We start from the raw sequence: 54832 nt of genomic DNA, 5'->3' as shown, positions 1-54832 counted from the left end.
ACGGCTTCGACCTCAACCGCTCGTTCCAGGTGCTGTTCATCATCATCATCGGCGGACTGGGCAGCATCCTCGGCAACTTCCTCGGCGCCGCCTTCATCGTGCTGTTCCCGCTGCTGCTCTCCAACCTCGCCGGCCTGCTGCCGGCCGGGCTGATCGACGCCGGACAGCTGGAGAACCTGCAGAAGATGCTGTTCGGCGCGCTGATCATCGCCTTCCTGATCAAGGAGCCGGAGGGCCTCGCCCGTCTCTGGCAACGCCTGCGCGAGCGCGCCCGGGTGTGGCCGCTGCGCTACTGAATGGCGCTTTCCCGAACCCAAGCACTACCGGACGCCGGTCCGGCCCCGACCTCCCATTCTTCGACAAGGACAATCACGATGTTCAAACGCAGTTTCGTCGCCAGCCTGGCGCTGTCCATCAGCCTGGGCAGCGCGGCCCTCAGCGCCCACGCCGAGGGCGAACAGTACTTCCCGCTGCAGAGCTACCGGGTCGGCCCCTACGCGGCCGGTGGCACCGGCTTCTTCGGCGGCTTCATCGACTATCTCAAGTACGTCAACGCGGGCGGCGGGGTCAACGGCGTCAAGCTGACCTGGAGCGAGTGCGAGACCGAGTACGTGGTGGAGAAGGGCGTCGAGTGCTACGAGCGCCTCAAGGGCGGTCTGAACGGCGCGCCGGCGGCGGCCACCAACCCGCTGTCGGTGGGCATCGCCTACGCCACCCTCGACCGCTCCACCGCCGACAAGCTGCCGCTGATCACCATCAACCACGGCCGCACCGACTCCACTGACGGCAGCGTGTTCCCCTACGCCTTCCCGCTGCAGCTCAACCCGTATTCCGAGGTGTCGGCGATCGTCAACTACATCGGCCAGCAGGCCGGCGGCCTCGACAAGCTCAAGGGCCAGAAGATCGTCACCCTCTACCACGGCTCGCCCTACGGCAAGGAAACCAACGAGGTGCTGAAGATCCTCGCCGACAAGTACGGCTTCGCCCTGAGCCTGGTGGAGGTGCCGCACCCGGGCAACGAGCAGCAGTCGCAGTGGCTGAACATCCGTCGCGAGAAGCCGGACTGGGTGATCCTGCGCGGCTGGGGGGTGATGAACCCGGTGGCGCTGAAGACCGCGCAGAAGGTCGGCTTCCCGGCCAACCGCATCATCGGCAACATCTGGAGCAACTCCGAGGATGACGCCGCCCCGGCCGGTGCTGCGGCCAAGGGCTTCATCGCCATCACCACCCACCCGTCCGGCACCGAGTTCCCGGTGCTGCAGGGCATCAAGCAGGAGGTGGTCGACAAGGGGCAGGGCGACCTGGCCGATGCCAAGCGCTTCGGCAACGTCTACTACAACCTCGGCGTGGTCAACGGCATCCTCAACGTCGAGGCGCTGCGCATCGCCCAGGCCAAGTTCGGCAAGCAGCCCTTGACCGGCGAGCAGGTGCGCTGGGGCTTCGAGAACCTCAAGCTGGACGACACCCGCCTCAAGGAACTGGGCGCCCTGGGTCTGGTGCAGCCGCTGCAGCTGTCCTGCTCCGACCACGAGGGCGGCGGCGCGGTGCGCTTCCAGCAGTGGGACGGCGAGAAGTGGAACCTGATCAGCGACTGGGTGCAGGCCGACCGCGCCCTGCTGCGGCCGATCATCGAGGCGTCCTCGCGCAAGTACGCGCAGGAGAAGGGCATCACCCCGCGCGATTGCAGCAAGGAAGCCTGACTCCTCCAGCGCTCGCATGACGGCGAACCGGGCCATCAGTCGATGGCCCGGTTTTTTGTCGGCTGCAGAAAGTGCTGGCCACGCGGCCGGCAAGCGGTGCCGGCGGAAAGCAGCAGCCCGCCGGCACCTGGAGGTGGCGGCGGGCTGGGTAGTGGGCGTTGCGCACGCTCAGATCGAGATGTTGACGACCTTGCTCCCCTGGCTGGCGTCTGCCGGACGGCGGCGGTTGACCACCAGTTCGCCGAATTTGATCAGCAGCGCGCGGGTGACGTTGCGGCTGAGGCCGAGCAGGCTGGCGGTGTGCACCTGGTTGTAGTGGCAGAAGCGGTAGGCCGCGCGCAGCAGGGATTCCTCGACCTTCTCGTGAAGGGCGCCGCTCTGCTCCTCGAACAGCTTGAGGAAGGCGCGCTGCAGCAGGGCGTCGGCCGATTCGTCCTGTACCGTTGCCGCCTCCGCCGGACGCTCGATGCGCAGGTTGGACAGGTGCAGGTCGTCGGCGCCGATCACCTGCTCGCGGCAGAGCAGCAGGGTGTGGTGGATGACGTTCTCCAGCTCGCGGATGTTGCCCGGCCAGGAGTAGCCGAGCAGCTTTACCTCGGCATCCTTGCCCAGGCGGATGCCGCTGTAACCCAGACGGCGGCTGTACTCGGCGATGAAGTGGCGGGCCAGCGGCAGCACGTCGCCCGGACGGTCGCGCAGCGGGCTGAGGTTGAGACTGACCACGTTGAGCCGGTAGTAGAGATCCTCGCGGAAATGCCCGGCGTTGATCGCCTTCTCCAGCTGCACGTTGGTCGCCGCCAGCACCCGCACGTTGATCGGGATGCTCTTGCGCGAACCGAGGCGCACCACCTCGCGCTCCTGCAGCACGCGCAGCAGCTTGACCTGGATCGGCATCGGCAGGTCGCCTATCTCGTCGAGGAACAGAGTGCCGCCGTTGGCCTCCTCGAACCAGCCGGCCTTGGCGCTCAGGGCGCCGGTGAAGGCGCCCTTCTCGTGGCCGAACAGCTCGGCCTCCACCAGGGTTTCCGAGAAGGCTCCGCAGTTCACCGCAACGAACGGGCCGCCGCGGCGGACACTGAGGTTGTGCAGATGACGGGCAACCAGCTCCTTGCCGGTGCCGGTTTCGCCGATGATCAGCACGCTGGCGTCGCTCGGCGCGACCTGCTGCAGGTGTTCGAGCAGGGCTTGCGACTTGGCGTCCTCGAACACCTGCGCCGTGGCGCGGATCGAGGTGGCGAGGGCGGGGGAGTGCGGCAGGGTCAACAGTTCCATGGCGTTCGCTACGAATAGAAGGTGGGGGTCGGCAGCGCCTCGTTCAGCGCCCAGTCGCCCAGCTCATGGAGCTTGTAGTCCAGCGGGTCGTGCAGGGTCTGGGTGCGCAGGTTGCGCCAGTAGCGGTCCAGACGCAGGGCGGCGTGGGTCGCGCGGGCGCCGGTGACTTCGAACAGGCGGCTGGTGAGATCGAGGCCGACCCGGCTGGCGGCGACCTTGGCGCTGGCCACGGCCACGGCCAGGCGGCCGCGCTCGTCGGCGCTGAGGTTGTGTTCCTTGCTCCAGGCCTGGTCGAGCAGGCCGTTGGCGCGCTCGACCAGGACACGCACGCTCTCCAGGCCGACCCAGAACTCGCCGTAATGGCGCAGTACGTAGGGATCCTCGCCGGCGTGCTCGACACCGGACTTGAACCACGGCCGGCTCTCCTTGAGCGTGTAGTGGCGCGCCTCGGCGAAGGCGCCCTCGGTGATGCCGAGGAACAGGTTGGCGAAAGTCAGCTGGGCGATCAGCGGGCGCAGGCAGGCGAAGGGCGTGCTCAGCGGGCCGGGATCGAGGAGCAGCTCGTTCTCCTCGACGCGCACGCGCTCGAAGGTGACGCTGCCGCTGTCGGTCTGCCGCTGGCCCATGTTCTCCCAGTCGCCGTGCAGGGTGATGCCGGTGCGGCTGCTGGGGATGGCGGCGATCAGCAGCTTGCCGCCGGCCGCCTCGTCGAGGGCCGAGGCGATCAGCATTTCCGAGTCGGCCGAGCCCGAGCAGAAGCTCTTGCGCCCGGAGAACTCGCGCCAGCCGTCGCGCTTCTTCGCCACGGTGCGGGTGTCCAGGGGATTCAGGGCGTTGCCCCAGAACCAGTTGTTGCGCGCGGTATGTTCGAACCAGGGTTGCCACTGGTCCGGGCGGGAGAACAGGCGCACGGTGGCCAGCATCAGGTGCTGGAAGCCGTAGACGTGGGCGATGGAGCTGTCGACCCGGGCGAATTCGCGGACGACCTCCAGGGTCTCGCTCCAGCTGGCGCCCTGGCCGCCATACTGGCGCGGGATGCTCAGGGTCAGCAGGCCGCTGCGGCGCAGGGCATCGCGCTCGGCTTTCGGGGTGCCGCCCTGCTGGTCGCGTTCGACGGCGCTTTCGGCGAATTCGGCAGCCAGTTGGCGGGCTGTCTGCAGGGGCGACAGCACTTTGGGTGGGGTGATGGCAGTCACTCGCTGTTCCTCTTGGTGGTGGCTGGCGAGAGGCAGGGGAGAGAGCGGCCGGATGTCCTGACGAGCAGCGATCCGGCGCCCCGCTGGAGGTGGCCGTGCGCTGCTCAGGCGATCTTCTGCAGACGGGCGGAGCCGGCGGCGAGCGTCGGCAGGGCGCGTTCGATGGCCAGGCGCACGCGTGCCTTGAGGGCTTCGCTGCTGATCCGGTAGTCCGTGAAATCGGCTTCCGCGGCATACACGCCGATCGGCAGGGTGAGCGACTGGAAGAAGCTGAACAGCGGCCGCAGCTGATGGTCGATCACCAGTGCATGGCGCTCGCTGCCGCCGGTGGCGGCCAGCAGCACCGGCGTGCCGACCAGCGCGTCCTGACCGATCAGGTCGAACAGGTGCTTGAACTGTCCCGGGTAGGAACCGCGATAGACCGGCGCGGCGACGATCAGCAGGTCGGCGGACTCGATGGCGCGCAGCTCGTGCTCGACGGTTTCCGGCAGCTCCTTGCGCGACAGCGCGCCGCCCAGCGGACGGGCGATGTCGCCCAGCTCGACGATGCGGCTGTCGATGGGCAGGCGATGGGCGAGTTCGGCGACCAGCGCCTCGGTCAGCGCCAGGGTGCGCGAGGGGCGGAAGGTGCTGCCGGTGACGGCGACGACTTTCAGGGGAGTGCTCATGGAGTGTGTTCCTTTCAACAGTTGCTTGCGGTACAGGAACACAGCAATGCTCGTGCCATGACTTAAATCCTTTTAAAATCAGGTGCTTGTGATGTTTCGCCGAAAGGCCGCTGTTGCCTGCCTCGGCAATCTGTCGAGTCGCTGCTGCTTGGGCAACAGTTGTGCGGCTGTTGCCCGGGCAGCAGGAGTATTGCCGCCGCCCCGCTGCCCGCTGGGCGGAAGTGCTGGCCGGCTAGCTGACGCTGCCATTGCCCACCTGGTTCTGCACGTTCGCCTGGCTGACGTTGCTGCCCGGAGGCACACTGCGCGTCAGCCAGACGTTTCCACCGATGGTGGAACCGGCGCCGATGGTGATGCGCCCGAGGATGGTGGCCCCGGCGTAGATCACCACGTCGTCTTCAACTATGGGGTGGCGCGGTTGCCCCTTGAGCAACTGGCCTGTTTCGTCGGACTCGAAGCGCTTGGCGCCCAGGGTCACCGCCTGGTAGATGCGCACCCGTTCGCCGATCACCGCGGTTTCGCCGATCACCACGCCGGTGCCGTGGTCGATGAAGAAGCTGCTGCCGATCCGCGCGCCGGGGTGGATGTCGATGCCGGTGGCCGAATGGGCCAGCTCGGCAATGATCCGCGCCAGCAGCGGCAGTCCGGCGCTGTAGAGGTGATGGGCGATGCGGTGGTGGATCACCGCGATGATCCCCGGATAGCACAGCAGTACCTCGTCGACGCTGCGTGCCGCCGGGTCGCCGCGATAGGCGGCCATCACGTCGCCGTCGAGCAGGCGGCGCAGCGCCGGAAGGGCGAGGGCGAAGTCCTGGACGATGCGCCGCGCCTGGCGCTCGATCTCCTGACTCGGTCGCACGCCCGGCTGGGCGGCGTGGCCCAGCTCCAGGCTGGCCTGCTGCAGCAGGGCGTTCAACGCGGCGTCGAGAGTGTGGCCGACATAGAGGTCCTCGCTCTCCTGGCGCAGGTCGGGCGGGCCCAGGCGCATGGGGAACAGCGCGCCCGCCAGCGCCTCGACGATTTCGCCCATGATCTGCCGCGAGGGCAGCTCGCGGCCGCCCGGCTCGCGGTCGCGGCCATGCTGCGCCCGCCATTCGCGACGCGCGGCGCGCAGGTCGCGGACGATACTCTCCAGTTTCCAGCCGCTCGCGGCGGCAGGACTCACACGCTGATCCATCGATTGCTCCATCCCGTGGTTCCGACGGCTGCCGGGTGCCCCGGCAGCCGTCTGTTGCTCTGTCAGTCCTGCAGCCAGGGCAGGCCGCGATACCGCCAGCCGCCGCTGTCGCCGCGCTGCTGATTGGCGTCGAGGTCGCCCTCGAAGCCTTCCAGCACGTTGAACACCCGGGTGAAACCTGCCTTGGCGGCGGCGCTGGCTGCGGCCGCCGAGCGTTTGCCGCTGCGGCACAGCAGCACCAGCACCTCGTCGCGCTGGCTGCGGGCTTCCAGCTCGCGCAGGAAGCGCGGATTCCTGATCAGCGCCGGGCCGGTCTGCCAGGCGACGTGTTGGCTGTGCGGCACCCGGCCGACGAACTTCAGCTCCTCGGCAGTGCGCACGTCGATCAGCCGCGCGGCGCCGCTTTCCACCAGCGCCCATGCCTCGGTGGGATACAGGCTGCCTGTGTAGTCGAGCTGGGCCTGCCGGCCGCGCAGACGGCCACGCTCGAGCAGTTGCTGCGGCGTGAGCGCCTGGGCGGCGGCCAGCTCTAGGGCGGGGAGGGGTTCAATGGAGAAATGAGATTCGGCGGCGGACATGGTGGAGTCCTCTGGAGGGCTGGTCGGTTCGGCGCAGCGGCCGAGTGTCGGCACTCTAGGGGTTGGCGAATATATCTAAAAAATAATTAATAATTTTATTTTTATTCCTTTATCGAATATTTGGGGGTGTGTTTTGTCCGTGGCCGTGAAAACCTAGCGGGCGGGGCTGCCGACAGGCGTCCGGCGTCGGGAACTGTTCCCCAGGCAACTGTTGGCCGCTCAACAGCGATTCGACAATCTGCCGGATTTAGCACAGTTGCCGGATGCGGGGCTACGGCACGGGCAGAGGGAGGTCAGCTCGATGATCGCTGGGTGATGACCGGTTCTTCGCCGTCTTTTCGTGCTTTTTAGTGGGTATTTCGGCTTCTGGTACGGTGCTTGCTGAAGTTGAGGGAAGGGCGACACAGAGCGCCCACCGGTACCACGCCAGCGGCGAGCCGCTGTGCGCCTTGCGATGACCCTGGTCGTGCGCGACCGCAATAGGCCATCCCGATAGACACTTGAGGCAAGCATCCATGAGCCTGGACATCTTCTGGTTCCTCCCCACTTCTGGCGACACCCGCTATCTGGGCAAGTCCTCCTCCGGGCGCCCGGCAACCAACGAGTACCTGCGGCAGATCGCGGTGACCGCCGAGAGCCTCGGCTACGACGGCCTGCTGATCCCCACCGGCTCGAGCTGCCTCGACCCCTGGGTCACCGCTGCCAGCCTGGTGCCGGTGACCAGCCGCATCAAGCTCTTGGTGGCGCTGCGTACCTCGGTGAGCGGGCCGACCGCCACCGCGCGCCAGGCCGCGACCCTCGACCAGGCGCTCAAGGGCCGCCTGCTGCTCAACGTGGTACCCGGCGGCGACGCCACCGAGCTGGCCGCCGACGGCGTGTTCCTCAGCCACGACGAGCGCTACGAGGCCGCCGACGAGGTGCTCACCGTATGGCGCGAGCTGTTGCAGGGGCAGACCGTCGACTTCGCGGGCAAGCACGTCACCGTCAAGGGCGCGAAGAACTTCTTCCCGCCGGTGCAGAAACCCTATCCGCCGCTGTACTTCGGCGGCTCCTCCCCGGCCGCCCACGAACTGGCCGCCAAGCATGTCGACGCCTACCTGACCTGGGGCGAGCCGCCGGCGGCGGTGGCCGAGAAGATCGCCGACGTGCGCGAGCGGGCGAAGAAGTACGGCCGCACCGTGCGCTTCGGCGTGCGCCTGCACGTGATCGTGCGCGAGACCAACGAGGAAGCCTGGGCCGCCGCCGAGAAGCTGATCAGCCACCTCGACGACGAGACCATCGCCAAGGCGCAGGCCAACTACGCCAAGATGGACTCCGAGGGCCAGCGGCGCATGGCCGCGCTGCACGGCGGCCGCCGCGACCAGCTCGAGGTCAGCCCCAACCTGTGGGCCGGCGTCGGCCTGGTGCGCGGCGGTGCCGGCACCGCGCTGGTCGGCGACCCGCAGACCGTGGCGGCGCGCCTCAAGGAATACGCCGACCTGGGCGTCGACAGCTTCGTGCTGTCCGGCTACCCGCACCTGGAGGAGTCGATCCGCTTCGCCGAGCTGGTGTTCCCGCTGCTGCCGGGCAAGCAGGCGGTCACCGTCGAGGAGGAGGTCACCGGCGGCGCCTTCGACGTGCGCGCCACCAAGCAGGGCGAGGCCGCGGCATGAAGGTCATCGACATGCGCTGCCGGCCGGCGTACCTGCACGACTTCTTCGGCGCCACGCCGGGCAATGCCGCCCATGCGACGGCGCGCTGGCTGAACCGCCGGGTCGGCACTCGCGGCGACGATGCCCACTTCGAGCGCTCGCTCACTCAGGAGGGCTTCCTCGCCGAGGTGCGCGAGGCCGGGCTGAGTCGCGCGGTGGTGGTCGGCCGCCACACGCCGAGCCAGCACCTGCCCAACGACTTCATCCACGAGATCGTCCACGGCCACCAGGAGCTGCTCGGCATCGCCGGCATCGACCCGGCGCTGCAGGGCGGGGAGGGTGCCATCGCCGAGATCGACCGCGCCATCGACCGGCTGGGCCTGTCCGGCATCGACCTGGAACCGGGCTTCGGCGAGCCGGCGCGGCATCCGGACGATCCGCTGTACTGGCCGATCTATGAGCACCTAGCGGCACGGGGCATCCCGCTGTTCCTGATGAGCGGGCCAACCATCCCGGACCCGGCGTTCAACGACCCGGGCCGGCTGGCGAAGATCGCCCGGACGTTCCCCACGTTGCAGATCGTCTGCTACCACGGCTACTGGCCGAACGTGGACCAGTTGCTCGGCGTGGCCTTCCGCTACGAGAACATCCTCGCCGTGCCGGACATGTACCTGTTCCTGCCCGGCAGCGCGGCCTTCGTAGAGGCAGCCAACGGCTTCCTCGGTGAGCAGCTGCTGTTCGGCTCATCCTACCCGTTCCGACCGATCGGCCAGTCCATCGACGACTTCCTCGCCCTCGGTTTCAAGGAAAGCGTGCTGGACCGGCTGCTCTACGGCAACGCGGCGCGGCTGTTCAATCTGCCCGGCTGAGTGTGCCCCGGAGGCGGCCGTGGTGGGGCGCGGCCGCCTCCTCCTCTTCACGTGGCCGCGGGTGCTACCCTGCGGCCACGCTCCTTCCCGGATTCCCGCCATGTCCAAGCCTTCTTCGAGTTTCGCCACCCGCGCCGTGCACAGCGGCAACGACGTCGACCGCCAGATGGTCACCCACGCCAAGACTCTGCCGATCTACCAGACTTCGGTGTTCGTCTACGAGTCGCTGGCGCAGGTCGACGACTTCCTCGCCGGCAACCCCGACAACTACATGTACACGCGTATCGGCAACCCCAACCCGGCCGCGCTGGAGGCGCTGATTCGCGACCTGGAAGGCGGCGAGGACGCGCTGTTCTGCGCCTCGGGGATGGCGGCGATCAGCGCCGCGCTGCAGGGCGTGCTGAGCGCCGGCGACCACCTGATCGCCAGCCGCGAGCTGTACGGCACCACCCAGAGCCTGATCGAGAAGGAGCTGGGCCGCTTCGGCATCACCGCCACCCTGGTCGATATCGGCGACCTGGCCGCGGTGGAGGCGGCGATCACCCCGCAGACCCGGCTGATCTACACGGAAACTGCGTCCAACCCGTTGGTGCGGGTCAGCGATATCCCGGCGCTGAGCCGGGTGGCGAAAAAACATGGTTCATCGCATTTTCCCGGGGAAGGCGGCCTTGATTTTCAGGAAGAAGTAATCGGCGTCCCTGAAGCCATAGGCCATGCGCTTGATCACCTTGATCCGGTTGTTCACCCCCTCCAGCAGGCTGGTGTGCATGTGGAATCGTGCACTGGCGAGGATGCCCCGGGCATAGCGCTGGAGGTTGCGGGCAAAGCGTTGTAGCGGCGCCAAGCCGCTCTCCCGGACATGCCTCAGCCAGGTTCGCCAGCGCCGCCAGCCCTCCCGCACGCTGGGTGCGTACCAGACCTCCTTCAACGCATCCTTGAGCACATAGACCGTGGCCAGTGGCTGGTTGGCTGCCAACAACTCCTGCAGTCGAACGGCATGATCCTCCTTCAGGTTCTCCCGGTTGCGCAGCAGCAGCCAACGGCTCTGCTTGACCACTTGGCGAGCGGGCTTGTCATGGCGCAGGGCATTGGCCTGGTCTACCCGGATGCGGTCGATCACGTCACGTCCGTAGCGGGCGACCACATGGAACAAGTCGTACACAACCTCGGCCTGAGGGCAGTGCTGTTTCACTTCCAGGTCGAAGGCCGTATTCATGTCCATCGCCACAGCCTCGATCTGCTGGCAGCGCTCACCGAGTTGCTCGAAGAACGGGCGTATGGCCTTGCGGCTGTTACCCAGGCCAACCCACAGAACGCGGGTACGCTCGGCATCCATGATCACCGTCGCGTAACGATGGCCTTTGTGCAGGGCGAACTCGTCCATCACCAGACGGCGCACATCGCCCGGCTCGAAGGTGCCGAATGCGGCCTGGAGACGCCGCTTGTCCAGCGTCTTGATGGTGTGCCAGTGCAGCCCGGTGAGCTGGCTGACATGGCTGATGGGCATGAACCGCAGCAGGGTTTCGACCCAGGAACACAGCCGGCGGGTCAGCCGCGAGGCCGGGGCCAACCAGGAAATGTGCTCGGTAACTCGCCCACACGTCAGGCAGTCCACTCGGCGTATGGGGAGTCGCAACTGGACGCGCTGATCGAACAGATCCCGGTCGCGAACGAGGCGAATGCGTCGGTCATGGATCAGGGGGCTGGGCTGCTGACAGCGACCACAGCGTGGAAGGTCGGCCGCTCGGGGTTCGAGGGTCAGCGTGAGGTTTTTTTCGACGGAATGGCTGCAGGCTACAACGTCGTAGCCTGGCCAGAAAGCAGCAAGATCAATAGGATGCACGGTGACAGCAGGGGGCAGGCGTTGGTGTGTTTGGCGACTGCCAATTTACCTGCTTCCCTGTCTGTCAATCCGCTCTTCCCCACGATCCCGCGAAGAACCAAAAACATGGCCTCAAGCTGGTGGTCGACAACACCTTCCTGTCGCCGGCGCTGTACCGCCCGCTGGCCGACGGCGCCGACCTGGTGCTGCACAGCACCACCAAGTACCTCAATGGCCACAGCGACGCCACCGGCGGCATCCTTGCCGGCGATGCCGAGTGGGTGGCGCAGGCGCGGCGCTTCCAGATCAACGCCGGCGGCAGCGCCAGCCCGTTCGAGGCCTGGCTGACCTTCCGCGGCGCCAAGACCCTGGCCCTGCGCATGCAGGCCCATTCGCGGGGCGCCCAGGCGCTGGCCGAGGCCCTCGAAGCCCATCCGCAGGTGGCGCGAGTCTACTATCCGGGCCTGCCGTCGCACCCCGACCATGAACTGGCCAAGCGCCTGTTCTCCGGCGGCTGCTCGGGCATGCTCAGCTTCACCCTGAAGGGCGGGTTGGCCGAAGTCGACCGGCTGATCCAGTCGCTGCAGCTGGCGGTGTTCGCCCCGTCGCTGGCCGGCGTGGCGACCAGCATCAGCCATCCGGGCAAGACCTCGCACCGTGCGCTTTCGGCGGAAACCCTGGCCAGCCTGGACATCCACGATGGCACCGTGCGCGTCTCGGTGGGCATCGAGGAGGCGGCGGACATCGTCGCCGACTTCATGCAGGCACTGGATCGGCTCGCTCCCTGAGTCGCGCTCAGGTCCAGAGCAGACGGGCGCCGGCGGCGACCAGGGTGATGCCGAGGATCCGGTAGACCGCCTGCAGCGGAAGATGCTGACTACCCAGCTGTGCCCCCACGGCGCCCCCCAGGGCGGCCGCCAGGGCCATCCATGCCAGTCCCGGCGGTAGTCGCATGCTCGCCGTCAGGTGGCCGAGCAGCGCGACCGCCGAGTTGACGAAGATGAACACGGCCGACACCGCAGTCGCCGTGCGCGGCGTGGCCCACTGGCAGTACAGCAGCAGCGGGGTCAGCAGGACACCGCCGCCCATCCCGGTCAGCCCCGAGAGTAGCCCGATGCTGCCGCCCGCGGCAGCGGAAGCGGCGCGCGAAGGCGGCGTGGCGCGCGCCTGATGATCGGGCTTGCGCACCAGGAACGGCAGGCCAGCGAGCAGCAGCAGTGTGCCGAGCACGGCGCTGAACGCCGCCACCGGCAGACTCAGGTAGCCGCCGACGAAGGCGGCCGGAAGCGACGCGACCAGAAAGGGCCACAGCAGCGGCCAGGAAAAATGCCCGCTGCGGCAGAAGCGCGCGGCAACCACGCTGGAGACCAGCACATTGAGCACCAGCGCGGCCGGCTTGAGCGTCTCCGGCGCCAGGCCGAACAAGGCCATCGCCGCCACGAAGCCGGAGGCCCCCGCCTGGCCGACGCAGCCATACAGCAGTGCGACCGTGAACAGGGCGCTGCAGATCAGGATCAGGGCGGGGCTATCTAATGCCATTGGCGGACTACCGGGGCGAGCACAAGGTGGCTGACACGCGGACTTGCGGGGTTTAGGGGGAACAGGAGTGCTGCTGCCTCGACCCGTGGCCAAGGCAGCAGCAGTTGCCGGCTGCTTGTTCAACCCGGCGCATGGCTCCAGCGCCGGTACAGCGCCCGCGCGGCGGCGTCCAGGCAGAAGCCGAGCACGCCGATCAACAGGACCATGGCCATCAGCTCCGAGTAGGCCAGACGATCGCGGGTGTCGAGGATGTAGTAGCCGAGGCCGGCGCTGACGCCGAGCATCTCGCAGGGCACCAGCACGATCCATAGGATGCCGATGGCCAGGCGCACGCCGGTCAGCACGTGGCCGAGCACCCCCGGCAGGATCACCCGCGAGAGAGTTTCCCAGCGCGTGGCGCTGAGGCTGCGGGTCAGCTGCAGCCAGCGCTTGTCGAGGCTCTTCACTCCGGCAGCGGTGTTGAGCAAGATCGGCCACACCGCGGCGAAGGCCAGCAGGAAGTAGATCGGCCGGTCGCCGACGCCCATCAGCATCACCGCGATGGGCATCCACGACAGCGGCGAGATCATGCGCAGGAACTGGAAGGCCGGCGTGGTCGCCCACTCCAGATTGCGTGAGGCGCCGACCAGCAGGCCCAGCGGCACGCCGACCAGCAGCGCCAGAGAGAGGCCGACCAGGATGCGCTGCAGGCTGACGCGGACGTGCTCGTACAGCTCGCCACGACCGAGCAGCTCGATCAGGCTGGCCAGGGTGGCCTGCGGCGAAAACAGCGCCGCCAGGCCCGAACCCGAGCCGAACAGCGCCACGCCCAGCCACCATAGGCCGAACAGCAGGAACAGCCCGCCCAGGCCGAGCAGCCAGGACCAGCCGTGGCTCTTTACGGCATTCAAACGCGAATCTCCTCGGTTCTTTCGAAACTGTCGGGCAGGCCGAAGGCCTTCAGCCCGCCCACGGCCGCCAGGCTGTTGCGCACGAAGCGGTCGTCGACCAGCTCGCGGGCAGCCTGTTGCGGATCGAGGTTGGCGAGGAAGCCCTTGTCGCCCTCGATCACGGTGTCCTTCAGACGGCGCACCAGTTCCTCGGTGTAGCTGGGGAACGGATAGGGCTGGAAGTCGATGCGCCGGTCGTCCCATGTCTGATGCTGGATGGCGCCGCTGGCCAGGTACTGCGCGCGCTCGGCGGCGTCCGGGGCCAGCACCCGGCGCAGCACCTCGGGCGCGTGGGGGGTGTAGCGGTTGGCGCCGTCACGGGACAGCAGTTGCGCGGCTTCGGCGCGGTGCTCGCGGGTCCACAGCTGCGCCTTGACGATGGCGTTGACCACCTTCTGCGACCATTCCGGGCGGTTGTTCAGATCGTGCTCGTGCATGAACACCACGCAGCAGGCATGGTTGCGCCACACGTCGCCGGTGAAGCGCTGGATGCGGCCGACCTTGAGGTTCTCGGCCATGGCGTTGAACGGCTCGGCAACGATGTAGCCGGCGATGCGCTGGCTGGCCAGCGCCGGCGGCATGTCCGAGGGCGGCAGCACCACCAGGTTGACCTCGTTGGCGGCGATGGCGCTGCCGGCCGGCTTGCTCACCGGGGTCAGGCCGCTGTCACGGAATACCTGCTGCACCACCACGTTGTGGATCGAGTACCAGAACGGGATGGCGACAGTCTGGCCGCCCAGTTGCTGCACCTCCGTGATGCCGGGGGCGACGGTCAGCCCGGAGCCGCCGACGTGGTTCCAGGCCACCACCTTGGCCGGCACTCGGCTGGCGAAGCGCGCCCACACAGTCATCGGCGACAGCAGGTGGATGACGTTGACCTGGCCGGAGATGAACGCCTCGATCACCTGCGCCCAGCTTCGCAGCAGCACCGGACGTTCGGACTGGATGCCCTCGGCCTCGAATAGGCCGTTGTTGTGCGCCACCAGCAGCGGGGTGGCGTCGGTGATCGGCAGGTAGCCGATGCGCACCGGGGCGTTCGGGTCAGCTGCGGCATGGGCTTGCAGGCTGGTCAGCAGCGGCAGGGTGGCGGCAGCGCCGCCGAGCAGGGCGCTCAACCTGAGGAAGTCGCGGCGCGAATATTGGGTGTCGTTGCAGTCGTGGCACATGGCAAGTCTCCAGCGGATCGAGTGTGGGAGTCGTGGCTGCGGCTTGCCCGCCGTAGGGTTTTGAGGATGTCGATGCGCAACTGGCCAAGCTCGTCGACCAGCTCTTCGCGGGGCTGGGGCAGGTCGACGTGCCACTCGCCGAGCGCGTGCGCTGGGGTGCCACCCAGTAGCAGGATGCGTTCGGAAAGCAGCAGGGCCTCATCGATGTCATGGGTGATCAGCACCGCGGCGGTCTGCCGCTCGCGGACAATCCTGAGCAGCAGTTGCTGCATGTCGGCGCGGGTAACCTCGTCCAGCGCGCCGAAGGGTTCATCGAGCAACAGCACGTGCGGCTCGCGCGCCAGGCAGCGGGCCAGCGCAGTGCGCTGCGCCATGCCGCCGGACAGCTCGCTCGGGTAGCGGCCGCGGGCGTGCTCGAGGCCAACCGCGACGATGGCGGCATTCACGCGCTCATCGCGTTCGGCGGCGCTGCGCCGGGGCTGGTGCTTGAAGTCCAGGCCGAAGGCGACGTTGTGCTCGAGGTTCAGCCAGGGCAGCAGCGAAGGGTCCTGGAAGGCCACCGCGACGCGCGGGTGCGGGCCGGCGAGCGGCTCGCCGAACAGGCGCACCTCGCCTTCCAGCGGCGCCTGCAGGCCGGCCAGCACGCGCAGCAGGCTGGATTTGCCGACGCCGCTGGGGCCGAGGAGGGTCACCACCTCGCCCGGGCGCAGGTTCAGCGCGAAGTTCTCCAGGATGCGGCGCTGCCCATAGCCGAGGGCGATGCCGCTGGCCTGCAGGACCGGCGCGCTCATGCGGCGGCTCCCGCATGACGCTGCAGTTCGCCGCGCAGCTGCACCAGGCTGGGGGTAACGATGGGCACGAAGGCTGATTCGCGCAGGCGGCGGGCGAAGCCGGCGCCGTGCTGCTGCAGGTAGGCCTTGCCGCCGCTGGCCTGCAGCTCCAGCTGCACTGCCTGCCCGGCCAGTTCGGCGAGGGCAATGCGTAGCTTGAACAGGCTGGCCGGCTCGCTCAGGAAGCGGCCGGCGCACAGGCCGTGCTTGAGTTCGGCCACGCACTGTTCGAGCCGCGCGCACAGATCGCGCCATTCTGCCTCCAGCACCGAGCGGCTGCCGGCCAGATGGCGTTCGACTTCCTGCAGGCAGCGGCGGGTCAGGCCGATGGTCATGCCGCACTGCAGGCCGAGGAAGCCGGGGCGCACGCGTGGCAGGTATTGGCGGGCGTCGTCGGCCAGCAGCCAGTCACGCTGCAGCTGCAGGGCGTCGAGCTGCAGTGCCGCGGTGTTGCTCGATTGCAGGCCGAGCAGTTGCAGATCTTCGCTGCGGGTGAGCCCGGACAGATCGTCGGGGATGGCGGCGATGAAGGGCGCCGCGCCCGACAGCTCGACTGCGGCCGCGACCACGAAACCGCGCTTGCGTAGGTTGGTGACCCACGGCAGGTGTCCGTCCAGCTGCCAGCCAGCTGCGCTAGGCGTGGCGCGCACGCCCAGCTCCTCGATACCCGACAGGTACTTCATGGCATTTGACAGGCCGGTGGCGCCGGCCTGGGTGCCGTCCAGCAGCTCGCCGAGCAGGCGCTCGCGCAGGGCGGTGTTGTCGGTGTGCAGCAGGTATTCGATGAAGGTGCGCTGGCCCCACAGCACGAAGGCGGCGGTCAGCGAGTGGCCGGCGACGGCGGCGATAGCGTCGATAGCGGCGCAGGTGTCGCCACCGGCACCGCCGTACTGCTCGTCCACGCCCAGACCGAGCACGCCGGCAGCGGCCAGCTGTGGCAGTACGTCATCGGCTTCGCGCAGACCGCGATCTAGGGCGTCGGCTTCGGCTTCGAGCCAGTGGCTTAGGTTGCTATCCAGCATGGTCGTTCTCTCCCAGGCAAATGGACGTGGTAATCAGGCGCTGACGGCTTCCCAGCGGTAGCGGCCCAGCTCGGGGTTGAGCGGGGTGCGGGCGAAGCTGTTGGCGAAGTTGCACAGGGTCGCCAGGCTGACGCCGAGGATCACTTCCAGCGCCTGGCCCTCGCTGAAGCCGGCAGCGAGGAAGGCCTGGTAGTCGACATCGGCGACATTGCCGCGGGTAGCAATGACGTTGCGGGTAAACTCGGCCAGCGCCTCGTAGCGGGCGTCCGGCAGCTCGCCGCGGGCGCGCAGGGCCTCGATCACCTCGGCCGGCAGCTTGGCCTTGTTGGTGGCCACGGCGGTGTGGCCGGCGACGCAGAAGGTGCAGCCATGGGTGGTGGCGGCGATCAGCTGGATCACCTCGCGCTCGGCCAGGCCGAGGCTGGCCTTGCCGTTGAGGGCGGAAACGGTGACGTAGGTTTCCAGCGCCGCCGGGGCGTTGGCCAGCACCGCCAGCAGGTTGGGGATGAAGCCGGAGTTGTTCTGCGCATTTTCCAGGAACGGACGGGCCTCGGCCGGAGCGCTTTCGAGGGTGTGCAGGGTGACGCGGGACATGGACAGGACTCCTGAGAGAAAGTGTGCAGGAATTCTGTTGGTTATAAGAATCGCGTTCAATATTCTAGAATCCTATTCACTTGCTCTGGAGTCTTTCGATTAGATGAATTCGTCCACGACTCTTATCGATTGGTTATTAGAAAGCCTGGAGCTGGACGCCAGCCTGTTCCATGTCGGCCGCTACTGCGGTGGCTGGCATGCCAGTACCCAGGGCATGGCCCGCTCCAGCTTCCACCTGCTGGTGCAGGGCAGCTGCTGGCTGCATGTCGACGGCCAGGCGCCACAGCAATTGCAGGCCGGCGATGCGCTGTTCATCCTGCGTGACGTGCCCTATCGGCTGTCCGGCGAGGCCAGCAGCGAGGCGGCCTGCGCGGCGCCGCGCGGGCAGATGCAGGCGCTGGAGCCCGGGGCGGAGGAGGGGGTCGGCCTGGTCTGCGGCTTCTTCCATTTCCAGCCGGGACTCAGCGAGCTGATCGTCGACTCGCTGCCGACCTGCCTGCTGCTGCGTGCCGGCGATCCCACCCTGGCGGCGGCGCGCAGCCTGTTCGAGCTGATCCTCGCCGAGTGCGCCCGCGAGCAGGGACCGTCGGCCGGCGTGCTCGAGCGTCTCAGTCAGCTGCTGTTCCTCTACGTGCTGCGCCAGCACGGCACGACCAGCACCAGCGGCGAGCTGCGCGGCCTGCTGGCACTGGCGCGGCAGCCGGCGTTCGGCGGGCTGCTGGAGCGGCTGATCGCCGCACCGGCCGAAGCCTGGACGCTGGAGCAGATGGCCGCCTGCGTCGGCCTGTCGCGCGCCGCGTTCGCCAAGCGCTTCCATGAGCTGGCCGGGCAGACGCCGGGCCAGGTGCTGCTCGGCCTGCGCATACGCGCGGCGTGCCGGCTGCTGAAGGAAGGCCAGGCGGTGGCCGAGGTCGCCGAGGCGGTGGGTTACCAGTCGGTGGCGGCCTTCACCCGCGCCTTCGACAAGCTCATCGGCCTGCCGCCGGGGGCCTACCGGCGCAGTCGTTAGGGTGGTGCTCGGCACGGCGCATCGCCCGCTCAGGTACCAGGCGCCAGTTCGAGGTGCTCGGGCTCGATCACCTCGCCGCACACCAGCAGGGCGAAGTGCATGACGCTTTCCAGTTCGCGGGTGTTGCCCGGCCAGCTGTAGCGTTCGAGCAACTGCTGGGCCGCCAGGCTCAGGCTGGGGGGCGGCAGGCTGAGGCGCTGGGCATGCACGCCGAGGAAGTAGCCGGCCATCGGCAGGATGTCACCCGGGCGTTCGCGCAGCGGCGGCAGCTCCAGGCGGCCGTCGACCAGGTAGTGCAGCAGGCGCTGGTCGAACTTGCCGACCGCCGCCGCACGGGCCAGGTCGAAGCTGGTCGCGGCGACCAGGCGCACGTCCACCGCGCTGGCCTCGCGGGCGCCGACGCGCAGCACCTCGCGGGTTTCCAGGGCGCGCAGCAGCTTGTGCTGCAACGCCAGCGGCAGGTCGCCGATCTCGTCCAGATACAGGGTGCCGCCGTGTGCCGAGCCGAACCAGCCGGCGCGACTGCTGGATGAGCCGTTGTAGACGCCGGGGGCGTGGCCGAACAGTTCGGCTTCGGCGTGCTGCGCGCTGAGGCTGGCGCAGTTGAGGGCGACGAACAGGCCGGGGCGGCCGCTCGAGCGGTGGATATGGCGGGCCAGCAGCTCCTTGCCGGTGCCGGTCTCGCCGCGGATCAGCAGCGGCTGATAGCCGGGGGCCAGGCGCTCGACGTCGTCATGCAGCTGCCGCGAGCGCGGGTCGACGAACACCAGCGCCTTGGCGCGGATGCTCAGCGGGCTGCGCTCGGCATCGGCGAAGGTGAGGATCGGTTGGCTCAGCGGGTTGTGCGGACTCATGACAGGCTCCCGGGCGGAACCTGGCTCCGCCCGTTCAGAAGGATTCGCGGCGCGCCACAGGGCAGGGCATGCGCGGTTCAGGCCCGGCGCCGGGCCTGCTGCTCGATCAGGCCCTGCAGGCGGTACAGGTAGGCAAAGCCCTGCTCCCACTGGCAGTGCCCGGACTTGACGTTGATGTGCCCGACGCCGCTCAGCAGCACCGCCTCGGCACCCCACTGGTGGGCCATCTGCATGGCCCGCGGCGCGCTGGCGGCCGGATCGTTGTCGGAGCCGACCAGCAGGCTGGGGAAGGGCAGCAGGCTGCGCGGCATGGGCGCGAAGTTCTGCAGCGCCTCGGGACAGCCGGGGCGCTCGACGTCCGCCGGTGCCACCAGCAGGGCGCCCTGTACCTTGGCCAGCAGCGCCGGGGTGGCCTGCGCCGCCCAGTGGGCGAGGGTGATGCAGCCCAGGCTGTGGGCCACCAGAATCAGCCGGCCGGGGGCCGCGGCGATGTGCCGCTCCAGGCGGGCGATCCAGGCATCGCGTTGCGGATTCAGCCAGTCGGCCTGCTCGACCCGGCTGGCATCCGGCAGGCTGCGCTGCCAGTGGCTCTGCCAGTGCTCGGCTGGCGAGCCTTGCCAGCCCGGCAGGATCAGGTAGTGGATGGCGTGACGGCGCATGGGCGGCCCTCGTACAGGCTGTGGATCAGCGCAGTCTAGGCAGTAGAGAAAAGGATGTTAAGTAATAAAAAATTATTTATTTATGCTTTTTGGTTTTTAGTGGCTGAGGAGAGGATGGCGTCCGTCTGTCAGTTTGTTATTTCATGTAGGAATATAAAAATTCTTAAACAGTATTTTTAAGAATATTTCTGGCACGCCTAATATCCGCTCCAGCCGCCGCGAGTCGTGTCATCCAGCGGCCCCTTTCCAAGGAGCATTTCCATGAGCGCCAACCTACGCAGTGTTGCCGGACAGGATGAAGCCGGCCTGTTGCGCGAGATCCACAATGCCCTCAATGGCCTGCGTTACGGCGCGGTGGAAATCACCGTGCACAACGGCCAGGTGGTGCAGATCGAGCGCAAGGAAAAATTCCGTCTGCAGTCGCCGACCGGCAGCAAGCCGGCCTGATTCCAGCCAGGCCCGACTGGACCTCCAGAGGGCGTGAGCATGACCCCGAGCCATAGCCACAACAAGATGAGCACGAGCACAGCCATGAGCACGCACCCCTACCGCTGCTGTTGCTGGCGAATGTGTCGCTGAAGTTCAGCCAGACCTTCACCACCCGGAATTGATCAACGTGCCAGAGCGGCACGTACAAGGAGCAACAGCATGTCCATTCGTCGTTTCGCCCTGGCTGCCATCGCCGGCCTGTCCCTCAGCGCAGCCGTACAGGCGCAGACCACCCTGCTCAACGTGTCCTACGACCCGACCCGTGAGCTGTACAGCGAATTCAACACCGCCTTCAACCAGCACTGGCAGGCCCAGGGTCACGAGGCGGTGACCATCCAGCAGTCCCACGGCGGCTCCGGCAAGCAGGCCCGTGCGGTGATCGACGGCCTCAAGGCCGATGTGGTGACCCTGGCTCTGGCCGGCGACATCGACGAGCTGCACAGGCTCGGCAAGCTGATCCCGGAGGACTGGCAGTCGCGCCTGCCGCAGGCCAGCACCCCCTACACCTCGACCATCGTGTTCCTGGTGCGCAAGGGCAACCCCAAGCAGATCAAGGACTGGGACGACCTGGTCAAGCCGGGCGTGGAAGTGATCACCCCCAACCCGAAGACCTCCGGCGGCGCGCGCTGGAACTTCCTCGCCGCCTGGGCCTACGCCCAGCAGCAGTACGGCAGCGAGGACAAGGCCAAGGCCTTCGTCGAGCAGCTGTACAAGAACGTCCCGGTGCTGGACACCGGCGCCCGCGGCTCGACCATCACCTTCGTCAACAACAACATCGGCGACGTGTTGCTGGCCTGGGAGAACGAGGCGTTCCTGGCGCTCAAGGAGCAGGGCGGCGAGAACTTCGAGATCGTCGCGCCGTCGCTGTCGATCCTCGCCGAGCCGCCAGTGGCGGTGGTCGACAAGAACGTCGACCGGAAGGGCACCCGCGAGCTGGCCACCGCCTACCTGGAGTACCTGTACAGCGAGGAAGGCCAGCGCATCGCCGCCAGGCACTTCTACCGTCCGCGCAACGAGAAGGTCGCCGCCGAGTTCGCCCGGCAGTTCCCGGCCCTGAAGCTGGTCACCATCGACAAGGACTTCGGCGGCTGGAAGGCCGCGCAGCCGAAGTTCTTCAACGATGGCGGCGTGTTCGACCAGATCTACCAGGTGCAGTGATCTCCGTCTGCTGATCGAACCCCCGGTGTCCGGCACCGGGGGTTGTTGCTTGACCACAACCCGGACGGCCTCCGGGCCACGAACCTTGCGAGGAACCTATGTCCCGCCGCACTTCCCCCGTCATACCCGGCTTCGGGCTGACGCTGGGCTACACCCTGGTGTATCTCAGCCTCCTGGTGCTGATTCCCCTGGGTGCCATGTTCGTCCACGCCGCCCAGCTCACCTGGGAGCAGTTCTGGGCCATCGTCAGCGCGCCGCGGGTGCTCGCCGCGCTCAAGCTGAGCTTCGGGGTCGCCCTGGCTGCGGCGCTGCTCAACGGCGTGATCGGCACCCTGCTGGCCTGGGTGCTGGTGCGCTACCGCTTCCCCGGGCGCAAGGTCATCGACGCGATGATCGACCTGCCGTTCGCCCTGCCCACCGCGGTGGCCGGCATCGCCCTGACCGCGCTCTACGCGCCCAAGGGGCTGATCGGCAGCCTGGCCGCCGAGATCGGCCTGAAGATCGCCTACACCCCGCTGGGCATCACCCTGGCGCTGACCTTCGTCACCCTGCCGTTCGTGGTGCGCACCCTGCAGCCGGTGCTGGAGGACATTCCGCGCGAGGTGGAGGAGGCCGCTGCCTGCCTCGGCGCCCGGCCGCTGCAGGTATTCCGCCACGTGCTGCTGCCGGCGCTGCTGCCGGCCTGGCTGACCGGCTTCGCCCTGGCCTTCGCCCGCGGCATCGGCGAGTACGGTTCGGTGATCTTCATCGCCGGCAACATGCCGATGAAGACCGAGATCCTGCCGCTGCTGATCATGGTCAAGCTCGACCAGTACGACTACACCGGCGCCACCGCCATCGGCGTGCTGATGCTGGTGGTGTCCTTCGTCCTGCTGCTGCTGGTCAACCTGCTGCAGCGCCGCATCGAAACGCCGTGAGGAGGCCGCCATGTCATCCGTAACCGTCGCCTCCGGCGCCGCACAGGCCAACGCCGCCCGCCGCGGCCATGCGCTGGGCCGCAGCCTGCTGATCGCCGGCGCCTGGCTGGCGTTCGCCCTGTTCCTGCTGCTGCCGCTGTACGTGGTGCTCGGCGAGGCGCTCAAGCAGGGCCTGGGCACCTTCTTCACCGCGATCCTCGAGCCGGACGCCCTCGCCGCGCTGCAGCTGACGCTGACCGCCGTGGCCATCGCCGTGCCGCTCAACCTGCTGTTCGGCGTCGCCGCCGCCTGGTGCGTGAGCAAGTACGAGTTCCGCGGCAAGAGCCTGCTGGTCACCCTGATCGACCTGCCGTTCTCGGTGTCGCCGGTGATCGCCGGCCTGATCTACGTGCTGCTGTTCGGCGCCCAGGGTTTCTTCGGCCCGTGGCTGCAGGAGCGCGACATCCAGATCATCTTCGCCGTGCCCGGCATCGTGCTGGCCACCGTGTTCGTCACCGTGCCCTTCGTCGCCCGCGAACTGGTCCCGCTGATGCAGGAACAGGGCACCCAGGAGGAGGAGGCCGCGCGCCTGCTCGGCGCCAACGGCTGGCAGATGTTCCGGCACGTCACCCTGCCCAACATCAAGTGGGGCCTGATCTACGGCGTGGTGTTGTGCACCGCGCGGGCGATGGGCGAGTTCGGTGCGGTGTCGGTGGTCTCCGGACATATCCGCGGCGTCACCAACACCCTGCCGCTGCACGTCGAGATCCTCTACAACGAGTACAACCACGTCGCCGCCTTCAGCGTCGCCAGCCTGCTGCTGGCCCTGGCGCTGTGCATCCTGCTGCTCAAGCAGTGGAGCGAAAGCCGTCTGACCCGCCTCAAGTCGAATGCTGCCGAGGAATAAGCCATGAGTATCGAGATCCGCAACGTCAGCAAGCGCTTCGGCGCCTTCCAGGCCCTCGACGCGATCAACCTGGACATCCACAGCGGCGAGCTGGTGGCGCTGCTCGGCCCGTCCGGCTGCGGCAAGACCACCCTGCTGCGCATCATCGCCGGCCTGGAGACTCCGGACGTGGGCAGCATCGCCTTCCATGGTGAGGACGTTTCCGGCCACGACGTGCGCGACCGCAACGTCGGCTTCGTGTTCCAGCACTACGCGCTGTTCCGCCACATGACGGTGTTCGACAACGTCGCCTTCGGCCTGCGCATGAAGCCCAAAAAGGAGCGCCCCAGCGAAGCGCAGATCAGGGACAAGGTCCACGAACTGCTGAACATGGTGCAGCTCGACTGGCTGGCCGACCGCTATCCGGAACAGCTCTCCGGCGGCCAGCGCCAGCGCATCGCCCTGGCCCGCGCCCTGGCGGTGGAGCCGAAGATCCTCCTGCTCGACGAGCCGTTCGGCGCGCTGGACGCCAAGGTGCGCAAGGAGCTGCGCCGCTGGCTGGCGCGCCTGCACGAGGAGATCAACCTGACCTCGGTGTTCGTCACCCACGATCAGGAAGAGGCGATGGAAGTCGCCGACCGCATCGTGGTGATGAACAAGGGGGTGATCGAGCAGATCGGCGCGCCGGGCGAGGTCTACGAGCAGCCGGCCAGCGACTTCGTCTACCACTTCCTCGGCGACTCCAACCGCCTGCACCTGGGCGAGGAGGGGCACATCCTGTTCCGTCCGCACGAGGTGTCGCTGGCGCGCGAGGCGCTGCCCGGCCATCTGGCCGCCGAGGTGCGCGACATCCGCCCGCTGGGCGCCATCACCCGGGTGACCCTCAGGGTCGAGGGGCAGGGCGAGCTGGTCGAGGCCGAGGTGGTGAAGAGCCATGCCAGCCTGGTCGGTCTGCAGCGTGGTGACGAGCTGTACTTCCTTCCGCGCCCCCTGGCGGCAGGAGGCTGACCAGAGCGCCAGGTCGGTCACTGGCGAGCCGGGCCCGCCAGCGCTTGCCGTATCGTCAGCCAGACCCGTGCCCTTGGCTTCAAGGTTTCGCTGATCAGCAATGGCAGCCACCTCGACCATGAGCTGCTGGGTCGACTGGCGCCGCAGCTGAGCTGGCTGGGCATCAGCATCGACTCGGCCTGTCCGGCGACCAATCGCGCCATCGGCCGTGTCGACCGCCGCGACCGGCTGCTCGACCTGGATGACCTAGCGACCGGCCTGGCCAATGCTCGCCAGACCAACCTCGGCCTGCGCCTCAAGTTCAACACCGTGGTCAACCGGCTCAACCATGGTGAGGATCTCGGCCCGCTGATCCGCCGCCTCGCACCGGACAAGTGGAAGGTCCTGCGCATGCTACCGGTGGTGAGCCAGGACCTGGTCGTCAGCGACCGCCAGTTCACTGCCTTCGTCGCCCGTCATCACGCCTGCAGCCATGTCCTCTGTGCCGAGGACAACCAGGACATGCGCGAGTTCTACCTGATGGTCGATCCCACGGGCGTTTCTTCCAGAACAGCCCGCTGATCGCCGGGCAGAGCTTTGCCTACAGCCATCCGATCCTCGAGGCTGGCGCCGAGGCGGCCTTTGCCCAGATGGCCTTCGACCCCGAGCGCTTCAGTTCCCGCTACAGCCCGGCGCTGGCAGGAGAGGGCGCATGAAATACTGCTCGAACAAGGAAGTCGACCGGCTGATCCGCCAACTGGTCAGCCAGGGCTGGGGTTTCCGGCGTGGCAGCAAGCATGGCCGCCTCACTCCTCCGAGTGGTTGGCCGACCCTGACCGTTTCCAGGTCGCCCAGCGACTGCCGCAGCCTGCAGAACTTCCGCCGTGACCTGCGCAGCGCCCAAGTGGGCGTCAATGGTGAGTGACGTCATAGGGCCGTCATGGCAGCGTGATTGGCGTTAAAGCTCTTTTAAATCATGCTGTTAGGAGTTGCTTGATCCCGTCCATCATCGGCGCAACGCTGAAGCGGCGGGACGGTTCAGGCCGCGTGGTTTCTGGGGTTGAGCTAGGTTTTGAGGTGTTCACAGCGGTGTGCATTTCCGGGGTTTTTTGGGTGTTTCCGGGTGTTTTTTGAAGGTCAGTGGTAAAATTTACCACCTGAAAAATCAGATTTACCACCAATCTCGAAGGACTGCCGCATGGCCACCATCCGTACCCGGAAGAACAGGGACTCCTCCGGCGGCAAATCTGGACGGGTGAACAGCGGGTGGAGCACACCGTCGAAGTCGAGAAACAGGATCATGGCTCGTCGTCATCGAACATGTGGAGAACCCAGCGCTCGCGCTTGAGCGTCGACATCGCGTAGCCGAAGCAGGACTTGCACAGGCGCATGCCCTCGGCCTCGCCGTCGCGCCACTGGGCCTGCAGGACGCCATGGCCGGTCTCGGCGGTGCTGGCATCGCACACCTCGCAACGCACGACCTTCGTCAACCGCAGCGCCGCGCCATCGTTCGGGTCGCGCTCCACCTCCAGGGTGTCGCCCATCGCCAGGCCGGCGGCCTGCAGAAGATCGTCGGGCAGCTCCAGGATTACGTCGCCGCTGCCGTCGCCGGCGTCACGGCAAGTCACTTTCCAGCTCATCTCAGCCCCTCCGGTGCCCGCGTCGCTCCAAGATCAGCAGAGCCTGCTGGCCCTTGCCGACATGCGCCAGGGTGAATCGCCAGCGCCAGATTATTTGCCTGCGCGACGGAGGCGCTGACGTCGGGGCGTTGCCAGCGTGTACCTGCTGAGCGCCACGTTCAAAGCCTTGTTAATCGTCAGGAGTAGCATATCCACAGGTCATGTGGAGTGCTTGCCTCAATAGTGACGTTGCACGGAGTATCTAGGCCATCCTCCCTTAGCGATGAATAGCCGTCTTGAACATCGATAACCGCATCAAGTTCCGCCACCTCACCTGCTTTCTGGAGATCGCCCGCCAGCGCAGCTTCGCCCGCGCCGCCGACAGCCTGGCGGTGAGCCAGCCGGCGATCTCCAAGACCCTCAAGGAGCTCGAGGAGATACTCGACCACCCGCTGTTCGAGCGCGGCAAGGGCGGCGTGGTGCTCACCCCGGCGGGGGAGACCTTCCTGCGCTACGCCGGCCCTTGCGTGCAGGCGCTGCGCGACGGCGTCGGCGTGGTGCGCGGCCATGCGCCGCAGGCGCTCGAGGTACGCGTCGGCGCGCTGTCCACGGTGGAGAGCCAGCTGCTGCCCGAGACCATCGCCCTGCTGCACGCCCGCCACGGCGCGTTGGTGATCCAGGTCGCCGGCGGCTCCAGCGCCCAGCTGCTGGCCCAGCTCAAGGTCGGCGAGCTGGATCTGGTGGTCGGGCGGATGACCGACAGCCCGGAGATCCAGGGCCTGACCTTCGAGCACCTGTACAGCGAATCGATGACCCTGGTGGTGCGCGCCGGCCATCCGCTGCTGGCGCTGGGCGAGGGCGCGCTGGCGCGCCTGGCCGACTATCCGCTGGTGCTGCCGCCGGCCGGCACCACCATCCGCAAGTACGCCGACGCCCTGTTCGTGCAGTGGGGCGTGCCGCCGGCCGCGCAGCGCCTGGAAACCCTGTCCATCGCTCTCGGCCGCCGCTACGTGCTGGGCAGCGAGGCGATCTGGGTGGCGCCGCAGGACGCGGTGAGCCAGGACCTGGCCGACGGCGTGCTGGCCGAACCGGCCCTCGGCATCCGCGAACCGGGCGGCTCCATCGGCATCTGCTCCAGCAGCGCGCGGCCGCTGCCGCTGGCGGCGCAGTGGTTCTGCAGCGTGCTGCGCGAGGTGGCCGCCGAGCGCAGCGGGGAGGGCACACATAACCAATAGGTTATGAACCAAACAGTACAATTCAATTTCCTCGCGGCGGGGAGCCGGGCAGACTGAACTCACTCAGATCCGCTCCGACAACTCCAACAAGAGGAACGCAGCATGCACGACGCGGAAAACAGCCGGTTCGTCACCCGTGACCGCAACTGGCAGCCGAAGGCCTACACCCCCGACTACAAGACCTCCGTGCCGCGCTCGCCGCGCCAGGCGCTGGTGAGCATCCCGCAGTCGATCTCCGAGACCACCGGTCCGGACTTCTCGCACCTCAAGCTCGGCAAGTACGACAACGACCTGCTGCTCAACTTCAACAACGGCGGCCTGCCGGTGGGCGAGCGCATCATCATGTTCGGCCGCGTGGTCGACCAGTACGGCCAACCGATCCCGCACACCCTGGTGGAGATGTGGCAGGCCAACGCCGGCGGCCGCTACCGCCACAAGAATGACCGCTACCTGGCGCCGCTCGACCCCAACTTCGGCGGTGTCGGCCGCACCCTGACCGACGCCAACGGCAACTACTTCTTCCGCACCATCAAGCCGGGTCCCTACCCGTGGCGCAACGGCCCCAACGAGTGGCGTCCGTCGCACATCCACGTGTCCATCGCCGGCCCGTCGATCTCCACCAAGCTGATCACTCAGATGTACTTCGAGGGCGATCCGCTGATTCCGAAGTGCCCGATCGTCCGCACCCTCGCCAACCCGGACGCCGTGCAGACCCTGATCGGTCGCCTGGACATGAGCATGGGCACGCCCATGGACAGCCTGGCCTACCGCTTCGACATCGTGCTGCGCGGCCACCGCAAGACCCACTTCGAGAACCAGTGAGAGAGGAGCCGACCATGAATTTCGACCTGCTGCCGGAAACCCCTTCGCAGACCGCCGGCCCCTACGTGCACATCGGCCTGGCCCTGGCCGCCGCCGGCAACCCGACCCGTGACCAGGAAGTCTGGAACGAGATGGCCAAGCCCGGCGCCGCCGGCGAGCACATCGTGCTGATCGGCCGCGTGTTCGACGGCAACGGCCACCTGGTGCGCGACTCCTTCCTCGAGCTGTGGCAGGCCAACCACGAGGGCGTCTACGACTGCGCCTACGACCTGGAGAAGCCGTTCAACGGTTTCGGCCGCACCGCCACCACCTTCGACGCCGGCGAGTGGACGGTGCAGACCGTCAAGCCGGGCGCGGTGGGCAGGCAGGCGCCGCACATCAACGTGTCGCTGTTCGCCCGCGGGATCAACATCCACCTGCAGACGCGCATCTACTTCGAGGACGAAGTGGCGGCCAACGCCGCCGATCCGGTGCTCAACCTGATCGAGGCGGTGGAGCGCCGGCAGACCCTGATCGCCAGGCGCTGCGAGGTGGACGGCAAGACCGCCTACCGCTTCGACATCCGCATCCAGGGTGACAACGAGACGGTGTTCTTTGACTTCTGAGTCCCCTGGCAACCCGCTGTACCGACAGGCCGCCGCGCAGCTCGCCGCGCGTGGCCTGTCCCTGGACGGGGCGCAGCACCAGGCCCTGACCCGGCTGGCCGACTGGCTGCAGGCACGCCTGCAGCCGTCGGCCTGGCGCCGTCGCGCGCCGGCCGGCGCCTATCTGTGGGGCGGCGTCGGGCGCGGCAAGAGCCTGCTGCTGGACAGCCTGTTCGCCGCCGCGCCGCTCACAGCCAAGCGCCGCGTGCACGTCCACCAGCTGCTGCAGGAGCTGCAGCAGCGCCTGCTGGTCCACAGCGGCCAGGCCGATCCGCTGGCGCGGGTCGCCGCCGAGCTGGCCGGCGAGGCGCACCTGCTGTGCTTCGACGAATTCCACGTCCACGACATAGGCGACGCCATCCTCCTCGGCCGCCTGCTGCAGCAGCTGCTGAACGCCGGGACCATCCTGCTGTTCAGCTCCAACTACGCACCTGCGCAGCTGTGCCCCAATCCGCTCTACCACAGCCGCTTCAGGCCCTTCGCTGAACTGCTCGAGCGCCACTGCCTGGTCGTCGAGATGGCCGCCGGGGTGGACTACCGCCCGCTCAGCGACCGCCACTGGGGCCACTACCTGCAGGCGCCGGAGGCCGGGCTCGAAACGCTGCTGGCCGAGCGCCTGCAGCTGGTCATGCCGGCAGCGCCGCTGGCGCTCGGTCCGCGGCAGATCCAGCCGCTGGGGCAGGGCAGGGAAGTGTTGTGGCTGTCCTTCTCCGAGCTGTGCCAGCGCCCGCTGGCCAGCGCCGACTATCTCGACCTGTGCCGGCGCTTCGCGCGCCTGGCGGTCAGCGGGCTGCCGGAGCTGGCGCGCTGCTCGGCGGACGCCCAGCAGCGCCTGGTCAACTTCGTCGACATCGCCTACGACGCCGGCCGCGAGCTGCTGCTGCATGGCGAACAGCCGCTGGAGGCGCTGTGCGCCGGCGTCAACCACATCGATTTCGGCCGCACCCGCAGCCGCCTGGCGCAGCTGCGCCGGCTGACGGCGGCCGACCACAGGGAGTATCAGGCATGCTAGCCGTGCTCGGCGTCACCGCGCCGATCTTCATCCTCATCGCCCTCGGCTTCCTTTCCGTGCGCGGCGGCCTGATCGACCGCGGGCAGATCCGCGGCCTGGGCGCCTTCGTCATCAACTTCGCCCTGCCGGCGCTGGTGCTGCGGGCGCTCAGCGAGCGCAGCCTCGGCGAGGTGCTCGACGGCCCCTACCTGCTGGCCTATGCGCTGGCCTCCCTGGCGGTGTTCGCCGGCGGCCTGGCGGTGGCGCGCTGGCTGCGCGGCCAGGACCTGTCGGCCAGCGCCATCCTGGCGATGGGCATGTCGGTGTCCAACAGCGGCTTCATCGGCTATCCCATCGTGGTCATGGTGCTCGGCCCCACGGCGGCGCTGGCCTTGGCCCTCGGCATGCTGGTGGAGAACCTGCTGATGATTCCGCTGGCCCTGGCGCTGGCCGAGATCGGCCAGCAGTCCGGCGTCCGCGGCCGGGCGCTGGCCCGGGAAACCGCCCTGCGCCTACTGCGCAATCCGATGATCGGCGCCATCGCCCTCGGCTTGCTGCTGTCGCTGCTGGAGCTGCGCCTGCCGCCGCTGCTGTTCCGGGTGGTGGACATGCTCGCCGGTGCCTCGGCGCCGGTGGCGCTGTTCGTCATCGGCGGCACCCTCTACGGCCTGCGGCCGCGCGGCATGTGGGCGGACGTCGGGCAGACCGCCCTCGGCAAGCTGGTCCTCCACCCGCTGGCGCTGCTGGTCGCCTTCGTCCTGGTGCCGGACATCGATCCGCAGCTCAAGGTGGCCGGCCTGCTGTTCGCCAGCGCACCGATGATGAGCATCTACCCGATCCTCGGCCTGCGCTTCGGCCTCGAGGAACGCTGCGCCGCCGCGCTGGTGGCGGCCACCGTGCTGGCCTTCGTCACCATCAGCACGCTGATCGGCGTGCTCGGGCAGGCGGGCTACCTGCAGACCTGAGTGATGCGGTTTGCGATTATCGGACCTCGGTTCGATAATCGACTGAACTTTCCCGCCCACCCCGGAGGCCCCATGAGCGATCTGCAACCCACCCCGTCCGGCCTGGCGCCGCCGCCGCAGCAGCTGGCCGTCGAGCAGATCAAGGCGTTCAGCGGCGATCCCAACTTCATGTCCTCGCTGGCGCGCGGTCTGGCGGTGATCAACGCCTTCCAGGAGCGCAAGCGCCACCTGACCATCGCCCAGATCAGCCACCGCACCGGCATCCCGCGCGCCGCGGTGCAGCGCTGCCTGTACACCCTGATGCAGCTCGGCTACGTCGCCACCGACGGGCGCACCTACGCGCTGCTGCCCAAGGTGCTGACCCTCGGCCATGCCTACCTGTCGTCGACGCCGCTGGCGGTGTCGGCGCAGCCGTTCCTCGACCGCATCAGCGAGCAGCTGCATGAGGCCTGCAACCTGGCCACCCTGGAGGGCGACGAGGTGCTCTACATCGCCCGCTCGGCGATTCCGCAGCGGCTGATCTCGGTCGACCTCAGCGTCGGCAGCCGCCTGCCGGCCTACTGCACCTCGATGGGCCGCATCCTCCTCGCCGCGCTGGACGACGACAGCCTGCGCGCCTACCTGGCGCGCGCCGATCTCAAGCCGCGCACCAGCCGCACCCTGCACACCCCCGAGGCGCTGTGGGAGAACCTGATGCAGGTGCGCGAGCAGGGCTGGTGCATCGTCGACCAGGAGCTGGAGCAGAGCCTGCGCTCGGTGGCCGTACCGGTGCGCGACGCCAGCGGCCAGGTGCTGGCGGCGATGAACGTCAGCAGCCACGCCGGCCGGGTCAGCCGCCAGGAGCTGGAGACGCGCTTCCTGCCGGCGCTGCTGGCGGCCAGCAGGGAGCTGGGCGCGCAGTTGTGGCGCTGAGGTGCGCGGCCATTGGCGGTTGAAGAACGGTCCGATTATCGAACAGATCATCGATTATCGGATTGTTCTGCAGGGCTCGCTTCCCTACTGTTGACCCACAGCCCGGCGCGATGCGCTGGACGACGTCAACCGAGCAAGAGCACAGCCAATGGCCGAAATCCTCACCCTGCGCGAAGCCGTCCAGCGCTTCGTCAACGATGGCGACACCGTTGCCCTCGAAGGCTTCACCCACCTGATTCCGACTGCCGCCGGTCACGAGATCATTCGCCAGGGCAAGAAAGAGCTGACCCTGGTGCGCATGACCCCCGACCTGATCTACGACCAGTTGATCGGTTCCGGCTGCGCCAAGAAGCTGATCTTCTCCTGGGGCGGCAACCCCGGCGTGGGGTCGCTGCACCGCCTGCGCGACGCGGTGGAGAAGCAGTGGCCGCACGCCCTGGAGATCGAGGAGCACAGCCACGCCGACCTGGCCAACGCCTACGTCGCCGGCGCCTCCGGCCTGCCGTTCGCCGTGCTGCGCGCCTATGCCGGCTCCGACCTGCCCAAGGTCAACCCGCTGATCAAGTTCATCAACTGCCCGTTCACCGGCGAGCAGCTGGTCGCGGTGCCGAGCGTACGTCCGGACGTCACCGTGATCCACGCGCAGAAGGCCGACCGCAAGGGCAACGTGCTGGTGCAGGGCATCCTCGGCGTGCAGAAGGAAGCCGTGCTGGCCGCCAAGCGCGCCATCGTCACCGTCGAGGAGATCGTCGACGACCTCAACGCGCCGATGAACGCCTGCGTGCTGCCGACCTGGGCGCTGTCCGCCGTCTGCGTGGTGCCGGGCGGCGCCCATCCGTCCTACGCCCACGGCTACTCCGAGCGTGACAACCGCTTCTACCAGGCCTGGGACCCGATCGCCCGCAGCCGCGACACCTTCACCGCCTGGATCGACACCTTTATCCGCGGCACCGCCGATTTTTCCGAATTCAAGGCCAAGCTGGCCGCGCAGCAGGAGGCCCAGTGATGAGCTACACCACCAATGAAATGATGACCGTGGCCGCCGCCCGCCGCCTGAAGAACGGCGCCGTGTGCTTCGTCGGCATCGGCCTGCCGTCCAAGGCCGCCAACCTGGCGCGCCTGACCTCGTCCCCGGACGTGGTGCTGATCTACGAATCGGGCCCGATCGGCGCCAAGCCGAGCGTGCTGCCGCTGTCCATCGGTGACGGCGAGCTGGCCGAGACCGCCGACACCGTGGTGCCCACCGGCGAGATCTTCCGCTACTGGCTGCAGGGCGGGCGCATCGACGTCGGCTTCCTCGGCGCGGCGCAGGTCGACAAGTACGGCAACATCAACACCACCGTGGTCGGCGACTACTCCGCGCCGAAGGTGCGCCTGCCCGGCGCCGGCGGCGCCCCGGAAATCGCCGGCAGCGCCAAGGAAGTGCTGATCATCCTCAAGCAGGGCCACCGCAGCTTCGTCGACAAGCTCGACTTCATCACCTCGGTCGGCTTCGGCGAGGGCGGCGACCATCGCCAGCAGCTCGGCCTGCCGGGCAAGGGCCCGGTCGGCATCATCACCGACCTGTGCATCATGGAGCCGGAAGCCGGCACCAACGAATTCGTCGTCACCGCCCTGCACCCGGGCGTGACCCGCGAGCAGGTGATCGAGAACACCGGCTGGGCGATCCGCTTCGCCGCCGACGTGACCGTCACCCCGGAGCCGACTGCCGTCGAACTCGACGCACTGCGCGCCCTGGAAGCCCGCACCGCGGCCGCCCACGGCGGCCAGGTCGGAGGTGAGGCATGAGCCGCGAAGTCTACATCTGCGACGCCGTCCGTACGCCCATCGGCCGCTTCGGCGGCGGGCTGGCCGCGGTGCGCGCCGACGACCTCGGCGCCATTCCGCTGAAGGCCCTGCTCGAGCGCAACCCGCAGCTCGACCCGGCGGCCATCGACGACGTGTTCTACGGGTGCGCCAACCAGGCCGGCGAGGACAACCGCAACGTGGCGCGCATGTCGCTGCTGCTCGCCGGCCTGCCGCCGAGCGTGCCGGGCGTGACCCTCAACCGTCTGTGCGCCTCGGGCCTCGACGCGGTGGGCAGCGCCTTCCGCGCCATCGCCCTCGGCGAGATCGAGGTGGCCATCGCCGGCGGCGTCGAGTCGATGAGCCGTGCGCCCTATGTGATGGGCAAGGCCGATAGCGCCTTCGGCCGCAGCCAGAAGATCGAAGACACCACCATGGGCTGGCGCTTCGTCAACCCGCTGCTGAAAGCCCAGTACGGCGTCGAGGCCATGCCGCAGACCGCCGACAACGTGGCCGAGGACTTCGGCATCTCGCGCGCCGACCAGGACGCCTTCGCCTTGCGCAGCCAGCAGCGCGCCGGTCGTGCCCAGGCCGAGGGCTACTACGCCGAGGAAATCGTCCCGGTGGTGATCAAGGGCAAGAAGGGCGACACCGTCATCGACAGCGACGAGCATCCGCGCCCGGACACCACGCCGGAAGCCTTGGCCAAGCTCAAGCCGGTCAACGGCGAGGGCAAGACCGTCACCGCCGGCAACGCCTCGGGCATCAACGACGGCGCCGCCGCGATGATCCTGGCTTCCGCCGAAGCGGTGGCCAAGTACGGCCTCAAGCCGCGCGCCAAGGTGCTCGGCATGGCCAGCGCCGGTGTCGAGCCGCGCATCATGGGCATCGGCCCGGTGCCGGCGGTGCAGAAGCTCTGCGAGCGCCTGAACCTGGCAGTCGCCGACTTCGACGTGATCGAGCTCAACGAAGCCTTCGCCGCCCAGGGTCTGGCCTGCATGCGCGAGCTGGGCATCGCCGACGACGACGCGCGGGTCAACCCGAACGGCGGCGCCATCGCCCTCGGCCACCCGCTGGGCATGAGTGGCGCGCGCCTGGTGCTGACCGCCGTGCACCAGCTGGAGAAGTCCGGCGGCAAGCTGGGCCTGGCCACCATGTGCATTGGCGTCGGCCAGGGTCTGGCGCTGGCCATCGAGCGCGTTTGACGGCCAACGCGGAGCAGGGGAGTGGCGTAGGGTGGAAGACTCGCGCAGCGATCTTCCACCACGCCCCGCGCCATTGGTGGGAACTGCCTTCGGCAGTTTCCCACCCTGCGGCTGCGCTGGACCCCGCCGTGCTCCGCTGCCAACCTTGGTCCTATCCCCACGCTCACAGGATGAAACCGTCTTGAGCAACCAACTGTTCGATGCCTACTTCACCAGCGCGCCGATGCGCGCGGTGTTCTGCGACCAGGGCCGGCTGCAGGGCATGCTCGACTTCGAGGCCGCGCTGGCGCGTGCCGAGGCGGCGGTCGGGCTGATCCCGGCTTCCGCCGTAGCGCCCATCGCCGGGGCCTGCCGCGCCGAGCTCTACGATATTCCCGCGCTGGCCACCGCCATCGCCAGCGCCGGCAACTCGGCGATCCCGCTGGTCAAGGCCCTCGGCCGGCAGATCGCCGCCGTCGACGCCGAGGCCGAGCGCTACGTGCACCTCGGCGCCACCAGCCAGGACGCCATGGACAGCGGCCTGGTGCTGCAACTGCGCGCCGCCATCGACATCTTCGAAACCGAGCTGGCCGCGCTGGCCGACGACCTCGCCGCCCAGGCCGAGCGCCACGCCGCCACGCCGCTGGCCGGGCGCACCTGGCTGCAGCACGCCACCCCGGTGACCCTCGGCATGAAGCTGGCCGGCCTGCTCGGCGCGGTCACCCGCCAGCGTCAGCGCCTGGCCGAATTGAAGCCGCGCCTGTTGGTGCTGCAGTTCGGCGGCGCCGCCGGCACCCTGGCCGCGCTCGGCGAGCAGGCCCTGCCGGTGTCCGAGGCGCTGGCCCGCGAACTGGACCTGACCTTGCCCGAGCAGCCCTGGCACACCCAGCGCGACCGTCTGGTCGAGTTCGCCGGCTGGCTCGGCCTGCTTGCCGGCACCCTCGGCAAGCTCGGCCGCGACCTCAGCCTGCTGATGCAGACCGACGTGGGCGAGGCGTTCGAGCCGGCCGCGCCCGGCAAGGGCGGTTCCTCGACCATGCCGCACAAGCGCAACCCGGTCGGCGCCGCCGTGCTGATCGGCGCCGCCACCCGCGCGCCGGGGCTGGTCGCCACCATGCTGGCGGCCATGCCGCAGGAGCACGAGCGCAGCCTCGGCCTCTGGCATGCCGAGTGGGAAACCCTGCCCGAGCTGTGCTGCCTGCTGTCCGGCGCCTTGCAACAGGCGCGCCTGCTGCTGCCGGGGCTGGAAGTCGATGCCGCGCGCATGCGCGAGAACCTCGACCTGACCCGCGGCCTGGTGCTGGCCGAGGCGGTGAGCATCGCCCTGGCCCAGCGCATCGGCCGCGAGCGCGCCCACCACCTGGTCGAGCAGTGCTGCCGCCAGGCGGTCAACGACGGTCGCCACCTGCGTGCCGTGCTCGGTGAGCACGCCGAGGTTGCCGCCGAGCTGTCCGCCGCTGAACTGGATCGCCTGCTCGATCCGTCCCATTACCTCGGCCTGGCGCAGAGCTGGGTCGCCCGTGCCGTGGCCGAACACCGCGCCACCCACCGCTAAGGAGTCTTCCATGCCGACCGTGCAACTCGCCGATGGCGCCCTGAACTACCAACTGGACGGCCCGGCCGGCGCGCCGGTGCTGGTGCTGTCCAACTCGTTGGGCACCGACCTGCACATGTGGGACGCGCAGATCCCGGCGTTCGCCAAGGAGTTCCGCGTGCTGCGCTTCGACACCCGCGGCCACGGCGCATCGCTGGTCACCGAAGGCCCGTACAGCATCGAACAGCTCGGCCGCGACGTGCTGGCACTGCTGGATGCGCTGGACATCCAGAAGTTTTCCTTCTGCGGCCTGTCGATGGGCGGCCTGATTGGCCAGTGGCTGGGCATCAACGCCGGCGCGCGCCTGGAGAAGCTGGTGCTGTGCAACACCGGCGCGAAGATCGGCACTGACGAGGTGTGGAACACCCGCATCGACACCGTGCTGGCCGGTGGTCAGCAGGCCATGCGTGACCTGCGCGACGCCTCCATTGCCCGCTGGTTCACCGCCGAGTTCGCCAGCGCCCAGCCGGCCAAGGCCGAGCCGATCGTCGGCATGCTGGCGCAGAGCTCGCCGCAGGGCTACGCCGCCAACTGCGCCGCGGTGCGCAACGCCGACTACCGCGAGCAGATCGCTTCGATCACTGCGCCGACCCTGATCGTCTGCGGCAGCCATGACGCCGTCACCACCCCCGAGCACGGCCGCTTCATGCAGGAGCGCATTGCCGGCGCCGAGCTGGTCGAGTTCCACGCTGCGCACCTGTCCAACGTCGAGGCCGGCGATGCCTTCACCCAGGCGGTGCTGGCGTTCCTCAGGAAGTAAGTACGGGCGTAGGGTGGACAACGCGCACAGCGCTTGTCCACCAACGGCCACGGTGGGCAAGGCTGCGCCGTTGCCCACCCTACAAGATACAGCCCGCCTGACCGGGCGGGGCGGGGCGCCGCACTAGTGCACCCGCCACCATAATCATCAGGCCAGCCACCCGCGGGTGAGCAGGCCGAGCCTCTCACGGAGCCAGCGATGGACGAGAAACAACGCTACGAAGCCGGCATGCAGGTGCGCCGCGCGGTGCTCGGCGACGCCCACGTCGACCGCAGCCTGAAGAACATCACCGAGTTCAACGGCGAGTTCCAGGAAATGATCACCCGCCACGCCTGGGGCGACATCTGGACCCGCCCGGGCCTGCCGCGCCACACCCGCAGCCTGATCACCATCGCCATGCTGATCGGCATGAACCGCGAGGGCGAGCTCAAACTGCACCTGCGCGCCGCGCGCAATAACGGCGTGAGCCGCGACGAGATCAAGGAAGTGCTGCTGCAGAGCGCCATCTACTGCGGCATCCCGGCGGCCAACGCCACCTTCCATCTGGCCGAGGAAGTGTGGAACGAGCTGGGCGTCGAGTCGCTGGAGTGACGGAGGCGGGGCGGTGGCCGGGAGGTGGAACGTATGGTTAATAAGTTAACATTGCCCCCTGTGCCCGCCGCCGTCCGCCCGGACGGGGCAGCACTCCCTGCCTACCTGACCAGGAACCTCCTTTCCGGATGACCATGTCCCGCCCGCTCAAGGGCATCCTGCTGACCTGCGCCGCGGTGTTCGCCTTCGCCTCGCTGGACAGCCTGTCGAAGTACCTCACCGCCTTCAACAGCGTGCTGATGATCCTCTGGGTGCGTTATCTGGCGCAGACCTTTCTGCTCGCCGCCTGGCAGCTGCCGCGCCACGGCCTGCGCGTGCTCAAGGTCAATTGCCCGGGCCTGCAGGTGCTGCGCGGCCTGTCGCTGCTGTCGATCAGCCTGTTCTTCCTGTTCGCCCTGCGCTACCTGCCGATCGGCGAGGCCACCGCGGTGCACTTTCTCACCCCGCTGCTGGTGATCCTGCTGGCCATCCCCATGCTCGGCGAGCGCGCCAGCCTGGCCCAGTGGCTGCTGGTGGCGGTCGGCTTCGCCGGCGTGCTGATCATCGTGCGCCCCGGCGGCGGCCTGCTGACGCCGGCCATGCTGCTGCCGGTGGCCTCGGCCTGCAGCTATGCGATCTTCCAGCTGCTGACCCGGCGCATCGGCACCCGCGACAGCGCCGCCACCACCAACCTGGTCACCGGGCTGGTCGGCGCCACCTGCCTGACCCTGCTGCTGCCGCTGTTCTGGAGCGGCCTGCCGGCCTGGCCCCAGCTGCTGGGGATGCTCTCCCTCGGGGTGATCGCGGTGACCGGGCACATGCTGCTGACCGTGGCTTTCCAGTACAGCTCGCCGGTGCTGCTGGCGCCGTTCAGCTACCTGCAGATCTTCTTCGCCGTGCTCTATGGCTTCCTGCTCTTCGACCACGCGCCGGACTCCGGCGCTCTGCTCGGCATGGGCGTGATCGCCCTCAGTGGCCTGGGCAGCGCCTGGCTGCAGGCCCGCCGCCACGCCTGATCCGGAGACTTCCATGCACAACCAGCCGATCCGCATCCTGCTCGCCGGCGAGGGCGCCATCGCCGGCATCCATATGACCGCTTTGCAGGAAATATCCGGCGCCGAGGTGGTCTGCGTCGCCGGCGGCGTGGCCGCCGATACGGCGGCCTTCGCCGCCAAATGGGGCATCCCCGCGCATTCGCTCGACTACCAGGCGTGCCTGGCGCGCGGCGATATCGACGCGGTGATCCTCGCCAGCCCGAGCCCGCTGCATGCCGCGCAGGCCAGCGCGGCGATTGCCGCCGGCAAGCACGTGCTGGCCGAGATCCCCATGAGCCTGAATCTCGTCGACGCCGAGCGTCTGGCGGCCGAGGCGGCGGCGACCGACAAGGTGTGCATGGTCGCCCACACCCGGCGCTTCAGCGCGCCGCACGTGGAGCTGAAGCGGCGCATCGCCGCCGGCGAATTCCACCTGCAGCATCTGGTGGCGGAGACCTGGTTCCTGCGCCGCGACAACCGCAACATGTTCGGCCAGCCGCGCAGCTGGACCGACTGCCTGCTCTGGCACCACGCCTGCCACAGCGTCGACCTGTTCGCCTGGCTGCTCGACGACTTCGAGCTGGACGTGTGGGGCAGCGCCGGCCCGCGCCACCCCGAGCTGGGCATCCCGATGGACATGAACATCGGCCTGCGCGCGCGCAGCGGGGCGATGGCCACCCTGGTGCTGTCGTTCAACGCCCGCGGCCCGTTCGGCGGCCACTACCGCTACATCGGCGAGGAGGCGACCCTGCACGCCTACCGCGACGAGCTGAAGGACCACGAGGGCATCATCCAGCAGGTGCCCGAGGGCAGCAGCTTCGCCCGCCAGGACGCCGAGTTCCTCGCCGCCATCCGCGAGGGACGCACGCCCGAATCCTCCTTCGCCGCCTGCCTGCCGAGCATGCGCCTGCTCGACAGGATCGACCGGGCGATGGGGCTCAGCCGGCGCTGAGCAGGGGGTTCACCCGGCCTTGCGCAGGGTGAAGTTGATCCGCTGCGCGCCGAGCAGCGGATGCACCGCCTCCTTGACTGGCAGGATGCCGTGGAAGCGCAGGCGGTCCGCGCCGCCCCACACCACCACGTCGCCGTGCAGCAGCGGCACCCGCTGCGCCGGGTCGCGCCGCGCGTGGCCGCCGAACAGAAACACCGCCGGGATGCCCAGCGACACCGAGACGATGGGATGCTCGAAGCTGCGCTCGTCGCGGTCCTGGTGCAGGCTCATGCGCGTGCCCGGCAGGTAGCGGTTGACCAGGCAGGCGTCCGGGGTGAAGTCGGCGAATCCGGCGGCCGTCGCCGCCTCCCGCGCCAGGCGGAGGAATGCCTGCGGCAGCGCCGGCCACGGCCGCCCGCTCAGCGGATCGAGCGGGCTGTAGCGATAGCCGCGGCGGTCGCTGATCCAGCCCAGCTCGCCGCAGTTGGTCAGCGCCACCGACATCGCCTGGCCGCCGGGGGTGAGCATGATGCGGAACGGCGCCGCCGCTTCCACTGCCGCCAGCGCCGGCAACAGCGCGTCGACGAAGGGCAGGGCGAAGCCGCGCAGCAGCAGCGCCTGGGCGCCCAGACGCTCCTCGCGCGGCAGCTCGGCGGGCGTCTCGCCGAACAGGTCGGGGGTGAAGGGCGGATCGGTGCGGTGCGGCATGGACGGCGTTCCGGGCTGCTGGCCCGGTCGATTCTCCAGCCGAGGCCGCCGTGCCGTCCAGCCGGTCCCGCCCGTGCCTGCGCTGTCGGCTATGCTGCACCACACATGCCGAAGACTCCGGAGGCGCTGACATGACCATGCGCGGCAGCTGTCGGTGCGGAACCGTGCGCTACGAGATTGCCGGCGCCTTCAAGTTCGTCGGCAACTGCCATTGCTCGATCTGCCGCAAGTCGCACGGGGCCGCATTCGTCACCTGGGGCATCATCGATCCCGGGCAGTTCCGCTGGGTGGCGGGCGAGGAGTGCGTCTGCGGTCATGAGTCCTCGCCCGGCACCCTGCGCTGCTTCTGCGGGAACTGCGGCTCGCCGCTTGTGTGCATGCATGCCGGCAAGGTCGGCGAGGTCGCGGTGGGAAGCCTGGACGACGATCCCGGCATGCGGCCGAGCGAACATATCTTCGTCGGATCGAAAGCCTGCTGGCACGACATCACCGATGCGCTCCCCCAGTACGAGGAGTGGCCCCCTGGCATGGCCTCCGCGCAGTAGTGCACAGGACTCCCGCTATAGTTGTCTGGTGTCAGCCGTTGCGCACTCGCGGAGGAAACAGCCATGGCCGCAGACGAGCGCAAGGTGCAAGCCGTACGCCCCGATACCGAGGTGATGACCCGCCAGCGGCTGCCCTATTTCGTCGGCATCTCGGGGCAGACGGTTGGCGCACAGGGGCTGTCCATGCACCTGGTGGTCATCCCGCCCGGCGGGCGGGCCGAACCGCACCTGCACCTCGGTTACGAGACAGGCATCTACGTGCTCGAAGGCCGCGTCCTCACCCGCTGGGGCGCGGCACTGGAGAACGAGATCGTCAGCGAAGCCGGCGAGTTCCTGTTCATCCCGCCCGGCGTGCCGCACGAGGCAATCAACCTCAGCACCAGCGAGCTGGCCCGCGCGGTCGTGGCGCGCAACGATCCGGCCGAGCAGGACAGGGTCGAGCCCTATGCCGGCACGCCTGTCCCCAGGCCATAGACTCCGTCGAAAAAAGAGCCCGTCGCGAGGACGGGCCGAAGAGGGACGAATCATCCCGGGAGACGGCCGCCGCTGCCACAGCGACCGGTGTTGCACGCGATCAGAAGATGTTCAGCGGGTAGTTGACGATCAGGCGGTGCTCGTCGAAGTCGGTGCCGTTGCTCACCCAGTCCTTGCGGATGCTCGAGGTGCGCCACTTGACGTTGAGGCTCTTCAGCGGACCGGCCTGCACGGTGTAGGCCAGCTCGATGTCGCGGATCCACTCCGAGCCGTCGTCGATGGCGGCGTTGACGTCGATGTCGTCGCCCTTGATGTAGCGGACCATGCTAGTCAGGCCGGGCACGCCGAGGGCGGCGAAGTCGTAGTCGTAGCGTACCTGCCAGGAGCGCTCGTCGGGGTTGTCGAAGCTGGCGTTGAGGCTGTCGTTGGCCAGGGTGCCGCCGCTGGTGCCGTTGACGCGCATCCAGCCGTTGTCGCCGCTGACCTTCTGCAGGCCGACGTAGAAGGTGTGCGCCTTGTACCTGGCGGAGAACAGGCCCGAGGCGGTCTTGTTGTCCAGCTCGCCGGCCAGTTCGTCGCCGTGCTCGCCGCCGATGAAGTAGCCGAGGTTGGCGCCCAGGGTCCAGTCGCCGAGCGGCTGGCTGTGCACCAGGTTGAAGTACTGCTGGTCGTAGATGTCCTCCAGCTCGGCGTACCAGACGCCGACCAGGGTGCGGTCCTGGTTGAAGCGGTACTCGCCGCCGGCGTAGTTGAAGCGGTCGGAGGTGGCGCCGAAGGCGTTCATGTCCTCCATGCTGGCGTCGTTGCGCGGGCTGTTCTGGCGGAACTGGCCGCCGTGCAGAGTCAGGCCGGTGATTTCCCTGGAGGTCAGCATGCCGCCCTGGAAGGTTTGCGGCAGCGAACGGCCGTCGTCCGAGCGCAGGATCGGCAGCACCGGCATCATCTCGCCGACCTTCAGCTCGGTGTTGGACAGCTTGGCCTTGCCAGCCACCGCCAGGCGGCCGTAGTCGTCGGCCGGCTTGCCGTCGTCGTGGATCGGCAGTAGCTGGGTGCCGCGGGTGCCTTCGCCGCCGTCGAGCTTCACCGAGTACAAGCCCATGGCGTCGACGCCGAAGCCGACCGGACCCGGGGTGTAGCCAGACTGCACGTTGAGGATGAAGCTCTGTGTCCATTCCTCGGCGCGGCTCTGTGCGGTGCTGTCGGCATGGCGGAAGTCGCGGTTGATGTAGTAGTTGCGCAGGTTCAGCGAAGCCTTGCTGTCCTCGACGAAACCTGCTGCTGCGGCCGGCAGGGACAGGGCGGACAGACTGCCGAGGGCGGCGATGGCGACGGCGAGGGGGGTGCGGGACATCATTTGTTGTTGTTCTCCGTTTTTCTGGACGAGCTGACCCGTGCGGCTCGCGAAGGAGCGCAGTGGGCAAGATCTGGGAGTCCCCCGGCAGGGCGGGGCTGGCGCGTCAGTCCGCGGCGACTGGCGGGCTGGTGCCGGGCATGGCAGCAGGCATTCGGGGCATGGCGACTTCGCTCTTGTTGTTGTCGTGGCATGCGGCGACGCGGCGCCGGAGGCGGCGGGTCGACCGAGATATGGCCGCATGGTGCGTGGCGGGCTGGACCCGGGTCAATCGGCCGGGGAATGGATCCGTTCGCTGATCGAACACAAAACTAACTGGTTAGTACATTTTTGTTGCCGCTGCCGGAGGGCTGCCCGATACTCGAGCCATTCCATCCCGTCGGCGCGAGCCTGCCTTGCTGTTGCGCTGCACCGACCGCCTTCATCCCAGGAGGACGCATGCACCGTTCAATCGCCACCGTCTCGCTCAGCGGCACCCTGCCGGAGAAGCTCGAGGCCATCGCCGCCGCCGGTTTCGACGGCGTGGAAATCTTCGAGAACGACCTGCTCTACTACGGCGGCAGCCCGCGCGAGGTGCGCCGGCTGGCGGCCGATCTGGGCCTGGAGATCACCCTGTTCCAGCCGTTCCGCGACTTCGAGGGCGTGCGCCGCGACCGCCTGCAGCGCAACCTCGACCGCGCCGAGCGCAAGTTCGACCTGATGCAGGAGCTGGGCACCGACCTGGTGCTGGTGTGCAGCAATGTCGCCGCCGACGCCCTTGGCGACCGGCAGATCCTCATCGACGACCTGCACCTGCTGGCCGAACGCGCCGGCGCCCGCGGCCTGCGCATCGGCTACGAGGCGCTGGCCTGGGGCCGCCACGTCAACACTTACCAGCAGGTGTGGGACATCGTGCGCGCTGCCGACCACCCGAGCCTGGGCGTGCTGCTCGACAGCTTCCACACCCTGTCGCTCAAGGGCGACCCCAGCGCTATCGCCGAGATTCCCGGCGACAAGATCTTCTTCGTGCAGATGGCCGACGCGCCCCTCCTCAACATGGACGTGCTGGAGTGGAGCCGGCATTTCCGCTGCTTCCCGGGGCAGGGCGACTTCGATCTACCCGGCTTCCTCGCACCCATCCTCAAGAGCGGCTACCGCGGCCCGCTGTCGCTGGAGATCTTCAACGACGGCTTCCGCGCCGCGCCGCCGCGCGCCACCGCGGTGGACGGCCTGCGCTCGCTGCTGTACCTGGAGGAGAAGACCCGCCTGCTGCTGGAGGAACAGCACCAGCCGGTCGAGGAGGGTGTGCTGTTCGCCCCGCCGCCGGCCAGTCGCTACGACGGCATCGAGTTCCTCGAATTCGCCGTCGACGGCGAGCACGGCGCGCAGCTGGCACAGTGGTTGACCCGCTTGGGCTTCGTCGAGGCCGGCAGCCACCGTTCGAAGAACGTCAGCCTGCTGCGCCAGGGCGACATCAACCTGGTGCTCAACGCCGAGCCGTATTCCTTCGCCCACAGCTTCTTCGAGGCCCACGGCCCGTCGCTGTGCGCCACCGCGCTGCGCGTGCGCGACAGCCACCAGGCGCTGGAGCGCGCCAGCCAGTTCGGCGGCCAGCCGTACCGCAGCCTGATCGGCCCCAACGAGCGCGAGATCCCCGCGGTGCGCGCACCGGACGGTAGCCTGATCTACCTGGCCGACCGCGACGCCGAGGGCCACAGCATCTACGACACCGACTTCGACCTGAAGGGCAACAGCGACGCCGGCATGCTCAAGCGCATCGACCACGTGGCCATGGCCCTGCCGGCCGAGGGCATGGACTCCTGGGTGCTGTTCTACAAGAGCCTGTTCGACTTCGAGGCCGACGACGAGGTGGTGCTGCCCGATCCCTACGGGCTGGTGAAGAGCCGGGCGATCCGCAGCCGCTGCGGCAGCGTGCGCCTGCCGCTGAACATCTCGGAGAACCGCAACACCGCCATCGCCCGCTCGCTGTCCACCTACCGCGGCTCGGGCGTGCACCACATCGCCTTCGACTGCGACGACATCTTCGTCGCAGTCGAGCGCGCCAAGGAGGCCGGGGTGCCGCTGCTGGACATCCCGATGAACTACTACGACGACCTGGCCGCGCGCTTCGACTTCGACGATGACTTCCTCAGCAGGCTGGCCTACTTCAACATCCTCTACGACCGCGACGCCCAGGGCGGAGAGCTGTTCCACGTCTACACCGAGCCGTTTGCCGAGCGCTTCTTCTTCGAGATCCTGCAGCGCAAGAACTACGCTGCCTACGGCGCCGCCAACGTCGCCGTGCGCCTGGCCGCCCTGGCCCATGCCCGCTCCGGCCGGCGCAGCCCCAAGCTGTGACTCCCCCAGGCCACGCCGCCGCGGGCGGCGTGGCTTCCCTCCCGCCGGGCGGCAACCGATAATCGCGCAATACCTTTGCCAACGAGTTCGCCAGCCATGTCGCCAGTCACCGCTCCCCTCGAGGCACGCCAGCCGCGCAAGAACAACCCGGAGAAGACCCGCCAGGACATCCTCGAGGCGGCCATCGCCGAGTTCGCCGAGCACGGCCTCAGCGGCGCGCGGGTGGATGCCATCGCCGAGCGCACCAACGTCTCCAAGCGAATGATCTACTACTACTTCACCAGCAAGGAGCAGCTCTACCTGGCCGTGCTGGAGAAGCTCTACGGCGACATCCGTGCCACCGAGGCGGCGCTCAAGCTCGACGAGCTGGACCCCGAGGCGGCGATCCGCCGCATGGTCGAGTTCACCTTCGAGCACCACGACAGCAACGTCGACTTCATCCGCCTGGTCAGCATCGAGAACATCCACCACGGCGCCCACTTGGCCGAGTCGCAGGTGATCCGCTCGTTGAACCGCTCGATCCTCGCCGAGATCGCCAGCATTCTCGACCGCGGCGTGGCCGCCGGGGTGTTCCGCCCAGGCATCGAGCCGCGCGACCTTCATCTGCTGATCAGCTCGTTCTGCTTCTTCCGCGTGTCCAACCGCTACACCTTCGCCACCATCCACCAAGTCGACTTCACCGACCCGGAAACCCGTGCGCGGCACAAGGAGATGATCTGCGAGGCGGTGATTCGGTACGTGAGGGCTTGAGACATTGGCCGCGGCATGCGAGGCATGCCGTGGGGAGAGGGGGGCTGCTGCCGACCCGGAGCAGTCAGTCGGACTGTGGCCAAGGATCCCGAATTTCATACCAGGGTGCCTTGGATGTCACCTGGATGTGCTTCTGCTTCTCCGACGTGAACGGAGTATCCAGGGTGCCGAGCGCTATCGAGATCCAGTCGGAGTGTTCACCTTGGCTTTCGACCAGAACAGTGACGAGCCACAGTGGGCACAGAACTGGCGAAGCACCGATGCCGAGGTAGAGTATGACTTGATGTCATCCGCGCCCTGAACCAGAAGCAGTTCATTACGCAACACGCTGCCATAGCTGGCGAATGCGGCTCCATGGCCTTTGCGACATTGGCTGCATACAACCTCAAGGACTGCGAGCTGGTGACGCGCATCTTCGCAAAGCCTATCGACTACGACCATTACGTGACGCGCCAGCTGCAGCCGGTGGCCGACGCCATCCTGCCCTTCGTGCACAGCGACTTCCAGCGTCTGGTGGATGGTCAGCTGGAGCTGTTCTGAAGCGAGAAAAGTCGATGCCGCGCTGGTGCGCGGCATCGGCTTTTGCCTTGGCTGGAAGGCGGATCAGCCTTCCAGCTTGCGCGGCGCCATGAAGTACAGCCAGGTCAGCGCCAGGAAGTACATGGCCGGGATGATGGTGAACAGCACGGCGTAGTTGTTGTTGGTGACGGTCAGCACGTAGCCGACGATCTGGGTCATGAACATGCCGCCGATCGCCGCGCACATACCGCCGAAGCCGAACACGGTGCTCATCAGGTGCTTGGGCGTGTAGTCCATCACCAGGCTCCAGATGTTGGCGGTCCAGGCCTGGTGGGCGCCCACGGCCAGGGAGATCGCCAGCACCGCGACCCACAGGCCGCTGGCCTTGGCGGCGAACACCACCGAGCAGATGCAGGCAGCGAAGATCAGCATCGACACCAGGCGGGCGCGGATCGGGTTGACCCCGCGGCCAATCAGGAACGACGACAGGATGCCGCCACCGATGCTGCCGAAGTCAGCGGTCAGCCAGATCAGGATCAACGGGATGCCCATCTGGGTGACGCTGATGCCCAGGCCGTACTGCTGGTTGAGGAACGGCGGCAGCCAGTACAGGTAGAACCAGAACACCGGCGCGGTGATCATGTAGGCCACGGCGAAAGCCCAGGTGCCGCGACGGCGCAGGATCTGCGAGAAGGGCACCTTGGTCGGTTCGGGCTCGACGTCCTTCTGGATGTATTCCAGCTCGGCTTTGCTGACGGTCGGGTGTTCTTCCGGGTTGTAGTAGTTCAGCGCCCAGAACACCAGCCAGACCAGGCCGAGCAGGCCCATGCCGATGAAGGCGGCCTGCCAGCCCCAGACGGACAGGATCAGCGGCAGCAGGGCCGGGGTGACCATGGCGCCGACGTTGGTGCCGGCGTTGAAGATGCCGGTGGCCAGGGCGCGCTCCCCGGCCGGGAACCACAGACGGGTGGTTTTCACGCAGGCCGGGTAGTTGGCCGCCTCGGTGAGGCCGAGGATGAAGCGGCAGATCATGAAGCCGACCGCCGAGGTCGCCAGGCCATGGGCGCCGGTGGCCAGGCTCCACAGCAGCACGGCGAGGAAGAAGGCGCGCTTGACGCCGACCCTGTCGATGAAGCGACCCTGCAGCAGGAAGCCGACCGCGTAGCCGACCTGGAACCAGAAGTTGATGTTGGCGTAGTCCATGGTGGTCCAGCTCATCTCCTTGGCGAGGATTGGCTGCATCACACCGAGGGCGGCGCGGTCGATGTAGTTCAGGGTGGTGGCGAAGAACACCAGGGCCAGCATGCCCCAGCGCATCTTGCCGACGGCGAGGGCGGCGCGGATCTTCTCGCCGACACCGGCGTGGGGGTGCACCGAGGCGAACGTCTGCGGCGATACGACTGGGCGAGCCGTGGAGTTGGACATGAGCGTTTACCCGATTCTTGAAATTGTTATGGATCAGCTTCAGCTGACTCGGCCGGATGGCGATCTGCGGCAGGCAAGGGAGCATCCGGTCTGGTGTAGATGTTGGGATTCGCGCTGGCTGGGGTCAATCCGATAAACGCCCATCCGTTCGATTATCGAACAAAACCTAACCAGTTAGTCCATTTTAGCCTGAGAAGGGATTGGCTCTAGTCGAAGGTCTATTGTCGTCCGTCGCGGGCCGCAAACCGGCCAGTGCCAGGCCGGCCAGATAGCCGAAGGTCATCCCCGGGCCGAGGGTGATGCCGCCGCTCGGATAGTGGCCATCCATCACGCTGGCCATGTCGTTGCCCACGGCGAACAGTCCGTCAATGGGCTGGCCGCCGGCATCCAGCACCCGCGCGCAGGCGTCGGTGCGCAGTCCGGCGAAGGTGCCGAGGCTGCCGGGGACCAGCTTCACGGCGTAGAACGGCCCCTGTTCCAGTGCCCCCAGCGACGGGTTGGGGCCATGGCGGGGCTCGCCCTGGGCGCGGTTGTAGGGCGAGGCGCCGCGGCCGAAGTCGGGGTCCTCGCCGCGGGCGGCGTGCCGGTTGAAGAGCGCCACGCTGGCGGCGAGCTGCTCCGAGTCGATATCGCACTGACGGGCCAGCTCGGCGAGGCTGTCGCCTCGTTTCAAGTAGCCGTTGCCCAGCCAGGGCGCATCGGGGAAGGGGAACGGCCGCACCGCGCCGATGCCGTAGCGGCTACGCGCGCGGCGGTCGGCGATCAGCCAGGCCTCAGCCGCCTCGCCGGTCGGGGTGGCGGCGAACAGCGAACTCATGAAGGCATGGTAGGAGTCGGACTCGTTGGCGAAGCGCCGGCCGTCGCGACGCACGGCGATGAAGCCCGGCTTGGCGCGCTCCATCAGATGCGGGAAGGCGCCGAAGTTGCCATCCCGGCGCGGCACCCGCGACACCGGCGCCCAGGCGCCGGCGTGGACCAGATCGTCCGCCACCCGTCCGCCGACCGCCTCGCCCAGGCGCAGGCCGTCGCCGCTGTTGCAGGGCGGCGCCGCCGAGTGGTGACCGTGACCATCCGGCGCGTGGGGGAACAGCTCGGCGATGCGCGCGCGATCGTGGGGAAAGCCGCCGCAGGCCAGCACCACGCCACGGCGGGCGTGGATCTCGGTCGGCATGCCGAGATGATCGAGCAGGGCGCCGATCACCCGGCCGTCGCGCTCGAGCAGGCGGCGTACCGGCGCTTCGCTGAGCAGGCTGACCTTGAGGTCCAGCGCGCTGCGCAGCAGGCGGGCGACCAAGGCGTTGCCGTTGACCAGGTGCAGGCTGCGGCCGTGCAGCAGGCAGTCGCGAAAATGCCGCAGCAGGCGCCCGGCGGCGTACAGCGCCGATCGTGGCGCGCGGGTGGCGTCGAGGAAGTGGGCGAGATCGGCGCCGCCGGCGATGCCCATGCCGGCCAGGCTGATCAGGTCCAGCGGTGGGCGCAATTTCTCGATCCACTCGCCGAGCTGGCGGCCGTCGAACGGAGCAGCGCACAGCGAGCGCCCGCCCGGCACCGCGCCGGGGCCGTCGTGCATGTCCGGCATGCGGCTGCCGGACTGGAACTGCACGGCGGTGTGGCGCTGGAAGAACTCGACCATCGCCGGGCCGTGGGCGAGGAAGGCGCGCTGGCGCGGGTCCAGTTCGCTGCGCTGCAGCTGCTCGCGCAGGTAGCGCTCGGGGGCATCGGGCTCCTCGAGCTGGCCGTCGGCGACCGCCAGCGGATTGCGCGGAATCCACAGCCAGCCGCCGGACCAGGCGCTGGTGCCGCCGAGCAGCGGCTCCTTTTCGGCGACCACCACCTTCAGGCCGTGGTGCGCGGCGGTCACCGCGGCGGCCAGCCCGGACGCGCCGGAGCCGATCACCAGCACGTCGCATTCGATTCTGTCGGGCGTGTGCATGTTTTGCCTCTTGTTGTTGTAGGAGGGGCAATCGCACGCAGCTGGCGTGGACTCACCCCCTGTAGGAGCGAATTCATTCGCGACCCCGGCGGCTCGGTTGCGAATGAATTCGCTCCTACAGCGTTCATGCGATTGCCTTGGGGCTTACTGCAAGGGCGAAAAACCGGTCGGCTTCATCAGCCGCGACTCCAGGCGCTCCACCGCGTCCAGCTCGCGGTTCTTGCGCGCGAACGCCGTCCAGCGCGGGTCGGCGGCCATGCTGGCGCGCCGCACGGCGCGGTCGTCGAGGCTCTCGTAGGCCCAGATGTGCACCACCTGGTTGGCCTCGCCGAACTCGGTGGTGAAGAAGCCGACCAGCCGGCCGAGGTGCTCGGTCTGCACCGCCAGGGCGTCGCTCTGGTACAGCGCCAGCCACTCGGCGAGGCGGGTCGGCTTGATTGTGTAGGTGCGCAGTTCGTAGTACATGCGGGTATCTCCGTCGAAAGGTCAGTTGCCGGCCAGCAGGCGCTCGGCGATGTGGCTGGCGGCGATGTAGCCGAAGGTGATGCCCGGGCCGAGGGTGATGCCCGGGCCGGGGTAGGTGCCGTCCATGATCGAGTTCATGTCGTTGCCGGCGGCGTACAGCCCAGGGATGGGCGCGCCATCGAGGTCGACCACGTTGGCGTGGCGGTCGGTACGCAGGCCGCGCGCCGAGCCCAGATCGCCGGTGTCGACGCGGATGGCGTAGAACGGAGCCTTCTCCAGCGGCGCCAGGCAGGGGTTGGGCTGCTGGTGCGGGTCGCCGAGGTGGCGGTTGTAGCTGTTGCCGCCCTTGCCGAACTGGCGGTCGACGCCAGTGCGGGCATCGCCGTTGTGCAGCTCGAGGGTGGCGCGCAGGCCCTGCGGGTCGACGCCGATGGCGCGGGCCAGCGCCTCGGGGGTGTCGGCGCGGTGCAGGTAGCCGGCGGCGATCAGCGCCGAGTTGTCGACCGGCTTGGGCCGCGCCAGGCCCATGCCGTACTTGCCGAGGGCTTCGGCGTCGGCGATCAGCCAGCAAGGCGCGTGGCCCTGGAACATCGCCTCGACGAAGCAGTGGTAGGAGTTGGACTCGTTGACGAAGCGCCGGCCGCTCCTGTCGACGGCGATGATCCCCGGCTTGGCGCGGTCGGTGACCAGGTGTGGGAAGCGCTCGAGACTGCCGTCCGGGCGGCGCAGCACCGACACCGGCGCCCAGAAGAAGTTGGCGGCCAGCTTCTGCCCACTGGCGGCGGACACCGCCGCGGCCAGGCGCAGGGCGTCGCCGGTGTTGGTTTCCGGCGACATGCTCCAGTGCGCCGCGGCGCTCTGCGGCCGTTCGCTCGCGGCCTGCGCGGCGGCGCCGAAGCCGCCGGTGGCGCAGACCACCCCGCCGCGCGCCAGCACCCGCTCGCTGCGCCCGTTGCGGCGCAGCTGCACGCCGCGCACCGTGCCGTCCTCGACGATCAGGCTCTCGGCCTGGCAGTCCAGCCACAGCTCGACGCCCCTGGCGAAGGCGGTGGTGGCCAGCCGGGCGATCAGCGCGTTGCCCACGGTCAGGCGGGTGCCGCGCGGGTGCTTGAGGCGGTCGCGACCGTAGCGCGCCATCAGCTTGAGGCAGTGCCACAGCGACTGCGGCGAGCGGCGGAAGTTGAGGAAATGCTGGATGTCGACGCGGTTCACCATCATGCCGCCGAACAGCAGCATGCCCTGCGGCGGCACCTTGAGGTCCTTGAAGCGCTCGCCGAGGCGGCGGCCGTCGTACTCGACCATCTCCAGGGCGCGGCCGCGGTCGGTGGCGCCGTCCTCGTCCGGGTAGTAGTCCGGGGAGAGCGGGCGCAGGGCGTAGGCCAGCTCGCTGTGCTGTTCGAGATAGCGCAGCGCCTCGCTGCCGCGTTCGATGAAGGTGTCGACCAGTTCGGCGTCGTAACCGGCGCCGATGGTCTTCTTCAGGTAGGTGCGCACCGCCTCGTGCGAATCCTCGATGCCGGCGGCGCGTGCCTGGTCGCTGCCGGGGATCCACACGGCGCCGCCGGAGATCGCCGAGGTGCCGCCGAAGGTGCTCGCCTTCTCGACGATCAGCACGCGCAGGCCGCGGCAGGCGGCGGTGGTGGCGGCGGCGAAGCCGGCCGCGCCGCTGCCGAGCACCACCAGGTCGTATTCGTGGACGGCAGTGCTGGGGGCGATGGAGGGATGGATTGCGGTGGTCATGACGTGCTTCCTCTGCCGGTCAGATCTGCTGCGGGGTGACGCCCATGAAGGCGCCGAGGTTGCCGAGCTGGGCGAAGGCCATCTCGGCGCCGGTCTGCACCTGGCAGCCCATGCGCTGGGCGAAGGCAAGCAGCGGGGTGATCTCCGGCGAGGTCACCACGTCGGCCACCAGGGCGCCGGCGCGCAGGGTTTCCAGTTGGGCGAGCGGTAGGGGCAGTTCGCCGCTGCCGCCCATGCCCACCGGCGAGGCGTTGACCACCAGGTCGAAGCCGGCCAGCGACGGGTAGTCGCTGTGCACCGCCAGGCGCGGGAAGGCGTCGCGCAGCAGCGCCGCCAGGCCTTCGGCGCGCGTGGCGCTGACGTCGGCGAGGGTCAGCTCGGCGACCCCGGCTTCGGCCAGCGCCCAGGCGATGGCGCTGCCCACCCCGCCGGTGCCGACCACCAGGGCGCGCTGGCCGTGGCCCTGGAAGCCGTGCTGGCGCGCGGCGTTGAGGAAGCCGTCGCCGTCGACGTTGTCGCCGAGCAGGCGGCCGTCGGCCTCGCGGCGGATCACGTTGACCGAGCGCAAGGCAGCGGCACGTGGGCTGACGCCGTCCAGGCGCTCGGCCAGCACCTGCTTGTACGGCACGGTGACCACGCAGCCGCGCAGGTTGCGCCAGCCGCGCAGGGTGGCGAGGAAATCGTCCAGCGCCGCCTCGGTCAGGTCGATGGCGATCATCGCCAGGTCCCTGTGGTGCTGGGCGAACCAGGTGTTGAAGTTCTCCGGCGACTTCACCTGGGCGATGGGGGAGCCGACGATGGCTACCAGTTCGGTCGAACCGCGGATCATGCTGACCTCCAGCTGTTGTGCTTGTTGTGCGGCGAGTATTGCGAGGGGCTCGCCGGGCCAACAACGCGCTGAATGGTCATTCTGGTTGTTAATCGCATCGACACTGCGATAATCGCACTGAATGGCGAAAATTCCCGAGGAGTGTCCATGAGCCAGGCGGAGATCAACCCGCGCGACCTGATCGCCGGCCTGCAGAAGGGCCTGGCCCTGATGCAGCTGTTCAGCGAGGAGAATCCGCGCCTCGGCGTGGCGCAGGCGGCCCGGCTGTCCGGGCTGACCCCCAGCGCGGCGCGGCGCTTCCTGCTGACCCTGGTGCACGAAGGCTTCGCCGACAGCGACGGCCGCCAGTACTGGCTGACCGCCAAGGCGCTGCGCATCGGCCAGGCCTACGTCGACTCGGCGCAGCTGCCGCGCATGCTGCGCCCGGTGGTCGAGCAGGTGGCGCGTACCACCCAGGAGCACGTCGCGGTGGGCCTGCGCGACGGCGACGACATCGTCCACGTGGTGCGCAGCCGCTACAGCCACATCGCCTCGCTGTCGATCCGCCCCGGCTCGCGGGCGCCGCTGTACTGCACCGCCAGCGGCCGGGTGTGGCTGGCGCACCTGCCCGAGGAGGAGCTGGCCGGTTACTTCGCACGGGTGCCGCGCCGCCAGCTGACCCCGCACACCCGCACTGAAGAGGCGGCGATCCGCGCCGAGCTGGCGCAGATCGCCGCGCAGGGCTATGCGCTGGTCGACCAGGAGTACGAGGTGGGCATGCGCGTGCTGGCGGTGCCGCTGTACGGACGCGGCGGGCGGCTGCAGGCGACCCTGTCCATCACCACCCACGCCTCGCGCCTCAGCCTGGAGGAGATGCGCCTGCGCTACCTGCTGCCGCTGTACGAGGCGCAGGCGCTGCTCAGGCCGGTGCTGGACTGAAAAAGCAAAAGGCCGCGGCGGATCGCTCCGCCACGGCCTTTTGCTCGGTGCCGACCGCTCACTCCCAGTCGCTGACCCCGGCGATATGCCGGCCGGCGATGTAGCCGAAGGTCACCGCCGGGCCGAGGTTGATGCCGCCGGCCGGGTAGTGGCCGCCCATGATGCTGGCCATGTCGGTGCCGGCGGCGTACAGGCCGGGGATCGGCTGGCTGTCGCCGTCCAGCACCTGGGCGCTGGCGTTGGTCTTCAGCCCGGCGAAGGTGCCGAAGCAGCCGGGCTGCACCTTCACCGCGTAGAACGGTCCGTGCTCGATGGGCGCCACGCAGGGGTTGGGCTGGTGGGTGGCGTCGCCCTGCTTGCGGTTGTAGAGGGTCGAGCCGCGGCCGAATTCCGGGTCCTCGCCGTTGCGGGCGTGGCGGTTGTATTCGGCGACGGTCTTAGCCAGCCCGGCCGGGTCGATGCCGCAGGCGCGCGCCAGCTCCTCGATGGTCTTGCCGCGCTTGAGATAGCCGTTGCGCAGCCAGCCGCCAAGCGGCACCGGCGCCGGGCGTGAGATGCCCAGGCCGTAGCGGCGCTGGAAGCGGTGATCGCAGACCAGCCAGGAGGCGACCTCCTGGCCCGGCGGCACCGCGGCGACCATCGCCGCGGTGTAGTCGTAGTAGCCGTGGGCCTCGTTGACGAAGCGCCTGCCGTCGGCCAGCACGCCGATGATCCCCGGCTTGCCACGCTCGATGATGTGCGGGAAGTGGCCGCTGCTGCCGTCCGTATGGCGCACCAGCGACACCGGCGCCCAGGCCACCGGCGACACCAGGTCGGTGGCCACCTGGCCGCCGGCGGATTCGCCCAGGCGCAGGCCGTCGCCCGAGGCGCCCTGCGGCGGCAGGGCGAGGTGCTCGTGGCCGGTGGGCGTGCGCGGGAACAGTTCCTTGCGCCGCTCGATGTCGTTGGGGAAGCCGCCGGCAGCCAGCACCACCGCCTTGCGCGCGCGGATGCTGACCTCGCCCTGCGCGGTCTCCACCGCCGCGCCACGCACCGCGCCGTTTTCCAGCAGCAGGCGGCGCGCCGGCGCCGACTCGATCAGCCGCACGCCCAGCTCCTCGGCCGACTTGGCCAGGCGGGCGACCAGCGCCACGCCGTTGACCAGCTGCATGGCGCGGCCGTGGCGGGCCAGATCGACCAGGTGGCGGCCGAAGCGCCTGCCGGCGTAGACGAACGAGCGCGCCGAGCGGGTGACGTTCATGAACGCCGCCAGATCCTTGCCGGCCATGATCGGCATGCCCACGAACGAGGTCTCGCGCATGGTCTTGCGCAGGCGGTGGATCAGCGCGCCGGCCTCGCGGCCGTCCCAGGGCGCGGCGATCACCGAGCGCCCGCCGGTGCCGGCGCCGGGGCTGTCGCCGTGGATGTCGGCGATCTGGTTGCCGTCGGCGAACTGCAGGCGGGTGTGCTTCTCGAAGAACTCCACCATGTGCGGGCCGGCCGCGAGGAAGGCGTCGATGCGCGCAGGGTCGTACTTCTCGCCCAGCTCGTGCTTGAGGTAGGTGCGCGGCAGCTCGGGGTCCTCGACGATGCCGGCGCGACGCGCCAGCGGGTTGCACGGCACCCACATCCAGCCACCGGACCAGGCGGTGGCGCCGCCGAACACCGGGTCCTTCTCCACCACCACCACCTGCTGGCCGTGCCAGGCGGCGGTCACCGCGGCCGACAGGCCGGCGGCGCCCGAACCTATTACCAGGACATCGCATTCCACCGGGTGGGTGAGGGGACTCGCAGGCATCGCAGTTACTCCAGCTGGGCGCACGGCGCCATGTATTGTTTCTGGAACTTGGTTCCAATAATAAGTCTGGGAAGGGTTGCCGCC

General features: G+C 68.5%; 57 protein-coding genes and 2 pseudogenes (1 of these 59 running past the window's edge). 34 read left to right on the top strand and 25 right to left on the bottom strand.

What is annotated here, in order from left to right; all coding sequences use genetic code 11:
- Together SK095_RS06405 and SK095_RS06400 are read left to right on the top strand one after the other, a co-directional pair.
- Positions 1-296, top strand: the final stretch of a protein-coding gene (locus SK095_RS06405) for a branched-chain amino acid ABC transporter permease (protein ID WP_320548301.1). 772 nt of this gene lie to the left of the window's left edge; the window shows 296 of its 1068 coding nt (coding positions 773-1068); its start codon lies beyond the left edge, outside the window; the stop codon is at positions 294-296.
- Positions 297-374: 78 nt separating this feature from the next.
- Complete coding sequence (locus SK095_RS06400) at positions 375-1700, top strand: ABC transporter substrate-binding protein (protein ID WP_320548300.1); 1326 nt, start codon at positions 375-377, stop codon at positions 1698-1700.
- A 168-nt stretch (positions 1701-1868) separates the two neighbouring features.
- Here the strand turns inward: SK095_RS06400 and SK095_RS06395 are convergent, their stop codons facing one another.
- The 5 genes from SK095_RS06395 to SK095_RS06375 all read right to left on the bottom strand — a co-directional run bounded on the left by SK095_RS06395 (position 1869) and on the right by SK095_RS06375 (position 6591).
- A complete protein-coding gene (locus SK095_RS06395) occupies positions 1869-2972 on the bottom strand; it encodes a sigma-54 dependent transcriptional regulator (protein WP_320548299.1) in 1104 nt (367 codons plus the stop codon).
- Positions 2973-2980: 8 nt separating this feature from the next.
- Positions 2981-4168 carry an acyl-CoA dehydrogenase family protein gene (locus SK095_RS06390; protein ID WP_320548298.1) on the bottom strand — a complete coding sequence of 396 codons (1188 nt, stop codon included), beginning with the start codon at positions 4166-4168 and terminating at the stop codon, positions 2981-2983.
- A 104-nt stretch (positions 4169-4272) separates the two neighbouring features.
- Entirely contained in the window at positions 4273-4836 is a 564-nt protein-coding gene (msuE, locus tag SK095_RS06385) for an FMN reductase (RefSeq protein WP_320548297.1), read from the bottom strand.
- Between the two features lie 232 nt (positions 4837-5068).
- Complete coding sequence (gene epsC / locus SK095_RS06380) at positions 5069-6013, bottom strand: serine O-acetyltransferase EpsC (protein WP_320548296.1); 945 nt, start codon at positions 6011-6013, stop codon at positions 5069-5071.
- 62 nt (positions 6014-6075) lie between these two features.
- The gene (locus SK095_RS06375) at positions 6076-6591 is read right to left on the bottom strand and encodes a rhodanese-like domain-containing protein (RefSeq protein ID WP_320548295.1); all 516 of its coding nucleotides are present in this window, start codon (positions 6589-6591) and stop codon (positions 6076-6078) included.
- A 515-nt stretch (positions 6592-7106) separates the two neighbouring features.
- Between SK095_RS06375 and ssuD the strand changes: the two genes are divergently transcribed.
- From ssuD to SK095_RS06360, 3 genes and pseudogenes are all read left to right on the top strand, one after another.
- Entirely contained in the window at positions 7107-8243 is a 1137-nt protein-coding gene (gene ssuD, locus SK095_RS06370) for an FMNH2-dependent alkanesulfonate monooxygenase (protein ID WP_320548294.1), read from the top strand.
- Entirely contained in the window at positions 8240-9091 is an 852-nt protein-coding gene (locus SK095_RS06365; protein ID WP_320548293.1) for an amidohydrolase family protein, read from the top strand. Before ssuD ends, SK095_RS06365 begins: the two co-directional genes overlap by 4 nt.
- Before the next feature lie 100 nt (positions 9092-9191).
- Positions 9192-9719 (top strand): annotated as a pseudogene (locus SK095_RS06360) (PLP-dependent transferase); the annotation flags it as partial.
- 12 nt (positions 9720-9731) lie between these two features.
- Here SK095_RS06360 and SK095_RS06355 read toward each other — a convergent pair.
- Entirely contained in the window at positions 9732-10934 is a 1203-nt protein-coding gene (locus SK095_RS06355; RefSeq protein ID WP_320546462.1) for an ISL3 family transposase, read from the bottom strand.
- A gap of 26 nt (positions 10935-10960) precedes the next feature.
- Here SK095_RS06355 and SK095_RS06350 point away from each other — a divergent pair, with 26 nt between their 5' ends.
- Positions 10961-11701: a trans-sulfuration enzyme family protein gene (locus tag SK095_RS06350; protein WP_320548292.1), complete on the top strand. Its 741-nt coding sequence runs from the start codon at positions 10961-10963 to the stop codon at positions 11699-11701.
- Positions 11702-11708: 7 nt separating this feature from the next.
- On the opposite strand, the gene SK095_RS06345 is transcribed toward SK095_RS06350, so the two are convergent.
- The 6 genes from SK095_RS06345 to SK095_RS06320 form a co-directional block, all read right to left on the bottom strand.
- On the bottom strand, positions 11709-12452 hold the full coding sequence (locus SK095_RS06345; RefSeq protein ID WP_320548291.1) for a sulfite exporter TauE/SafE family protein: 744 nt from the start codon (positions 12450-12452) through the stop codon (positions 11709-11711).
- A 119-nt stretch (positions 12453-12571) separates the two neighbouring features.
- Positions 12572-13309 (bottom strand): ABC transporter permease, encoded by a 738-nt coding sequence (locus SK095_RS06340; RefSeq protein ID WP_320548871.1) that lies wholly within the window; start codon positions 13307-13309, stop codon positions 12572-12574.
- Between the two features lie 29 nt (positions 13310-13338).
- Positions 13339-14547 (bottom strand): ABC transporter substrate-binding protein, encoded by a 1209-nt coding sequence (locus tag SK095_RS06335; protein WP_320548290.1) that lies wholly within the window; start codon positions 14545-14547, stop codon positions 13339-13341.
- A complete protein-coding gene (locus SK095_RS06330) occupies positions 14493-15338 on the bottom strand; it encodes an ABC transporter ATP-binding protein (RefSeq protein WP_320548289.1) in 846 nt (281 codons plus the stop codon). The genes SK095_RS06335 and SK095_RS06330 overlap by 55 nt, the downstream gene beginning before the upstream one ends.
- Positions 15335-16399 (bottom strand): acyl-CoA dehydrogenase family protein, encoded by a 1065-nt coding sequence (locus SK095_RS06325; protein ID WP_320548288.1) that lies wholly within the window; start codon positions 16397-16399, stop codon positions 15335-15337. Before SK095_RS06325 ends, SK095_RS06330 begins: the two co-directional genes overlap by 4 nt.
- Positions 16400-16432: 33 nt before the next feature.
- On the bottom strand, positions 16433-16993 hold the full coding sequence (locus tag SK095_RS06320; RefSeq protein WP_320548287.1) for a carboxymuconolactone decarboxylase family protein: 561 nt from the start codon (positions 16991-16993) through the stop codon (positions 16433-16435).
- A 103-nt stretch (positions 16994-17096) separates the two neighbouring features.
- Here SK095_RS06320 and SK095_RS06315 point away from each other — a divergent pair, with 103 nt between their 5' ends.
- Positions 17097-18002, top strand: a complete 906-nt coding sequence (locus SK095_RS06315; RefSeq protein ID WP_320548286.1) for an AraC family transcriptional regulator — start codon at positions 17097-17099, stop codon at positions 18000-18002.
- Positions 18003-18031: 29 nt separating this feature from the next.
- Here SK095_RS06315 and SK095_RS06310 read toward each other — a convergent pair whose 3' ends face one another.
- Complete coding sequence (locus SK095_RS06310; RefSeq protein ID WP_320548285.1) at positions 18032-18856, bottom strand: sigma 54-interacting transcriptional regulator; 825 nt, start codon at positions 18854-18856, stop codon at positions 18032-18034.
- A gap of 77 nt (positions 18857-18933) precedes the next feature.
- Entirely contained in the window at positions 18934-19515 is a 582-nt protein-coding gene (locus tag SK095_RS06305; protein WP_320548284.1) for an alpha/beta hydrolase, read from the bottom strand.
- A 261-nt stretch (positions 19516-19776) separates the two neighbouring features.
- Here SK095_RS06305 and oscA point away from each other — a divergent pair, with 261 nt between their 5' ends.
- The 7 genes from oscA (at position 19777) to SK095_RS06270 (ending at position 24856) form a co-directional block, all read left to right on the top strand.
- The gene (oscA, locus tag SK095_RS06300; RefSeq protein ID WP_092431935.1) at positions 19777-19962 is read left to right on the top strand and encodes a sulfur starvation response protein OscA; all 186 of its coding nucleotides are present in this window, start codon (positions 19777-19779) and stop codon (positions 19960-19962) included.
- Between the two features lie 201 nt (positions 19963-20163).
- Positions 20164-21162, top strand: a complete 999-nt coding sequence (locus SK095_RS06295) for a sulfate ABC transporter substrate-binding protein (RefSeq protein WP_320548283.1) — start codon at positions 20164-20166, stop codon at positions 21160-21162.
- Positions 21163-21260: 98 nt separating this feature from the next.
- Positions 21261-22079 carry a sulfate ABC transporter permease subunit CysT gene (gene cysT, locus SK095_RS06290; protein ID WP_320548282.1) on the top strand — a complete coding sequence of 273 codons (819 nt, stop codon included), beginning with the start codon at positions 21261-21263 and terminating at the stop codon, positions 22077-22079.
- A gap of 10 nt (positions 22080-22089) precedes the next feature.
- Complete coding sequence (gene cysW / locus SK095_RS06285; protein WP_320548281.1) at positions 22090-22965, top strand: sulfate ABC transporter permease subunit CysW; 876 nt, start codon at positions 22090-22092, stop codon at positions 22963-22965.
- Positions 22966-22968: 3 nt separating this feature from the next.
- Positions 22969-23952 carry a sulfate ABC transporter ATP-binding protein gene (locus SK095_RS06280; protein ID WP_320548280.1) on the top strand — a complete coding sequence of 328 codons (984 nt, stop codon included), beginning with the start codon at positions 22969-22971 and terminating at the stop codon, positions 23950-23952.
- Positions 23953-24003: 51 nt separating this feature from the next.
- A complete protein-coding gene (locus SK095_RS06275; protein ID WP_320548870.1) occupies positions 24004-24513 on the top strand; it encodes a viperin family antiviral radical SAM protein in 510 nt (169 codons plus the stop codon).
- 130 nt (positions 24514-24643) lie between these two features.
- A complete protein-coding gene (locus SK095_RS06270) occupies positions 24644-24856 on the top strand; it encodes a hypothetical protein (RefSeq protein ID WP_320548279.1) in 213 nt (70 codons plus the stop codon).
- Between the two features lie 212 nt (positions 24857-25068).
- Here SK095_RS06270 and SK095_RS06265 read toward each other — a convergent pair whose 3' ends face one another.
- Both SK095_RS06265 and SK095_RS06260 read right to left on the bottom strand, forming a co-directional pair.
- Positions 25069-25233: a hypothetical protein gene (locus SK095_RS06265; RefSeq protein ID WP_168772518.1), complete on the bottom strand. Its 165-nt coding sequence runs from the start codon at positions 25231-25233 to the stop codon at positions 25069-25071.
- Complete coding sequence (locus SK095_RS06260; protein WP_136490062.1) at positions 25230-25571, bottom strand: hypothetical protein; 342 nt, start codon at positions 25569-25571, stop codon at positions 25230-25232. The genes SK095_RS06265 and SK095_RS06260 overlap by 4 nt, the downstream gene beginning before the upstream one ends.
- A gap of 275 nt (positions 25572-25846) precedes the next feature.
- Between SK095_RS06260 and pcaQ the strand changes: the two genes are divergently transcribed.
- The 14 genes from pcaQ (at position 25847) to SK095_RS06190 (ending at position 38998) form a co-directional block, all read left to right on the top strand.
- On the top strand, positions 25847-26785 hold the full coding sequence (gene pcaQ / locus SK095_RS06255) for a pca operon transcription factor PcaQ (protein WP_320548278.1): 939 nt from the start codon (positions 25847-25849) through the stop codon (positions 26783-26785).
- A gap of 102 nt (positions 26786-26887) precedes the next feature.
- A complete protein-coding gene (pcaH, locus tag SK095_RS06250) occupies positions 26888-27607 on the top strand; it encodes a protocatechuate 3,4-dioxygenase subunit beta (RefSeq protein ID WP_320548277.1) in 720 nt (239 codons plus the stop codon).
- Positions 27608-27621: 14 nt separating this feature from the next.
- Complete coding sequence (pcaG, locus tag SK095_RS06245) at positions 27622-28212, top strand: protocatechuate 3,4-dioxygenase subunit alpha (RefSeq protein ID WP_320548276.1); 591 nt, start codon at positions 27622-27624, stop codon at positions 28210-28212.
- The gene (gene zapE, locus SK095_RS06240; RefSeq protein WP_320548275.1) at positions 28202-29263 is read left to right on the top strand and encodes a cell division protein ZapE; all 1062 of its coding nucleotides are present in this window, start codon (positions 28202-28204) and stop codon (positions 29261-29263) included. Before pcaG ends, zapE begins: the two co-directional genes overlap by 11 nt.
- Complete coding sequence (locus tag SK095_RS06235) at positions 29257-30207, top strand: AEC family transporter (RefSeq protein WP_320548274.1); 951 nt, start codon at positions 29257-29259, stop codon at positions 30205-30207. Before zapE ends, SK095_RS06235 begins: the two co-directional genes overlap by 7 nt.
- A 72-nt stretch (positions 30208-30279) precedes the next feature.
- On the top strand, positions 30280-31119 hold the full coding sequence (locus SK095_RS06230) for an IclR family transcriptional regulator (RefSeq protein WP_320548273.1): 840 nt from the start codon (positions 30280-30282) through the stop codon (positions 31117-31119).
- Between the two features lie 148 nt (positions 31120-31267).
- Positions 31268-32125: a CoA transferase subunit A gene (locus tag SK095_RS06225; protein ID WP_320548272.1), complete on the top strand. Its 858-nt coding sequence runs from the start codon at positions 31268-31270 to the stop codon at positions 32123-32125.
- The gene (locus tag SK095_RS06220; RefSeq protein WP_320548271.1) at positions 32122-32907 is read left to right on the top strand and encodes a CoA-transferase subunit beta; all 786 of its coding nucleotides are present in this window, start codon (positions 32122-32124) and stop codon (positions 32905-32907) included. Before SK095_RS06225 ends, SK095_RS06220 begins: the two co-directional genes overlap by 4 nt.
- Complete coding sequence (gene pcaF / locus SK095_RS06215; protein WP_320548270.1) at positions 32904-34109, top strand: 3-oxoadipyl-CoA thiolase; 1206 nt, start codon at positions 32904-32906, stop codon at positions 34107-34109. Before SK095_RS06220 ends, pcaF begins: the two co-directional genes overlap by 4 nt.
- A 145-nt stretch (positions 34110-34254) precedes the next feature.
- Positions 34255-35643, top strand: coding sequence for a 3-carboxy-cis,cis-muconate cycloisomerase (locus SK095_RS06210; RefSeq protein WP_414153873.1), 1389 nt, complete (start codon positions 34255-34257; stop codon positions 35641-35643).
- Between the two features lie 10 nt (positions 35644-35653).
- Positions 35654-36442 carry a 3-oxoadipate enol-lactonase gene (gene pcaD / locus SK095_RS06205; RefSeq protein WP_320548268.1) on the top strand — a complete coding sequence of 263 codons (789 nt, stop codon included), beginning with the start codon at positions 35654-35656 and terminating at the stop codon, positions 36440-36442.
- Positions 36443-36640: 198 nt separating this feature from the next.
- A complete protein-coding gene (gene pcaC / locus SK095_RS06200; protein ID WP_229605133.1) occupies positions 36641-37033 on the top strand; it encodes a 4-carboxymuconolactone decarboxylase in 393 nt (130 codons plus the stop codon).
- 128 nt (positions 37034-37161) lie between these two features.
- Positions 37162-38028: a DMT family transporter gene (locus SK095_RS06195; protein ID WP_320548267.1), complete on the top strand. Its 867-nt coding sequence runs from the start codon at positions 37162-37164 to the stop codon at positions 38026-38028.
- 13 nt (positions 38029-38041) lie between these two features.
- A complete protein-coding gene (locus SK095_RS06190) occupies positions 38042-38998 on the top strand; it encodes a Gfo/Idh/MocA family oxidoreductase (RefSeq protein WP_320548266.1) in 957 nt (318 codons plus the stop codon).
- Positions 38999-39007: 9 nt separating this feature from the next.
- On the opposite strand, the gene alkB is transcribed toward SK095_RS06190, so the two are convergent.
- A complete protein-coding gene (alkB, locus tag SK095_RS06185) occupies positions 39008-39685 on the bottom strand; it encodes a DNA oxidative demethylase AlkB (RefSeq protein ID WP_320548265.1) in 678 nt (225 codons plus the stop codon).
- A gap of 131 nt (positions 39686-39816) precedes the next feature.
- Between alkB and SK095_RS06180 the strand changes: the two genes are divergently transcribed.
- Positions 39817-40230: a GFA family protein gene (locus SK095_RS06180; RefSeq protein WP_320548264.1), complete on the top strand. Its 414-nt coding sequence runs from the start codon at positions 39817-39819 to the stop codon at positions 40228-40230.
- Positions 40231-40314: 84 nt separating this feature from the next.
- Entirely contained in the window at positions 40315-40704 is a 390-nt protein-coding gene (locus SK095_RS06175; protein ID WP_320548263.1) for a cupin domain-containing protein, read from the top strand.
- A 100-nt stretch (positions 40705-40804) separates the two neighbouring features.
- Here the strand turns inward: SK095_RS06175 and SK095_RS06170 are convergent, their stop codons facing one another.
- Positions 40805-42058 (bottom strand): OprD family porin, encoded by a 1254-nt coding sequence (locus SK095_RS06170; protein WP_136490079.1) that lies wholly within the window; start codon positions 42056-42058, stop codon positions 40805-40807.
- Between the two features lie 435 nt (positions 42059-42493).
- Between SK095_RS06170 and quiC the strand changes: the two genes are divergently transcribed.
- Both quiC and SK095_RS06160 read left to right on the top strand, forming a co-directional pair.
- Entirely contained in the window at positions 42494-44392 is a 1899-nt protein-coding gene (quiC, locus tag SK095_RS06165) for a 3-dehydroshikimate dehydratase QuiC (RefSeq protein WP_136490080.1), read from the top strand.
- A 96-nt stretch (positions 44393-44488) separates the two neighbouring features.
- On the top strand, positions 44489-45142 hold the full coding sequence (locus SK095_RS06160; RefSeq protein ID WP_136490081.1) for a TetR/AcrR family transcriptional regulator: 654 nt from the start codon (positions 44489-44491) through the stop codon (positions 45140-45142).
- Between the two features lie 64 nt (positions 45143-45206).
- On the opposite strand, the pseudogene SK095_RS06155 reads toward SK095_RS06160, so the two are convergent.
- Positions 45207-45583 (bottom strand): annotated as a pseudogene (locus SK095_RS06155) (GFA family protein).
- Here SK095_RS06155 and SK095_RS06150 point away from each other — a divergent pair.
- Positions 45497-45682 (top strand): hypothetical protein, encoded by a 186-nt coding sequence (locus SK095_RS06150; RefSeq protein ID WP_168772517.1) that lies wholly within the window; start codon positions 45497-45499, stop codon positions 45680-45682. The pseudogene SK095_RS06155 and the gene SK095_RS06150 sit on opposite strands and share 87 nt — an antisense overlap.
- Before the next feature lie 63 nt (positions 45683-45745).
- Here SK095_RS06150 and SK095_RS06145 read toward each other — a convergent pair whose 3' ends face one another.
- From SK095_RS06145 to SK095_RS06125, 5 genes are all read right to left on the bottom strand, one after another.
- Positions 45746-47086, bottom strand: a complete 1341-nt coding sequence (locus SK095_RS06145; protein ID WP_256659059.1) for an MFS transporter — start codon at positions 47084-47086, stop codon at positions 45746-45748.
- A 184-nt stretch (positions 47087-47270) separates the two neighbouring features.
- Entirely contained in the window at positions 47271-49019 is a 1749-nt protein-coding gene (locus SK095_RS06140; protein ID WP_136490082.1) for an FAD-dependent oxidoreductase, read from the bottom strand.
- 144 nt (positions 49020-49163) lie between these two features.
- A complete protein-coding gene (locus tag SK095_RS06135; RefSeq protein ID WP_320548262.1) occupies positions 49164-49484 on the bottom strand; it encodes an NIPSNAP family protein in 321 nt (106 codons plus the stop codon).
- Positions 49485-49505: 21 nt separating this feature from the next.
- Positions 49506-51224, bottom strand: coding sequence for an FAD-dependent oxidoreductase (locus SK095_RS06130; protein WP_414153872.1), 1719 nt, complete (start codon positions 51222-51224; stop codon positions 49506-49508).
- A 19-nt stretch (positions 51225-51243) separates the two neighbouring features.
- Positions 51244-52053, bottom strand: a complete 810-nt coding sequence (locus tag SK095_RS06125; RefSeq protein WP_320548261.1) for a shikimate dehydrogenase — start codon at positions 52051-52053, stop codon at positions 51244-51246.
- 147 nt (positions 52054-52200) lie between these two features.
- On the opposite strand from SK095_RS06125, the gene SK095_RS06120 reads away from it, so the two are divergent.
- Positions 52201-52971 (top strand): IclR family transcriptional regulator C-terminal domain-containing protein, encoded by a 771-nt coding sequence (locus tag SK095_RS06120; RefSeq protein ID WP_320548260.1) that lies wholly within the window; start codon positions 52201-52203, stop codon positions 52969-52971.
- A gap of 58 nt (positions 52972-53029) precedes the next feature.
- Here SK095_RS06120 and SK095_RS06115 read toward each other — a convergent pair whose 3' ends face one another.
- On the bottom strand, positions 53030-54748 hold the full coding sequence (locus tag SK095_RS06115) for an FAD-dependent oxidoreductase (protein WP_320548259.1): 1719 nt from the start codon (positions 54746-54748) through the stop codon (positions 53030-53032).
- Between the last annotated feature and the right edge of the window lie 84 nt (positions 54749-54832).

This window comes from Pseudomonas sp. AN-1, assembly GCF_034057115.1.
Classification (GTDB): Bacteria; Pseudomonadota; Gammaproteobacteria; order Pseudomonadales; family Pseudomonadaceae; genus Geopseudomonas.
This window is presented reverse-complemented; position numbering and strand designations above follow the sequence as displayed.

Coding starts and splice junctions, on each gene's coding strand:
- SK095_RS06400 (WP_320548300.1), top strand. CDS start 375: ATGTTCAAACGCAGTTTCGTCGCCAGCCTGGCGCTGTCCATCAGCCTG.
- SK095_RS06395 (WP_320548299.1), bottom strand. CDS start 2,972: ATGGAACTGTTGACCCTGCCGCACTCCCCCGCCCTCGCCACCTCGATC.
- msuE (WP_320548297.1), bottom strand. CDS start 4,836: ATGAGCACTCCCCTGAAAGTCGTCGCCGTCACCGGCAGCACCTTCCGC.
- epsC (WP_320548296.1), bottom strand. CDS start 6,013: ATGGATCAGCGTGTGAGTCCTGCCGCCGCGAGCGGCTGGAAACTGGAG.
- SK095_RS06375 (WP_320548295.1), bottom strand. CDS start 6,591: ATGTCCGCCGCCGAATCTCATTTCTCCATTGAACCCCTCCCCGCCCTA.
- ssuD (WP_320548294.1), top strand. CDS start 7,107: ATGAGCCTGGACATCTTCTGGTTCCTCCCCACTTCTGGCGACACCCGC.
- SK095_RS06365 (WP_320548293.1), top strand. CDS start 8,240: ATGAAGGTCATCGACATGCGCTGCCGGCCGGCGTACCTGCACGACTTC.
- SK095_RS06345 (WP_320548291.1), bottom strand. CDS start 12,452: ATGGCATTAGATAGCCCCGCCCTGATCCTGATCTGCAGCGCCCTGTTC.
- SK095_RS06335 (WP_320548290.1), bottom strand. CDS start 14,547: ATGTGCCACGACTGCAACGACACCCAATATTCGCGCCGCGACTTCCTC.
- SK095_RS06330 (WP_320548289.1), bottom strand. CDS start 15,338: ATGAGCGCGCCGGTCCTGCAGGCCAGCGGCATCGCCCTCGGCTATGGG.
- SK095_RS06325 (WP_320548288.1), bottom strand. CDS start 16,399: ATGCTGGATAGCAACCTAAGCCACTGGCTCGAAGCCGAAGCCGACGCC.
- SK095_RS06320 (WP_320548287.1), bottom strand. CDS start 16,993: ATGTCCCGCGTCACCCTGCACACCCTCGAAAGCGCTCCGGCCGAGGCC.
- SK095_RS06315 (WP_320548286.1), top strand. CDS start 17,097: ATGAATTCGTCCACGACTCTTATCGATTGGTTATTAGAAAGCCTGGAG.
- SK095_RS06310 (WP_320548285.1), bottom strand. CDS start 18,856: ATGAGTCCGCACAACCCGCTGAGCCAACCGATCCTCACCTTCGCCGAT.
- SK095_RS06305 (WP_320548284.1), bottom strand. CDS start 19,515: ATGCGCCGTCACGCCATCCACTACCTGATCCTGCCGGGCTGGCAAGGC.
- oscA (WP_092431935.1), top strand. CDS start 19,777: ATGAGCGCCAACCTACGCAGTGTTGCCGGACAGGATGAAGCCGGCCTG.
- SK095_RS06295 (WP_320548283.1), top strand. CDS start 20,164: ATGTCCATTCGTCGTTTCGCCCTGGCTGCCATCGCCGGCCTGTCCCTC.
- cysT (WP_320548282.1), top strand. CDS start 21,261: ATGTCCCGCCGCACTTCCCCCGTCATACCCGGCTTCGGGCTGACGCTG.
- cysW (WP_320548281.1), top strand. CDS start 22,090: ATGTCATCCGTAACCGTCGCCTCCGGCGCCGCACAGGCCAACGCCGCC.
- SK095_RS06280 (WP_320548280.1), top strand. CDS start 22,969: ATGAGTATCGAGATCCGCAACGTCAGCAAGCGCTTCGGCGCCTTCCAG.
- SK095_RS06270 (WP_320548279.1), top strand. CDS start 24,644: ATGAAATACTGCTCGAACAAGGAAGTCGACCGGCTGATCCGCCAACTG.
- SK095_RS06265 (WP_168772518.1), bottom strand. CDS start 25,233: ATGATCCTGTTTCTCGACTTCGACGGTGTGCTCCACCCGCTGTTCACC.
- SK095_RS06260 (WP_136490062.1), bottom strand. CDS start 25,571: ATGAGCTGGAAAGTGACTTGCCGTGACGCCGGCGACGGCAGCGGCGAC.
- pcaH (WP_320548277.1), top strand. CDS start 26,888: ATGCACGACGCGGAAAACAGCCGGTTCGTCACCCGTGACCGCAACTGG.
- pcaG (WP_320548276.1), top strand. CDS start 27,622: ATGAATTTCGACCTGCTGCCGGAAACCCCTTCGCAGACCGCCGGCCCC.
- SK095_RS06235 (WP_320548274.1), top strand. CDS start 29,257: ATGCTAGCCGTGCTCGGCGTCACCGCGCCGATCTTCATCCTCATCGCC.
- SK095_RS06230 (WP_320548273.1), top strand. CDS start 30,280: ATGAGCGATCTGCAACCCACCCCGTCCGGCCTGGCGCCGCCGCCGCAG.
- SK095_RS06225 (WP_320548272.1), top strand. CDS start 31,268: ATGGCCGAAATCCTCACCCTGCGCGAAGCCGTCCAGCGCTTCGTCAAC.
- pcaF (WP_320548270.1), top strand. CDS start 32,904: ATGAGCCGCGAAGTCTACATCTGCGACGCCGTCCGTACGCCCATCGGC.
- pcaD (WP_320548268.1), top strand. CDS start 35,654: ATGCCGACCGTGCAACTCGCCGATGGCGCCCTGAACTACCAACTGGAC.
- pcaC (WP_229605133.1), top strand. CDS start 36,641: ATGGACGAGAAACAACGCTACGAAGCCGGCATGCAGGTGCGCCGCGCG.
- SK095_RS06195 (WP_320548267.1), top strand. CDS start 37,162: ATGACCATGTCCCGCCCGCTCAAGGGCATCCTGCTGACCTGCGCCGCG.
- SK095_RS06190 (WP_320548266.1), top strand. CDS start 38,042: ATGCACAACCAGCCGATCCGCATCCTGCTCGCCGGCGAGGGCGCCATC.
- alkB (WP_320548265.1), bottom strand. CDS start 39,685: ATGCCGCACCGCACCGATCCGCCCTTCACCCCCGACCTGTTCGGCGAG.
- SK095_RS06180 (WP_320548264.1), top strand. CDS start 39,817: ATGACCATGCGCGGCAGCTGTCGGTGCGGAACCGTGCGCTACGAGATT.
- SK095_RS06170 (WP_136490079.1), bottom strand. CDS start 42,058: ATGATGTCCCGCACCCCCCTCGCCGTCGCCATCGCCGCCCTCGGCAGT.
- quiC (WP_136490080.1), top strand. CDS start 42,494: ATGCACCGTTCAATCGCCACCGTCTCGCTCAGCGGCACCCTGCCGGAG.
- SK095_RS06160 (WP_136490081.1), top strand. CDS start 44,489: ATGTCGCCAGTCACCGCTCCCCTCGAGGCACGCCAGCCGCGCAAGAAC.
- SK095_RS06150 (WP_168772517.1), top strand. CDS start 45,497: ATGGCCTTTGCGACATTGGCTGCATACAACCTCAAGGACTGCGAGCTG.
- SK095_RS06145 (WP_256659059.1), bottom strand. CDS start 47,086: ATGTCCAACTCCACGGCTCGCCCAGTCGTATCGCCGCAGACGTTCGCC.
- SK095_RS06140 (WP_136490082.1), bottom strand. CDS start 49,019: ATGCACACGCCCGACAGAATCGAATGCGACGTGCTGGTGATCGGCTCC.
- SK095_RS06135 (WP_320548262.1), bottom strand. CDS start 49,484: ATGTACTACGAACTGCGCACCTACACAATCAAGCCGACCCGCCTCGCC.
- SK095_RS06130 (WP_414153872.1), bottom strand. CDS start 51,224: ATGACCACCGCAATCCATCCCTCCATCGCCCCCAGCACTGCCGTCCAC.
- SK095_RS06125 (WP_320548261.1), bottom strand. CDS start 52,053: ATGATCCGCGGTTCGACCGAACTGGTAGCCATCGTCGGCTCCCCCATC.
- SK095_RS06120 (WP_320548260.1), top strand. CDS start 52,201: ATGAGCCAGGCGGAGATCAACCCGCGCGACCTGATCGCCGGCCTGCAG.
- SK095_RS06115 (WP_320548259.1), bottom strand. CDS start 54,748: ATGCCTGCGAGTCCCCTCACCCACCCGGTGGAATGCGATGTCCTGGTA.